Raw genomic sequence first — 57,671 nt, forward strand, 5'->3', positions numbered from 1 at the left:
CCCCGCCCCCGCCCCGCTGCTGAGCGCCGCGGACGTGCGGCGCATCGCCGCCGAGCTGGACCTGCGTCCCACCAAGCAGTGGGGCCAGAACTTCGTGATCGACCCGAACACGATCCGGCGCATCGTGCAGGCCGCGGACGTGACCGCGGACGAGCACGTGCTGGAGATCGGCCCCGGTCTGGGTTCGCTCACCCTCGGCCTGCTGGACGCGGCCGCCGCCGTCACCGCCGTCGAGATCGACCCGGTCACCGCCGCCCGCCTGCCGCGCACCGCCGCCGAGTTCCGCCCCGGGGTCGAGGACGCCCTCGCCGTGCTGCACGCGGACGCCATGACGCTGAGCGAGCAGGCCCTGGCTGAGGTCTGGCCCGCCGCCGCCGCCGGCGGCCCCACCGCGCTCGTGGCGAACCTGCCCTACAACGTGGCCGTGCCCGTGCTGCTGCACGCGCTCGCGGTCCTGCCGGGGCTGCGGCACGGCCTGGTGATGGTGCAGGAGGAGGTCGCGGACCGTCTCGCGGCCGGGCCCGGTTCCAGGGTCTACGGCGTGCCGTCCGCCAAGGCGGCGTGGTACGCGGACGTGCGCAAGGCGGGCACCATCGGCACCCAGGTGTTCTGGCCGGCTCCGCGCATCCACTCCGGGCTGGTCGCCTTCACCCGGCGCGAGCCGCCGGCGGGCGGCGCGTCCCGCCGGGAGGTCTTCGCCGTGGTGGACGCCGCCTTCGCCCAGCGCCGCAAGACCCTGCGCGCCGCGCTCGCCTCCTGGGCGGGGTCGCCGCAGGCGGCGGAGGACGCCCTGGTGGCCGCCGGCGTGGACCCGCGCGCCCGCGGCGAGGCCCTGGACATCGCGGCCTTCGCGCGGATCGCCGAGCACGGCCCGCGGCGTGCGGCGGAGGAGGTGAGCGCATGACGACGGAGGACCTCGGCCTCGACCCCACGGCCCGGCACGTCACGGTCAGCGCCCCCGGCAAGGTGAACCTGTCCCTGCGGGTGGGGCCGCCCGGCGCAGACGGCTACCACCCCGTGGCCACCGTGTACCTGGCCGTCAGCCTGCGGGAGACCGTCACGGCGATCGCGCGCACGGACGGGAGGATCACCGTCGGCCCGTCGGGCCGCCACATCAGTCTGGTGGACACCGAAGACGTGCCCTGGGACGAGCGCAACCTCGCGCACCGCGCCGCCGCGCACCTGCGGCGCACCCTCAGGCTCGATCCTGACACCCACGGCGTCCACCTCGAGGTCGCCAAGCAGGTCCCGGTCGCTGGCGGCATGGGCGGCGGCTCCGCCGACGCGGCCGCCGCGCTGCTCGCGTGCAGCGTCCTGTGGGAGACCGGGCACACCCGCGCCGAGCTCGCCGAGCTGGCCGCCCCGCTGGGCGCGGACGTGCCCTTCAGCGTGCTGGGCGGGGCCGCCGTCGGGCTCGGGACCGGGGCGGAGCTGACCCCCGTCGCGGCCCGCACCCCGGTGCACCTCGTCCTCGTCCCGGCGGACGCCGGGCTGTCCACCCCCGTGGTGTTCCAGACCCTGGACGAGCTGCGCCGGGAGGGCCACCTGCCCGACGGGCCGGCGCGCCCGGAGGTGAACGAGGCCGTCCTGCGGGCCCTCACCGCGGCCGACCCGCTCGAACTCGCCACCGCCATGGACAACGACCTGCAGACCCCGGCCGTCGTCCTGTTCCCCGAGCTCTCGGACGTCCTCGACCTCGGTATGGACGAAGGCGCGCTGCGCGGCATGGTCTCCGGCTCCGGCCCCACCCTGCTCTTCGTGGCGCAGGACGAGGCCTCCGCGCTGCGGCTGGCCTCGGCCATCGAGGAGCGCACGGGCGTGCGCGCCCTCCCCGTCCACGGCCCCGTGCCCGGCGCCCACGTGCTGTGAGACCAGGCGGCGCACCCCGCCGCACCCGACCACCCCTCCTCCGTCCGGAAAGGACCACCTCCTCCATGGCCCACCTGCTCGGCGCCGAGAACATCGGCATCGCCTTCGGAACCCGCACCGTCCTCGAGGGCCTCTCCCTCGGTGTGGATGAGGGGGACCGGATCGGACTCGTGGGCCGCAACGGCGACGGCAAATCCACGCTCATGCGCATCCTCGCCGGCCTCCAGGAGCCCGACACGGGCCGCGTCACCCGCCGCGGCGGCGTCCGCGTGGGCGTGCTGGACCAGCAGGACCGGCTCGACCCGGAGCACACCGTGCGTCAGGCCGTGGTCGGGGACGTGGACGACCACGTGTGGGCCTCAGACCCCAAGGTCCGGGACGTCCTGGGCGGTCTCCTCGACGGCTTCGACCTGGAGCAGTCCGTGCGGGGCCTCTCCGGCGGCCAGCGCCGTCGCGTGGCCCTGGCCCGTCTGCTCGCCGGGGACGACGACGTCCTCTTCCTCGACGAGCCCACCAACCACCTGGACGTCGAGGGCGTCGCGTGGCTCGCCCGCCACCTGAAGCAGCGCTGGCGCCCCACCGACGGCGGCCTCGTGGTGGTCACCCACGACCGGTGGTTCCTCGACGAGGTCTGCACGCGCACGTGGGAGGTGCACGACGCCACGGTGGACCCGTTCGACGGCGGCTACGCGGCGTGGGTGCTCGCGCGCGCGGAGCGCTCCCGGCAGGCGGCGGTGACGGAGCAGAAGCGTCAGCAGCTGGTGAAGAAGGAACTCGCCTGGCTGCGCCGTGGCGCCCCGGCGCGCACGTCGAAGCCGAAGTTCCGCATCGAGGCGGCCAACGCCATCATCGAGGACGTCCCCGCCCCGCGTGACTCGGTGTCCCTGGCGAAGATGGCCACGGCCCGGCTGGGCAAGGACGTCCTCGACCTCGAGCACGTGAGCCTGACGCTGGGGGAGAAGCCGATCCTCGACGACGTCACCCTGCGCCTGGCGCCCGGCGAGCGGCTCGGCGTGGTCGGCGTCAACGGTGCGGGCAAGTCGACCCTGCTGCGCCTGCTCGACGGCCGCATCGCCCCGGACTCGGGGCGGGTGAAGCGCGGCAAGACGGTGGTCTCGGCCACCCTCACCCAGGACGTGAAGGAGCTCGACGACGTCGCCCACCTGCGCGTCGCCGAAGTCATGGCCCGCGAAGGCTCGTCCTTCCAGGTCGGTGGCCGCGAGATGTCCTCCGGCCAGCTGCTCGAGATGCTCGGCTTCGGCACCTCCCGGCAGTGGACTCAGGTCTCCGAGCTCTCGGGCGGCGAGCGCCGGCGCCTGCAGCTGCTGCGCCTGCTCGTGGGCGAGCCCAACGTCCTCATGCTCGACGAGCCGACCAACGACCTGGACACGGACACCCTGGCTGCCGTCGAGGACGTGCTGGACGGGTGGCCCGGGACCCTCGTGGTGGTCTCCCATGACCGTTACCTGCTCGAGCGCGTCACCGACCACCAGGTCGCCCTGCTCGGGGACGGCAAGGTCCGCGGCCTGCCCGGCGGGGTGGGCCAGTATCTCGAGCTGCGCGCCGCGATGGACGACGCCGGCGGCCCGGCCCGGGGAGCCGGCGCAGCCCGGGGCCGCAACGACGTCGTCGGGACGTGCGCGGGCATGGGCGGGCCGGAGGAGGACACCGGGCCCACCGAGGCGGAGCGTCGGCTGGCCCGCAAGGAGATGGCCCGGCTCGAGAAGCAGATGACCCGGCTCCGGGACCGCAGGTCCGGCCTCGAGGCGCGGATGGCCGAGCTGGGGCAGGCGCAGGACTTCGACGCCCTCACCGCGGCCTCCGCCGACCTGAAGGACCTCGACGCGCAGCTGGACGTCCTGGAGGAGGAGTGGCTGCAGGCCGCTGAACTCGCCGAAGGGGACTGACCGGCGGGCGTGCACAGGAGAGTGTGGCAGGTGGCACAGCGCAAGGCTGTTTCCGGCCTACAATCGGGGGCCGGGGCACAGCACCATGCCCGACCCCCACGACGTGGACCATCCCCCGCGTCAGGACGGAGGAGCAGAGCGTGATCGGGAGTCCCGGTGATGAGTCGACCGCGCTCCGCATGGGTTCGACCGTCCGCGGCCGTGTCCTGGGCCGGCCCTGGGAGCGGGGCCTTCCGCTGCTCGTCCTCATCGGGGACGTGGTCGCGGTCCTGCTCGCCACCTTCGTCTCGGCCCAGCTCCGCTTCGGCGGACCGCGGCGCACCACCCTCCCCGGCGCCGAAGTCATCGACTACAGCGTAATCAGCCTCGCGCTGAGCGCGGCCTGGGTGCTCGCGCTGACCATCCAGGGCTCGCGGGACATCCGGATCCTGGGGGTGGGCAGCGAGGAGTACAAGCGGGTCCTGCAGGGCACCCTCTACCTCTTCGGCACCGTCGCGATCCTCGCCTATGCGGCAGGTCTCGAAGTGGCGCGCGGCTACGTGGGCCTGGCTCTGCCGCTGGGCGTGCTCCTGCTCCTGCTGGGCCGGTTCCTCGTGCGCGGGTGGGTGGCGCGGCAGCGACACCGCGGCAGGTTCCGGCGACGGCTCCTGCTCGTCGGCGGCCCGAAGGCGGTCCGGCACATCTTCCAGACCCTCGACTCCGAGGCCGGCGCCGGCTACGCCCCCGTGGCGGCGGCTCTCCCCGGATACAGGACCCGGCAGGAGGACTACCTCCCGATACCGGTCTCCACGGACCTGGACACCGTGGAGGACGTGGTCGCCCTCGTGGAGGTGCGCGACGTCGAAGCCGTGGTGATCACCTCGGGCCACCCGTTCGTCCCCGGGGACGTCCGCCGACTGGGCTGGGAGCTGCAGGAACGCGGCGTCTCCCTGATCATGGCGCCCGCGCTCGTGGACGTCGCCGGACCCCGCCTCCACACGCAGCCCCTCGCCGGCCTGCCGCTCATCCACCTCTCCACCCCGCGCCTCTCCGAGGGCAAGGCGTTCGCCAAGCGGGCGTTCGACGTCGTCGCGTCGGGGCTGGGCCTGATCGCCATCTCGCCGCTGCTGATCGCCGTCGCGATCGCGGTCAAGGCCACGGACGGCGGGCCGGTGCTGTTCCGGCAGGAGCGCATCGGTCTCGGCGGCAGGCCGTTCACCATGCTCAAGTTCCGTTCCATGGTGGTGGACGCCGAGGAGATCCGGCAGCGGCTCGTCTCGGACGGCGGGGATGCGGACGTGCTGTTCAAGATGAAGCACGACCCGCGCATCACCCGGGTCGGCAAGCTCATCCGCCGCACCAGCATCGACGAGCTGCCCCAGCTCGTGAACGTGCTGCGGGGGGACATGTCCCTCGTGGGCCCGCGGCCCCACCTGCCGCACGAGGTCGAGGCCTACGGGCAGTACGTGCACCGCCGGTTCCTGGTGCAGCCCGGCATCACGGGCCTGTGGCAGGTCTCCGGCCGGTCCGACCTCCCGTGGGAGGAGGCGGTCCGCCTGGACCTCTACTACGTGGAGAACTGGTCCATCCTGGGCGACCTCGTGATCCTGGGCCGGACCGTCAAGGCCGTGATCGCCGCCGACGGCGCCTATTGACCCCGGATCCGCGCGACCTGTGTGGAAGAATGGGCCGTCGTCGCCGCCCCCTGGGGTCCGGCGCTCCGCCCTGGTGTAATGGCAGCACGCCGGCCTTTGGAGCCGTGCGGTCTAGGTTCGAATCCTAGGGGCGGAACCCCCGTCCTCTGACCCCCACCGGTGCAGGAGCCCCCATGTCCCAGCCGTCCGCCCGTCCCTCCGCCGTGATCGTCCTGGCCGCGGGCCAGGGCACCCGCATGAAGTCGACGACGCCGAAGATCATGCATGCGATCGGGGGGCGCTCCCTCGTGGGCCACGCGCTCGCGGCGGCCTGGTCGCTCGCGCCGGAGCACCTCGTGGCCGTGGTCCGGCACGAGCGGGCTCGCGTGGCCGAGCACATCGAGACGGTGGCGGCCCAGCTGGGCATCGACGCGCTGGCGATCGCCGACCAGGACGACGTGCCGGGCACCGGCCGCGCCGTCGAGCTGGGCCTGGCCGCCCTGCCCGCGGACCTCGAGGGCACCGTCGTGGTGACCTACGGCGACGTCCCGCTGCTGACCCCGGAGACCCTCGCCCGCCTCGTCGCGGACCACGAGGCGGACGGCAACGCCGTCACCGTGCTCACCGCCACCCTCGAGGACGCCACGGGCTACGGCCGCATCGTCCGCGACGCCGAGGGCCTCGTGGAACGGATCATGGAGCACAAGGACGCCCTCGCCCACGCCGAGGCCACGGGGGATGACTCCTTCGTGGCGATCCGCGAGGTCAACTCCGGCATCTACGCCTTCGACGCCGCCCTGCTGCGCCGCACCCTGCCGGAGATCTCCACGGACAACGTGCAGGGTGAGAAGTACCTCACGGACGTGCTCGGCATGGCCCGTGCCGAGGGCGGCCGCGTCGCCTCGGTGGGCACGGACGACGTGTGGGAGGTCGAGGGTGCCAATGACCGCCGGCAGCTCTCCGACCTGGGCCGCCAGCTCAACGACCGCGTGCTGCGCGGCTGGATGAAGGAGGGTGTCACGGTCGTCGACCCGTCCTCCACGTGGGTGGACGTCACCGTCTCCCTCGCCTCGGACGTCAGGCTCAAGCCCGGCACCCAGCTGCATGGGGCGACGTCGGTGGCCACGGGCGCCGTCGTCGGCCCGGACTCCACGCTCACGGACACGCAGGTGGGGGAGGGCGCCGTGGTGAAGCGCACCGACGCCACGGAGGCCGTGATCGGCGCGGGCGCGACCGTCGGCCCGTTCACCTACCTGCGCCCGGGCACGGTGCTGGGGGAGGACGGCAAGATCGGCGCGTTCTACGAGACCAAGAACGTGACCGTGGGCCGCGGCGCCAAGCTCTCCCACCTGGGCTACGCCGGGGACGCCGAGATCGGCGAGTACACCAACATCGGCTGCGGCAACATCACCGCCAACTACGACGGAGTCGCCAAGCACCGCACCGTGATCGGGGCCCACGTGCGCACCGGCTCGAACACGGTGTTCACGGCCCCGGTCTCGGTGGGCGACGGCGCCTACACCGGTGCCGGCGCGGTGGTCCGCGACGACGTCCCGGCCGGCGCCCTGGCGCTGAACGCCGTGGCGCAGCGCACCATCGAGGGCTGGGTGCCCGCCAAGCGCCCGGGCACCTCCTCGGCCGAGGCCGCGCGGGCCGCCGGCGCGGAGGGCTCCGGCGCTCAGGGCTGACCCCGCGCGCCCGACAAGAGGTCGGCGTGTCACAACCGTACCGATTCCGGTACGGTTGTGACACCAGAGATGAGGTGGTGATCCCGTGACGTATCGTGACGATCTGTGGGACGTGGCTGCGGGGAACCACGGGGTCATCACCACTACGGAAGCGGAGGAGGCGGGCGTGCCCGCCGTCGAGGTCCGCAAGCTCGCCCAGCGCGGCGTTCTGCGGAGGCTGGCCCACGGGGTGTACCTCCATCGCCAGGTTCCCCGCGACCGGTTCACGGACGCGGCGGAGGCCGTGGCCACGGGCGGTGAAGATGCATTCCTGGACTGGGACGCAGTGCTGTCACTGTACGACCTCGCCCTGGTCGATCCCTCCGTCGTACGGGTGGGCGTGACGAGGCGGTACCGCGGCTCGCCGCGCGCGCATGTACGAGTGACACGACGCCGTCCCCCGCCGGGCGACGAGGACCTCACCTTTCACGGCGGCGTGCGAGGCCTCACGATCAACCAAGCCCTTCGTGAGGCACTCGACCGCATCCCTCTCGAGCGCGTCGCCGCTGCGATCGAGGAGGCCCGCGCGCGCGGGCTGCTCACGGTGGGCGAGGCGAGGAGCTTGAAGAAGGACCTGGAGGCGCGGCAGAACGGTGGACATCGTGGCGGTCGATGACGTGGTCGTGGGCCTGGGCGATCTGGGAGCTCGAGGTGCGCCCAGGAGCGAAGGCCAACTCAACCGTCGACTGGAGGCGATCGCTGACGCGATGGGCGTTCCGGTGGACCGGGCGCGCCGGTTGCTGGGAGCAGTGATCGTGGCGCAGATGTTGCCGGAAGGCGTCGTAGTCAAGGGTGGAAATGGCGTTCGACTCCGACATGGAGCCACCGGGACGCGGGCGACCCGGGATCTCGATCTACTGGCTCGCGATCCCCAGCAGGCGCTGAAGGACTTGACCGGGTTCGTCGACCGGGGATGGGGGGCCGCGCCCGGGAGCAAGAGAGAACTCAAGGCCGACCCGGCTGCGACCCGGGTGGCCTTCTTCGGCACGGTGCATGAGGACGATCCTGCGGAGCCTCTCGGAGTGCCCGATCCCTACGTCCTGTCACGAGCGAAGGTGACCCTGCATTTTCTCTCCGCGAGGACAAGTTGGGTGTCGGTCCCGATCGAGATCGGGCGCGACGAATTCGAGGGCAGCACGCTGGCGCAGCCAGTCGAGGTCGTGGCACCCCAGGTCGCGGAGGCGGTCACCGCGTTGGGATGTGGAACACCGCGGTCTGTGGCCGTGATGGCTGTCGAGCAGCAGCTCGCACAGAAGATCCATGCCGTCACGGATCCACATCAGACGCGAGGCCACGATCTCGTGGACATCCAGTTGCTCTGGCATGGGGCGGAGGCCGAGGGTGGTGTCGACATCCCGTTGCTCGCAGATCTCGTCAGCCGTACTTTCATGTTTCGGTCACCCGGCCGGACTGCGGCAGGACACACACCGCATGAGTGGCCGCCTCCGGTCGCTCACGTCCGGACTCTCGAGCAGGGGTACCTGGATGCGCTGGAGGAGACACGAGTGGGTGCGGAGGGACAGGCCAGGCTCCTGCAGCCGCGCGTGTCCGACGCGGCGGATTGGCTGGAGTCGTTGATCACAAGGATCGCGCGGGCCGCCGGCGCCGAGGGCTCCGGCGCTCAGGGCTGATCCCTCGCGCCCTAGGATGGGTGCGAGGACCGGGCCGCCCCGGGCGGCCGACACCGACGCCGGACGCCGTCGGCCCTGGAACGCGAGACCACGAAGGATGATGAGGACGTCATGACGGAGCTGAGCCGCAGCGAAGACAAGCGACTGGTGCTGGCCACGGGCCGCGCCCACCCCGAGCTCGCGCAGGAGATCGCCGAGGAGCTGGGCACCGAGCTGCTCCCCATGAGCGCCTACGACTTCGCCAACGGCGAGATCTACGTGCGCTCGGGCGAGTCGGTGCGCGGCAAGGACGTGTTCATCATCCAGTCGCACCCGGCGCCGCTGAACAACCACCTCATGGAGCAGCTGATCATGGTGGACTCCATGAAGCGCGCCTCCGCCCGCCGCATCACGGTGGTCTCGCCGTTCTACCCGTACGCCCGCCAGGACAAGAAGGGCCGCGGCCGCGAGCCGATCTCGGCCCGTCTCGTGGCGGACCTGTACAAGACCGCCGGCGCCTCCCGCGTGATGAGCGTGGACCTGCACACCGCCCAGATCCAGGGCTTCTTCGACGGCCCGGTGGACCACCTGTTCGCCATCCCGCTGCTGGCGGACCACATCCGCTCCAGCGTGGCGGGCGAGGAGGTCACGGTCGTCTCCCCGGACACCGGTCGCGTGCGCGTGGCGGAGCAGTGGGCGGACCGCCTGGGCGGCGTGCCGCTGGGCTTCGTGCACAAGAGCCGGGACCTCACCGTTCCGAACAAGGCCGAGTCCAAGACCGTGGTCGGGGACGTCGAGGGCCGCGTCTGCGTGCTGATCGACGACATGATCGACACCGGCGGCACCATCGCCGGCGCCGTGCAGATCCTCAAGGACGCCGGCGCCAAGGACGTCATCATCGCCGCCACGCACGCGGTGTTCTCGGACCCGGCCGCCCAGCGTCTCGGCGAGTGCGGAGCCCGTGAGGTCGTGGTGACCAACACCCTGCCCATCCCGGAGGAGAAGCGCTTCGAGACCCTCACGGTGCTCTCGATCGCCCCGCTGATCGCCCGCGCGATCCGCGAGGTCTTCGAGGACGGCTCGGTCACCAGCCTCTTCGACGGCGTCGCCTGACCATGGCCGAGCGCGTCGAGCCGGCCCACGGGGAAGACGGCGGCGCGGTGGCCGCGCCGCAGCCTCACCGTCCGCGCCTGCCGTTCTGGGCCTCCCTGCTGCTGAACGTGGTGGTGGCCCTCGCGGTCGTCGCCGTGGTGCAGGCCCTGTGGGTGAAGGTGTACTCGGTGCCGTCCGGCTCGATGGAGAACACCCTCGAGGTGGGGGACCGCATGCTGGTCAACCGCACCGCCTATCCGGACGGGATGGCCGACTCCCAGGACGTGGTGGTCTTCACCGCAAACGAGGACTGGGCCACCCCGGCGTCGTCGGAGGGGGCCGTGGAGAACGCCGTCCGCACGTTCGGCGACCTCACCGGCATCGGCCGCTCGCACGAGCAGGCGCTGGTCAAGCGCGTGGTCGGCACCGCGGGGCAGACCGTGGAGTGCTGCACCGCCGAGGGTGCCGTGACCGTGGACGGGGAGCCCCTGGACGAGCCATACATCCACAACGACCTGCCGTTCATCCGGGACGAGCTGGACTGCGAGTCCGAGGTGATGTCCGCGCGCTGCTTCGGCCCGGTCACCGTGCCGGAGGACTCGATGCTCGTGCTCGGCGACCACCGCTCCAACTCGGCCGACTCCGTGATCGCGTGCCGCGGCATCCCCGCCGACCAGGCCGGGGACTGCGCGCGCTTCGTCACCCGCGAGGACATCGTGGGCGAGGTCTTCGTGACCGTCTGGCCGCCCACGCACTGGGGCGGGCACTGATCTCCTGAGGGGGCGGGGCGCCCTGGGCGCCGGCCGCCTCCGGGCCGTGCCGGCTCAGCCGGTCGTGGCCAGCTGCGCGGTGATCAGGGCGTCCATCGCCTCCCGCACCCGGGCCTCGGCGTCCTCGGGCACGGGTCCTTCGGTGCGGAGGCAGGCCACCACGTCGGCGGCCGTCCGCGGCTCGTCCAGCAGGAGCCAGACGGACGGGCCCAGACCTTCGAGCACGACCAGGCGGTCCGAGGCGAGCAGGACCAGGCGGCCGTGGTCGGTCAGGATGCCGTCGTCGACGGCGCAGCGGGACACCGCGCCCGGGGTTGCCACTCCGACGGAGGCCGAGAGCTCTTCCTCGGTGAGTGCCTCCCAGGCGGGGGTGACGGGCGTGGGCGGGGCCGCCAGCAGGCCGTCGACGACGCCCCGCAGGTCATCGGCTTCGGCGTAGACGAGGCGTTGGGCGCCGCCGACCGCGTCGAGCGCACGGCAGAGCGTCACGAGGCCGCGGGGGAGCAGGGAGAGGGAGGAGGTCTGGGGGACGAGCGCCGCGAGCGCGGCCACGAGTTCTATGGCCTCCGCTCGCGGCGTCACCGGGCCTGCCGGATCCCGCACGCGGTCCAGCACGGCGATCCGGGCCAGCCGGGCGTCGGGGAGGGTCGGACCGAGACCGAGGTCGTCCGGGCCTCGCTGGGTCTTCGGGCGCACCCCTCGTGACCCCAGCAGGGACAGCGGTTTGGGGTAGGGCGTGACGGTCAGGCCGTCTGGTGCGATGATCGCCGTCTCGTCGGTGAGGTAGGCGAAATGGGGTCCCAGCCGGCGCGTGGCCGTCGTCTTGCCCGTCCCGGACGCCGCCACCAGGACGATCGCCGCCCCGGTGTCCGGTGCGGCGAGGCACGCCGCGTGGAACATCAGGTGGGTGCCGCGCGCGGATTCGATCGCCCGTGAGGTCGCCAGGAACACCAGGTCCTCGTGCCACTGGAGCCACGGACGCGCGGCGCCGGCGTCGCGGTGCGCATCCGCGTCGGCGGGCGACTCCACGGCCTCCACACCGCATCGGGCCCAGGACTCGATCACCTCCGCCCGCTCGTCTCCCGTGAGGCCGCTGACCGTCATAGCATCGAGTCCGGCGCCGATGCGCAACGCGGTCGTCTCGCGCATGGCTTCGTCCTCCCCCTGGGTGCCGGGCATGGCTCACCCTTTCCCTCCCGTGGCTGTCCGGTCAGTGTACTGAGAGCCGTGCGGGCGGCCATGGCGCCGCCCCGCCGGACGGCACGGGCCCTCGCCAGACGCTCTCTATACTCGTCGCAGGTTCTCGGGCGCTGGGTGCGCCCTCCATCTGAGCCGAGGGAGGAGCCCGCATGGCAGCGCAGCCGACCACGGCGGCCGTCACCGTGGTGATCCCGCACTACGGCGATCCGGCCCCCACCCTCGCCCTCGTCGACCGCCTGCTGGCCGATCCCGGGGACGCGCTGGCCGCCGTCGTGGTCTCGGACGACGCCTCGCCCACCCCGTACCCCGAGGCGCACGATCCGCGTCTGACCGTGGTGCGCCGCGAGCGCAACGGCGGCTTCGGGGCGAACGTGAACGCCGGCCTGGCCGCGGTCACCACCGAGCTGGCCCTGGTCCTCAACTCGGACGCCGAGATCACGGGGGCGCAGATCGACGCGCTGGTGGCCGCTGCCGCTCCGTATCAGCCGGCCGTGGTCAGCCCGCAGGTCGTCAACGAGGACGGCACGCCGCAGTGGTCCGGCCGGCACTTCCCCACGGTCCTGCACCAGACCGTCGAGTGGCTGACTCCGCTGGCCCGCTTCCGTCACCTGGACGTGCTTCACGAGGCCGTGGGGCACGACGTCGCGGCGGCCCGGTCCGCCTCGCCCGTGGCGGTCGACTGGGTGATGGGCGCCGTGCTGCTCCTGCCGATGGCGCAGGTCCGCGCCGTCGGCGGGTTCGACGAGGAGTACTTCATGAATTCCGAGGAGGTCGACCTGCAGCGCCGCCTGCGCGAGCGCGGCGTGCCGTCGATCGTGGTCCCGGCCGTCCGTGTGCCGCACGGGCTGCACGGCTCCTCGGACCCGCTGCGCCGGCGCGGCTGGCTGGTGGACTCCCGGTACCGCTACGCCCGGAAGTTCGGTCACCCCCGGGTCCTCAAGGCCGCGCTCACCGCAGCGACGGGGGCGAACTTCGCCGTGAACGCGCTCCGGCAGGCCCGGGGTGTGGACGTGGACGCCCGCGCCGTGCTCCGGGACGAGCACGCGCTGGTCTGGAAGGGGCAGCGCCGATGAGCGCCACCGGCTACACCGTGCCGGCGCCGCTCGACGTGTGGGGCGGCCGCTCACCGGAACGGCTGTTCCTGGTCTCGCCGGCGTTCCACGGCTATCACCGCTCCATCGCGGCGGCGTGGGCGGCCCAGGGCTTCGACGTCACGGTGCACTGCTACGACGCCTACGCCACGCTCGGCATGAAGCTGCGGAACAAGGGGCTGCTCGAGCTGCCGCAGAAGGCGGGCGTGGACCGCACGGCCGCGCGGGTCGCCTGGGACACGGGGCGGGCCGTGGCCGCGCTGCGCGAGGCCCGGCCGGACCGCGTGCTCGTCATCAAGGGCGACTCGCTGGGCGAGGCCTTCTGGTCCGAGATCCTCGAAGCGGGCCTGCCCCGCATGCTCTGGCTGTACGACGACCTCGCGCGGCACGACTACTCGATGGAGTTCCTGCGCTCCGTCGGGCCGGTGCTCAGCTACGCCCGTACCGAGGCCGAGCTGCTGGCCGGCGAGGGCGTGGACGCCCACTACATGCCCAACGGTTTCGACCCGGCGATGGCGCTGCCCCAGGTGCCGCGGCGTGACGAACTGGTCTTCGTGGGCTCGCGCTACCCGAATCGCGTGGAACTGCTCACCCGCCTGGCCGCGGCCGGGGTGCCGGTGCGCGCCTACGGGCGTCAGTGGAGCCACCACCCGGTGGACCGCCTGCGCACGTGGGAGCTGACCCGGCCGGACCTGCCGGCCGAACGGGACATCCCCCTCGAGGAGGCGTACGCCGTGCAGGCGGCCGCCGCGGGCGCCATCAACATCCACGGCCTGCAGGCCGGCCACGCGATGCGGACCTTCGAGGTGCCCGGCATGGGCGGTCTCCAGCTCGTCGACCGGGCCGACGTGGCCGAGTTCTACGTCCCGGACGAGGAGGTGCTCGTCTTCGAGGACGCGGACCACCTCATCGAGCTGGGCCGCCGGGTCGTCGCGGACCCCGCCTGGGGAGCGCGCATCCGGGAGGCCGGCCGCCGCCGGTCGCACGCGGAGCACACGTTCGCGCACCGGGCGGCCATGGCCCAGGGGTGGTGGGCATGACCGACGCGCCCCTCTTCTGGCGCTCCGAGGACCTGCCGCGCTGGCACGCGTGGCAGCGCGCCCAGTGGCCGTTGACCCGGCGGGCCGCGGACACCGCGCGCTCGACCGTGCGCGGCGTGGCCGGCGCCCTGACGCGCCGCCGGTCCACCGGCGACGAGGCCCCCCGCCTGCTCCTGCCGGCGGGGGACGTCCACACCCTCGTCGCCCTGGAGTCCTTCGGCCCCACGCAGCTGGCCGCGCTGGCCTCGCCCGTGGCTGCCCTGGCCACCGCGCGGCCGGAGGTCGCCGCCGGGGTCGGCTGGGTGCTGCCCGCCGGTGACGCACCCGCCCTGCCCGGGGCCGCGGGCCACCGGGAGCACGCCGCCACCGCCGACGTCGTGACGGATCGCCTGCCCGGGCTCCGCCGCGTCCTGGTGGCGGGGGAGTACCTGCCCTCGGGCCGCGCCGCCGTGTGCTGGGCCCGGCAGCGGGGGGCGCAGATCGGCGTCGTCCAGCACGGGCTGCTGGCCGTGTCCACGCCGCCCGTCCCGCAGGACGGCACCCTGTACGCCTTCACGAGCGCGGACGCGGACTGGTGGACCCAGGGCCGCGCCGATGTGGAGGCCGTCCCGGTGGGCTCGGCGCTGCTCGAGCAGGCCCGCCGGACCGCGCCCGCGCTCTCGGGCGCCGGGGACGACGGCCCCGGGGTGTTCCTCGGCCAGCTGCACGGCGCCGAGCTGCCCCGCCGGGACTTCGCCGCGGCCGCCGAACAGTACGTGCGGGCCACCGGCGCCGCCTACCGCCCCCACCCGGCCGAGCGGGACCGCCTCTCCCGCGGTCAGCACGCGGCCTGGCGCAGGGCCGGCGTGCGGATCGACGACGCCGGGGCGCCTCTCATCGCCACCCGCGGGCCCGTGGCCGCCGTCTTCTCCACCGGGATCCTCGAGGCCGCGCAGGCCGGCAGACCCGCGTGGGCCGTCCACCCGGACCCGCCCGCCTGGCTGGAGGGGTTCTGGCGGCGCTACGGCATGACCCGGTGGCGGCCCGGCCGCACCCCGGAGCCCACCCCGCCCCTGGCCTCGCCGACCGCGGACCCCGCGGCCGCGATCGCCGAGCACGTCTGGAAGGAGACCGCGTGAGCATCCTGTGCGTCATCCCCGTGCGCGGCGGGTCCCGGGGACTGCCCGGCAAGAACATCCGCCTCCTCGGCGGCCACCCGCTCGTGGCCTGGACCATCCAGGCCGCCCTCGAGGCGGAGGAGGACCTGCACGTGGTGGTCTCCACGGACTCGGCCGAGATCGCCGAGGTCGCCCTCCGCTACGGCGCGGACGTCCCGGGCCTGCGCCCGGCCCACCTGGCCCAGGACTCGACCCCCACCGAGCCCGTGATCGAGCACGTGCTCGCGGCCGAGCGCGCGGCCGGCGTCGAGCCCGAGGGCGTGATGCTCCTCCAGGCCACCAGCCCGCTCCGCCTGCCCGGCACCCTGGACCGCGCCGTGCGGCAGTTCCGGGACACGGGGGTGGACTCGCTGGTCGGCGTCGTCCCGGTGTCCCCGTTCCTGTGGCGCCATCCCGAGGATCCCGGCGGGGAGCCGATCCCGGACTTCGACGTCACGGCGCGCAAGCGCCGGCAGGACATGTCGCGCGCCGACCTGCGGTTCCGCGAGAACGGCTCGCTGTATGTGACGCGCCCCTGGGTCTATGACCGGCTGCACAACCGGCTGGGCGGCCGGATCGGCATGCTGGAGCTCGACGACCTCGAGGGCGTGGACATCGACACCGAGCTGGACTTCGCCCTGGCCGAGCAGCAGATGGACCAGTACCTGGCGGTCCAGAAGGTGCTCCAGCACCGCCCCGACCTCGGTGCCCCGCGCACCGCCGAGACCCCCACCACCGGCCCGAACCGCACCCTCGGAGGCACGCAGTGATCATCGAACGCAGGCTCACCCCCTACCTCGTCTTCCCCGAGGACTCGCTCCTGGCCGCCCTGCAGAAGATGACCGACAACCGCGAGCGCACCGTGTTCGTGGTGGACTCCCACGGCTTCCTCGTCGGCTCGCTGACGGACGGGGACGTGCGCCGCTGGCTCCTGGCGCATCCGGAGGCCTCGCTGGACGTGGCCGCGGCCGACGTCGCCCATCGCGACCCGGCGACGGCGTCCCTGGGCGCCTCCCCGGCCGAGATGCGCGAGGCCCTGCCCGCCGGGGCGCTGCACCTGCCGCTGCTGGACGAGCGCGGCCGCCTGACGGCCCTGGCGATCAACCGGGAAGCGGAGCTGCGGATCGGCGGGCACCGGATCGGGGAGGGCCACCCGGCGTTCCTGATCGCGGAGATCGGCAACAACCACCAGGGCGATGTGGACCTGGCCCGCCGTCTCGTGGACCTGGCCGTCGAGGCGGGCGCGGACGCCGTGAAGTTCCAGCTGCGGGACATGGACGCCCTGTACCGGCAGTCCGGTGCGGCCACCGCCGGTGAGGACCTGGGGGCCCAGCGCACCCTGGACGAGCTGGCCAAGTTCTCGCTCTCCGCCGAGGACATGGTGCGGGTGTTCGACCACGTCCGGGACGCCGGCGTCGCCCTGATGTGCACCCCGTGGGACGCCCCGTCCATGCGGGTGCTGCGCGAGTACCCGGTGGACGGCGTGAAGATCGCCTCGGCGGACCTGACGAACCACGGTCTGCTGCGGGACGCGGCCGCCTCCGGCCTGCCGATGGTGCTCTCCACCGGCATGTCCCGGGAGGAGGAGATCCGCGAGTCGGTGGCCCTCGTGCGCTCCTTCGGCGTCCCCTTCGCGATGCTGCACGCCCAGTCCACGTACCCCGCCCCCTACAAGGACGTGAATCTGGCCTACCTGGACCGGCTCGCGGAGATCGCGCAGACGCCGGTGGGCTACTCGGGCCACGAGCGCGGCTTCCACGTGGCGCTGGCCGCGGTGGCCCGGGGTGCCTCGATCATCGAGAAGCACTTCACCGTGGACCGGGGGCTCGAGGGCAACGACCACAAGGTCTCCCTGCTGCCGGAGGAGTTCGCGCAGATGGTCCGGCAGACCCGGGACATCGAGGAGTCGATCGGCGTCGGGACCGAGCGCGTGGTCTCCACGGGCGAGGCGATGAACCGCATCAACCTGGCCAAGTCCCTGGTGGCGGCCCGTCCGCTGCAGGCCGGCGTCACGATCACCGCCGACGACGTGACCGTGAAGTCCCCGGGCCGCGGCCTGCAGCCCAACGAGCTGCCGCGTCTGGTCGGCCGCACGCTGCACCGCGAGATGGCCGAGGGCGACTTCTTCTTCGCCGGCGACCTCACCGACACGGTGCCCACCGGGCGCCAGTTCCAGTTCCGGCGCCCCTGGGGCCTGCCGGTGCGCTACCACGACGTCGAGGCGCTGACGAAGGACTGCACCCCGGACTTCCTGGAGTTCCACTTCTCCTACAAGGACCTCGAGATCGACATCGACTCGGTGTTCACCGAGCCCATGCCGATGGGCTTCACCACGCACCTGCCGGACATCTTCTCCGGTGACTTCCTCGTGGATCTGGCCAGCGACGACGACGCCGTGTGGGAGCGCTCGATCGCCGAGGTGCAGCGCACGATCGACATCACCCGGGACCTGAAGCGCTGGTTCCCGAACGAGGAGGAGCCCATCATGGTCATCACCATGGGCGGGTTCACCCTGGACCGGCACATCCGCCCGGAGGAGCGGCTGCCGAAGTACGAGCGCATCGCCGAGGCCGTGCAGCGCCTGGACACCTCCGGCATCCGGATCGCCGCGCAGACGCTGCCGCCGTTCCCGTGGCTGATGGGCGGTCAGCAGTACCACAACCTCTTCATGGACCCGGACGACACCGTGGCGTTCGTGGAGGCCACGGGGGTGCCCCTGTGCCTGGACATCTCCCACTCCAAGCTCTCGGCCACGTTCCTGGGGATCCCCTTCTCGGAGATGGTGGAGAAGCTGGCCCCGCACACCATCCACCTGCACCTCGTGGACGCCACCGGTGTGGACGGGGAGGGGCCGCAGATCGGCGAGGGCGACGTCGACTGGCCCGTGCTGTGCGAGCAGCTGGACCGCCTGGCCCCCGGGGTGAGCTTCATCCCGGAGATCTGGCAGGGCCACATCAACAACGGCGAGGGCTTCTGGACGGCCCTGGACCGCCTGGAGCAGTGGCTGTGATCCCGGACGTGACGACGCCCGCCCCGGCCCCGCTGACGCTCTGGGTGGTGCCGGTCGCCGACCTCGGCGGCGTGGCCCGGCACGTCCTCGACGTCGCGCGCGTGGGCCTGCCCGGTCTGCGTCTGGCGGTGCTCTGCCCCGAGGGGCCGCTCGCCGAGCGCCTGCGCGAGCAGGGCGCGGCGGTGTTCACCGGGGACGTCGGTCCCGACGCCGGCCTGGCCGCCTCGGTGCGCACGCTCCGGACGGCGGTGCGCACCCTGCGCCCGGCCGCGGTCCACACGCACCTGGCCTACGCCGACCTCGCGGCCTTCACGGCGCTGGGCGCGGGGCGGGCCCGGCGGCGGGCCGGTGCGCCGGCGCTGCTCAGCACCGAGCACGGGATCGCCCTGGACGACCAGCTGTACAACCGGGCCGCCGCGGCCCGGGTGAAGAACGCCGCGCACCGCGCCCGGCTGCGCGGCACGGACCTCGTGATCGCGGTGGCGCAGTCCACCGCGGACGTGCTGCGCCGCAAATGGGGCGCGGGGGCGCCCCTCACCGTGGTGCGCAACGGCGTGGACGGGCCCGCGGTGCGCGCCGCGGCCGCGGGGCAGCGGCGCGCACCGGGGGAGGGGCTGCGGATCCTCTCCCTGTCCCGGCTGGCCCCCGAGAAGAACCTCGACCGGCTGATCGCCGCACTGCCCGCCCTGCTGGAGCGCGACCCCGGGGCGCGGTTGACGTTGGCCGGCACCGGGCCGCTCGCGGCGGCGCTGCGTGCGCAGGCCGAGGACCTCGGTGTCGCGGATGCGGTCGACCTGCCCGGCTTCGTGGAGCCGTGGGGCACCATGGCCGAGCACGACGTGCTGGTGCAGCTCTCCGCCTGGGAGAACCTCAGCTACACCCTGCTCGACGCCGCGGCCGCGGGCCTGCCCGCCGTCGCCACGGACGTGGGCGGCAACGGGGAGATCCTGCCGCCCGAGCGCCTGGTCCACGAGACCACGCCGGCGGCCATCGCCGACGCCGTCGTGCGTGCCGCCGCCGAGGGCCCGGGCGAGGTGCGCGTGGGCGACGTGGAGACCATGGCCCGGGCGACCGCCGAGGCGACCCTCGAGGTGCTCGGGCGCCGGGTGGGGAAGACCTCGGGATGACCGGTCGTATCTGGATCCTGGCGAACCAGGGCGAAGTGGGTGGCGGCGAGGTGATGCTGCACCACCTCGCCACGGCCCTGCGCGAGCTGGGGCGGGACGTGGGCGTCGTGGCCCCGGTGCACCCGGCCGAGACCGCCGATCGTCTGGCCGCGGACGGCTTCGACGTGGTCCGCGTGGGTAGGCCCGGACGACTGGGGTACCTGCGCGCTCTCCGGGCCTGGGACCGTGGCCGAGGCAAGGACGACGTCGTCTGGTGCAACGGGCTGCTGCCCGCCACGGCGCTGGCCGGCCGGCCGCGCCGGATCGTGCACCTGCATCAGGTACCCGAGAAGCCGGTTCTGCGCGTGTTCTCCGCCCTGGCGCGTCCCGGTGCGCTCGCGGTCCTCGCGCCGTCCCGATTCGCGGCGGACCGCATCCGCGGGGCGCGCGTGCTCCACAACTGGGTTCCGGCCCCGACGGCGCCGCAGACACGGCGGGCCCGCGGTGCCGATGATCCGGTGACCGTGGGCTTCCTCGGCCGGCTGTCCGAGGACAAGGGCATCGTGACGCTCCTGGAGGCCGCCGCGCTGCTGCGGAAGACCGACCCGGGTGCTTTCGTGTTCCGCGTCGCGGGGGAGAGCCGATTCGTGGCGGAGGACGAGGCCGACCGGCTCGCCACCGCCCTGAAGGCAGCCGGTGAGGACGTCCAGGTGCTCGGCTGGCAGGACAGCGGTGAGTTCCTGGCCACCGTGGACGTGCTGGCCGTGCCGTCGCAGTGGGCCGAGGTCTTCGGCCTGGTGACGGCCGAGGCGATGGCGGCGGGCGTTCCGGTGGTGGCTTCCGATGCGGGGGCCGTTCCCGAGGTGGTCGGCAGCGATCACCCCTTCGTTGTTCCGCAGCGCGACGCCGCCGCACTCGCGAATTGCTTGCGGGCGGTACGAGCGATCGATCTGGGGGCGGTGGCCCACTCCCAGCGACGCCGCTGGGAGTCGCTGTTCTCCCCCGAGGCCGGCCGCGCCGCCGTCGCCGAGCTCCTGGATGACCTGTCCCTATGATCCCCGCGGAGGACTCATGACCGAGACGCCCCTGACCCCCGAGGCCAGCGTGATCGTCCCCAGCCGGGGCGGCGCTCAGCGGTTGCCGCGCCTGATCGGCGCCCTCGCCGCACAGGAGGACGCCCCGCCGTTCGAGGTCCACGTGGTCGTGGACGGGGATGTGGACGGGTCCGAAGGGATGCTCGCGCCGTTGGCGGCGGAGCATCCGGGTCTGGACCTGAGCTGGACCGTCTTCGGCGAGAACCGCGGACGGGTCGCCGCACTCAACGCCGGCGCCGACGCGACGTCCGGCCGCATCCTCATCCGCGCGGACGACGATCTCGAGCCCGGACCCCACTACATCCGGGACCACGTGGCCGCGCACGCGGGCAAGCCTGGCGGAGCGATCGGACTTTACTTGAACGTCCTGGAGCCCACCCCGTATCAGCGCGCCTACGGTGACGCCCAGGACGTCCTGCACCGCGAGCACGCGTATGCGCTGCCGGCGGATCAGCAGTGGCGGCACTGGGCGGGCAACGTGTCCGTCCCCCGTGCCCTGCACGAGCAGATCGGCGGCTACGACCCGGACTACCGACAGTACGGGTGGGAGGACATCGACTACGGCTACCGGCTTCACGCGGCAGGCTACCCGGTGGTGATCCGTCCCGAGCTGGAGACGCGGCACCACGCTGCCGCCGTGACAACGCACTCGAAGGCGGTGCGGGCCTTGCACGGCACGGCCGCGCGGAACCTGTTCGTGAGCAAGCACGGGGCGGCACCGCTCGGCACCATCGGTGCTCCGCGAGGCGTGTGGGGTGCTGCCGTGCGCCTGGTGGCGTTGGGCGCCACCGAAGCCACTCTCACGCGCTCCAGTGCGCTGATCGACGCCGTCGCGGACCACCTGCCTCGGGGGCTCGCCCGTCGACTCATCGCCCTCCAGGTGGAGGGTGCGGCCGAGGCAGGACGGGCCCACCCCCACCGTGCGCAACGGGCCATCTGAGGAGACACGATGTCGGAACAGACCCCCGCAAAGATCGCCATCGCCCACGACTACCTCACCCAGAAGGGCGGGGCGGAGCGGGTGGTGCTCGCCCTGCACCGGATGTGGCCGGACGCGCCCATCTACACGACGTTCTACGACCCCGAGGGAACCTTCCCGGAGTTCAAGGACGCACGCATCATCACCTCACCCCTGAACCGGGTGGGGCTGCTGCGGAAGGACCCGCGGCGGGCACTGCCGCTGCTGCCCCTGGCCTCCTCGCTGATGCACGTGAAGGAGCCGATCGCCGTCGTCTCGACCTCCGGCTGGGCGCACGGATTCCGCTACGACGGCGCCACGCTCGTCTACTGCCACACGCCGGCGCGCTGGGTGTACCTGTTGGACGACTACCTGGGCGAGGGCGGCCGGGACAGCATCAAGGGCCGGATCGCCCGCGTGCTGCGCCCGGGTCTGCGCAGGTGGGACCGCGCGTCCGTCCGGCGTCGATCACGCTATGTGGCCAACTCCACGGTGGTGAGGGAGCGGATCGAAGACGTCTACGGGCTCGACGGCGTGGACCTCGTGTTCCCGCCGCACTCCGTGAGCACGGAGGGCCCGCAGGCGCCGATCCCCGGCGCCGAGCGGCTGGCGGAGGACGGTTTCCTGCTCTCGGTCGCGCGGCTCATGCCGTACAAGCACGTGGATGTGGCCATCGAGGCTGCGGCCCGCGCGGGGCGGCCGCTCGTGGTGATCGGCAAGGGCCCGGAGGAGGCCCGGCTGCGGGCGATGGCGGGGGAGGACGTGGTGTTCGGCCAGGACCTCACCGACGCGCAGCTGCGCTGGGCGTACGCACACGCGACGGCACTGATCGCCGCGAGCCACGAGGACTTCGGCATCACGCCGCTCGAGGCGAGTGCATGGGGCGTGCCTACCGTGGCGCTACGGGCCGGCGGTTACCTGGACACCATCGAGGACGGCGTCAACGGGGTATTCGTGGATGAGCCGACGGTGGATGCGGTGGCCGGAGGGGTGGAACGTCTGCTGGCACATGACTGGGACCGGGCGGCGATGCAGGCGCACGCCGAGCAGTTTTCCGAAGTGGAGTTCAGCCAACGAATTCGCAATGCGCTCACGAATCTGCCGCGAATTGCGGGACAGCGATGAGCACCCCTCGGCGTCTGGTGTAATGGCCACATGCGAGCCAACGATCCCGGGGTGACACTCACCGTAGCCGTCACATACCCGGGGGACCCGACTGACCCCCAGTCTTGGTCTGGCACTCCGGCGGGTCTCATCCGGGGCCTCGAGGCGGCGGGAGTTCGGGTGGTGCCGGTGGACCTGACCCCGCCGTCCACTGCCGCTCGAGTCTGGACTCGGGTGACGGCACAACGGCTTCGCCCGACGGCCGACGAGTTGCTGACGCTTGGCCGTGAGAGTGCTGCCTACGCCCGCCTGGTGGAGCTGACTGCACTGTACCGCGTTCCCCGCCATGTGGACGCCGTCCTCCAGATCGGCACGGGCTACCGAGTTCACCACCGACGACTCGCCACTTTCGAGGATATGACGATCGCCCAGGCGGTCGAGCACGCGTGGGGTCCGTTTCCTGACCTGCCTCCAGCTCTCATCGACGGACGACGGCGCCTGCAGCAGAGCGTCTACGAGAAGGCGGGCATCTGTTTCGCGGCCACGTCCTGGGCCGCTGACTCCATCAGTGACGACTACGGAATTCCTCGCGACCGGATCACGGTGACGGGGCTGGGCGTCAATCGAGAGGGGCAGCCTTCCACGGACAAGGATTGGAGTTCGCCGCGGTTCCTCTTCGTCGGCCACGACTGGGAACGTAAACGCGGCGACGCCGTGGTCAAGGCCTTTGAACAGGTGCGCGACCTGTACCCCGACGCCCTCCTCCACCTGGTCGGCGCGGGTGTCCCCGACATCGATGCTGACGGGGTCGTAGTGCACGGGCCCCTGCCCATCTCAGAGCCGGCGGCGCAACAGCGACTGGGACGCCTCTTCGCCGAAGCCACGTGTCTCGTCGTGCCCAGCCGACTCGAGCCCGCAGGCATCGTGTACGCGGAGGCCGGCCGCATGGGCATTCCCTCCATCGGGACCACTGTGGGCGGGGCCGCAGACATGATCGGCGACGGGGGGATCGTTGTGGATCCGTCAGATCTAGGGGGGGTCAGTGAAGCCATGCTGCGTCTGGCGGACCCGGCTGTGGCCAAGGAGTCGGGGCGCCGCGCATCACAGCACGCAGCGCGCATGACCTGGGAAGCGGTCGGCGCGAGAGTCCGCGACCGCTTGGTCCGCGCCGTCATCAGCGGCAGGGGTCCAGACGCTCGATGACCACACGGTCCTGTCCGAAGAACAGGTACTTCGTGTAGGTGATCGTCCGAACGGGTTCCGTGGCTGCCACGGGGTGTCCCATGGACACGACGGCGCACTGACGCGAGTCGGAGAAGAGCGCAGCCCACCCGCCGACGACGTCTGATCGAGTCGGATCTTCTGCTACGCCCACGTTCGAGTGCAGCCCTACCCAGGCGAATCCGGCGTCCACGTCCTGCGGCGCCAGCCCCTCCGCCACGAGCTCCTCCGCCGCCTGCCACACGACGCCCGTGCTCGACCACGTATGGAGAGTCACCAGGGCAGTGGCGGCCACGACGATGAGGGCGGCCGTCGCGGCGGCAACCTTCTGGGCCCCCCGTGGCCGTGTGGCCCGAAGCACCAGCACACTCAGGGGCACGATGAGCGGGTAGAGATACCGCTCGAACATCGCCTGGCCCGAGAACGTCTGCACTGTGATGCCCGCGAAGTAGATCAGCAAGAACGAGGCCATGAGCAGGGCGACGGGGTGACCAGCCGATCGCCATGGCCGGCCGGGACGACGACGTGCACGCGTCGTGACATCGCCACACAGGGCCGCCACCGCGGTGCCGGCGAGGATCGCCAGTCCTGCGGCGCACCAGAGAATCCAGCCCGGCACCGTGTCACGCGCGCCGTGGGACATGGCCATGTAGCCGCCGTCGGCTGCCAGGTAATTTCCCAGCAGGGCGCCCCGCCCGAGGAGGAACACGAGCCCTGCCGTAGTGAGGGCGCCTGCCGTGCCGAAAGACCAGGCTGCGGCGGAGCGCGGCTTTGAGGCACCGAGTAGGACCGCTGGAGAACAGACGAACATCAAGGTCATGACCCCCATTGCGAGGGCCCGCACCGCGCCTCCAATTGTGGGATCGACCATGGGTGGGTCGTCACCTGGCTGCGAACGGCGCCAGACCTCAAAGGCGGCGATAGCGGCCAGCGTGACGAGCGAGGCAACGAAAATGACGCGCCGTCTGTCCCGCCGGACGAGCCAGGCGGTCACCGCGACCGCCGCCACTGCTGCCAGGCCTTGCTCTCGAACCGTGGTCGCCCACAGCCCAAACGCCATGCTCCCGATGAGGTTGAGGACGCCGCCGCCGTCGAGGTAGCGGGCACCGAAGTACAGACCACCCGCAATGCCCGCCATCATCGGGACATCAGTCATGTAGGACGTCGACAGCAGTGCAAAGCCTGGAGCTACTCCGACCAACGCCGCGACCAGCAACGAGCGGCCCCTCGGCAGAACCCGTCGCGCCGTGCCGTAAGAGAAGCCGATCATGGCGGCTCCGCAGAGCATCACGAACACATGCTGGCCGACGACGCTGGACGCAAGCGAACCTAGGGGCACCATCATCCCGACCATCGAGGCCCGGTTGAATCCGACGAGATGCACCCGGCCGGTCTCGGCAAACGAAGCGGCGATCCGTGAATGAGCCCACGAGTCGTTGTGAGGAATCCAGAGCGCACCGGCGGTGCCTGCAACAATCGCGGGGAGGACCACAAGGGCCACGATCAGGGCCGTCACGATGACGGCGTCGGTGTGATGTCCTCGTGCGCGCACGACGGTTTCCATGCTCATCTTGCGGTGTTGAGCAGGTCGAGCAGATAGCGGCCGTAGCCGGATTTCACCAGTGGCTGGGCTCGTTCCTGAAGCTGCTCATCTGTAAGGAGCCCCTGGCGCCACGCCACTTCCTCAGGAGAACCGACCTTGAGTCCCTGGCGGGACTCGACCGTGCGAATGAAGTTGGACGCGTCGTTCAGGTCGTGGAATGTGCCCGTGTCTAGCCACGCCGTGCCGCGCGGCAGGACCTCCACGTTGAGGCTGCCGCGTTCCAGGTAGGTGCGGTTCACGTCGGTGATCTCCAGCTCGCCGCGTGCCGACGGCTTGAGGCTCTTCGCAATCTCGACGACGTCGTTGTCGTAGAAGTACAGCCCGGGCACCGCATAGTTGCTCTTGGGCTCCTCGGGCTTCTCCTCCAGTGAGACGGCCTTGCCGGCGTCGTCGAACTCCACCACGCCGTAGGCGCTGGGGTCCGCCACCCAGTAGCCGAACACGGTGGCTCCGTCGACCTGGGTGTGACGGCGCAGCTGCTGGCCCATGCCGGGGCCGTAGAAGATGTTGTCGCCGAGCACAAGGGCGACGTGGTCGGTTCCGATGTGCTCCTCGCCGAGGATGAACGCCTGGGCAAGGCCGTCTGGGGAAGGCTGCTGCACATAGGTCAGAGAGACGCCGAACTGGGAACCGTCGCCGAGGAGGCGCTGGAACTGCTCCGCGTCGTGTGGGGTGGTGATGACAAGGATGTCGCTGATGCCCGCGAGGATGAGGGTGGACAGCGGGTAGTAGATCATCGGCTTGTCGTAGACGGGGACGAGCTGCTTCGAGATGCCGTGGGTAATGGGATGCAGCCGGGAGCCCGTGCCGCCGGCGAGGATGATGCCCTTCATGCTGTGATGCTATCGGGAGCAGAGGGTCCTGTCTGAGGGGTACGCACGGTGGGTGTACAGGATCTCCTCAGTGTGAGCAGAAGCCGGATATGATCACCCTGTGCAGCAAGTCGTCAGAGATGCCATCGCACGCGGTGTGGCTCCGATCCGCCGACGTCAGCCGTACGTGATCTGGGGAAATGAACCCATGAACGGTGGGAATTTTCTCTTCCTGTGGGTGACCGCGTGGGCTCGTCAACGGTCCACCGGGGTGAGTTGGCTTGTGAGGTACAAGCCCAAAATGGAACCGTGGCTCCAGGAATTCCCGCGACTTCGCGAACTGACGGTGACGGAGGACAAGGTTTCCTTCTTCCAGTCACGGACCGTGGAATGGGGTCACGAGATCAATGTGGATTTCCTCTACCCGGACCTGAAGCAGTTCTGCCGGGACATGCTCCTCCAGGGGTCGGCCTTCAGCGATCGCTGGGGCACCGTCACGCCGGGGGCCACGGTGGTGAACGTGCGGCGCGGCGACTACTACAGCAACCCAGAATTCCGGCGTCATTACGGATTCGACGTTCGTGAATTCGTGCGGGTGGCGATCGAAGAAATCGACTCCCCGGGAGGGGCGCCGGTGGTCTTTGTCTCCGACGATCCCGACTGGTGCGTGACCCATCTGTCGGACCTGTTTGCGGGCGGCGATGTCCGGGTGATGCCTTCGCCACATGACATGTTCCAAGACCTGGCCCAGGTCTCGAGCGCGGATAACCTGATCCTGGCTAATTCTACATTTTCATACTGGGGCGGTTACCTCGCTTCCTCTCGACCCCCCGGGCAGCGACCGCGCAGGGTCGTAGCGCCGCTGTTCTTTGGACGCCACTATCCGTACTCTGAGTCCGCACTCCTCTTGCCGGAATGGCTCGCCGTGCCCGGGGACCGGTACGGGGAAGGAAGCGCCTGATGCCCCTCGGTCTCAATGTGCCGTCTACACCGGGCCCTCGGCTCGGATACGTGCTACCCGGTCCGATCCTCTCTTCCGGTGGCCTGGTTGCCATGGAGGCGCGCGGATTCTCGGGCCTGACTGAGCTGGCTCGCAGTTGGCCAGGACGGGTCATCGTCCTCGCGCCTGCGGTGAATGACATCCCCGAACCGCTCCCACTGGCCTACGTGACCGCAGACGTCGACAGCCTGGGTTTCGACATCGTCAAAGCTCAGCCCGTCCCGGCTGAGATCGATTCCCTGGGCCTGGACCTGACGCTGGGTCTCCTGGCACCCCATTGGAGAGGGATGACCGAAGCCCGTACGCCCGCAGTACTGACGGCCGAGGTGGACTACGGCATCCGTCTCGGCATCCACCGTGCGACGTCCTCCGGAATCCCGCTCGCTCGTGCAGCGGTCGGACTCCTTCGTGTCGAGGCCGGGTTACGCAGACAGGCTCGGAAAGCGAGATCTCTTCAGTGCAACGGACCTGCTGCCTTCCGGGCCTATGGTAAGCAGTCAGCCACCCCGCTGGCCTTCATGGACCATCGAATCTACGCCGCAGACGTCGCAGCCGCGCGTGCCGTTCGGGCATGGGACGGCGAGGGTCCTCTTCGCATGGCCTTCTCCGGTCGACTGGACCCGATCAAGGGCCCTGAGTACGCTCTTGAAGTCGCCCATCGGGCACGCCGGGCGGGTCTGCCGGTGGAGATGGCCTTTCTGGGGACCGGGCCAATGCGCGAGACACTGCAGGACCGCGCGGAAGGCTGGGTCCAGTTCCGTGGATTCCGCGACTACCGCACCGAGTGGCTGAACGACGTACGGGACACCGTCGACCTCATGCTGCTGCCCCACCTCCAGGGCGACCCGTCCTGTACCTACTTCGAGTCCCTGGGATCAGGTGCACCGGTGCTCGGCTACGCGAACGCCACGCTGAGCCCGCTCGTGCGGCGCCATGGTGTGGGCTGGGCGGTGCCGAGGGGAGACATCGACGGCATGGTGGAGATTCTGCGATCTCTCATCGATGACCCCGAGGCACTCCTTCGTGCACGGCAGGCAGGTCTCGACCTCGTAGCGACAAACGATTTCGAAACGACGACCCAGCGTCGCGCCGACCACCTGCTCCAGCACATCGGCCCCACTCCGCTCTAGGGTGTGTTGCTAAAGGATGGTGGCGAGCCAGTGCCGTGTCGCTGCGAGACTGAGCCCGGCGTGATAGTTCCGGGCGTACTTGTCCGAGCGCATCGCGATCCCTCGCCACTGCTTGAGCCGGTTGAAGCACCGCTCCACGACGTTGCGTCCCTGGTAGCACTAGCGCTGGTCTTCCCCGAAGTCGATGGCCCGGTTCGCCTTCGAGGGGCAGCCCTTGTCCACGTTCAGGCGGTCAGGCCGTGCCCTGGGCCGGCCACGGGCCCCGGGAACGCTGATCTGCTCCATCATGGTGGCCAACATCGAGGTGTCCGCGACCTGGCCGCCGCTCACCACGAACGCCAGCACCCTCCCCTTGCCGTCACAGACCAGATGAGACTTCGTCGTCAGACCGCCACGGGAACGTCCGATCGCGTGATCAGACGGCTTCTCCGCTGATCTCTTGTAGTTCATCAGGGCCCCCTGTGGTGCGGGGCAGGGTTGCGCTGTGCTGATGGGTGCGCACGATCGTGGAATCGATCGAGGCCACCCAGTCCAGCTCACCGGCCGCCTGGGCCATCGACTGAGTGCGCTCGAGCGCCTGCCCCCACACACCCTGGGCGGCCCACCTGTTGAAGTTCTTGTAGATGGTGTTCCAGTTCCCGAACCGCTCGGGCAGGTACCGCCACGGCGCCCCGGTGCGGAACCGCCGCGCGGTGGCCTCGACCACGATGCGCCGATCCATGGGCGGACGCCCGGTGGTCTTGGCTTCGGGGAACAGTGGGCCGATCACGGCCCAGACTTCGTCTGAGATAACATCACGAGACATTTCCTCAGACTCGCGCATTCACCTACCCGATTCCTTTAGCAACACGCCCTAGACGTGCATCAAGCCCATCATGTCGCTATCTGGTGGAGACATGACCGGATACGAGTACTCCCGAGGTCTTCGGTCAAGAACGGCCTCCGGAGTACGTCAGCGCGGACGGTCCGCCCTCATTGATCGACTATCGAGCGACCTCGACCACCTGTAATTGCTCTACCGGGCCGAGAAGCCCAGGCGTCGGATGCCCCTACATGGAGAGCTACTGGTAGGCGTGCCAGCCGATGTCAAGTGGCCCCGACGCCTCCGAAAGACAGGTGCCATTCAAGCAGGCGCGTGAGATCAGATGATCGGGCGAGCCGGAATGTTCTTGGTGGTGGTCGTACCGCCCGGATTCGTCTTCGTCGAGTACGTCATCGTGGTGTTCGTGGTGACCGTGGTGTTCGTGGCCACGGAGCAACTACCAGCGACGTGGTAGTTGATAAAGAAGCCGGGCAGGTAGTCACCAGAGCGCAAGGCAGAGGTGGACGTGTTCACGATGGTGGGCTTGTTCCACGTCAGGGTGAGCGTCTTACGGTCTGCAGACAGGCTATAAGACCAGCCATTCAGAGTGGTGCACTGCGTCCAGCGCCACGTGCCAGTCGTGTTGTATCCACCGGTGGGGCACTGGTCGATGATGATCGGGTTGTTGAACGTGTATACGGTGGTCACCGCATCGATCCGGGCCGTTCCGGACGTTGTGTTCGAGGTTTCGAGCCAGTAGCCGATTGAGGAGGAGGTGCTGCGCAAACCGTCGCCGATCGGGGTCGAGCCGTTGTATGCGCCATTCGAGGGGGTAACGCCCTGAGTGTCCAAGAAGCCGCCGTTATAGGTGCATCCAGAGTCCACGCGGTAGTAGCGGCCCTGGTAGATCTGCGGGGTGACATTGGTAGCCGTCAGGGTCGTCTTGGACGCAGCGTACGCGGGCGCGGCAACAGCGGCGGCGATGGTCGGGACCGTCCAGGTCAGACCGGCTGCAACGGTACGGCGGTTGAGGGTTTTGGAGGTAGTGGTCTTGCTCGAGGTGATCTGAGAATCAGTCATTTAAGTCTTCCATTGGCGGTTGGGGATTGTGTGGGCTTACCCACTCACGGGTCCTTGGAGTCAAGCGATCTTGAAGGTCGCGTCCCGGAGCTGGATCTCGAGGTACATTGTACCTCCAAGGGTCTGGACGTAGCGGCGCAGCGTGTCGAGCTGGGCCTTGGCCAGGTCGCCACGTTCGATGGTGGACACGCGGTTCTGAGAGACCTGCAGTTCGGCGGCGAGCTCGGACTGGGTCAGGTGGAGGGACTCTCGCAGCTCGCGCAGTCGGTAGGCGCGCACCTGGGCGCGCATGTGCTCCTTGTGGGCATCGACGAGGGCGGGGCGCGGCGGACGCTGGGCGGTGAGCTGGTCGAAGGTGGACATGGGTGCTCTCCTGACTGCTGGGGGTGGGGCGGCGCGGGGCTGATCTCAGGGGAGACGGTCAGGTCTGCGGGTTGGCTGCGCAGCGCCGGGTGGGGCGCTGTGGAGTGCTTGGAGGTGGTCGGCGAGGTGTTCTTCGGCGAGCGGGATGTTCTTGGAGTACCAATTCTTCCAGGCGCCGGCCTTGTCTCCGGCCACGAGCAGGATCGCTTGGCGGCGGGGGTCGAAGGCGAAGAGGATCCGAATCTCCGTGCGGCGGCTTGAGTCGGGGCGCAGCTCCTTGAGGTTCTTGTGCCGGGAGCCGGTGAGAGTGTCCGCCAGGGGCCGGCCCAGGGCGCGGCCTGACCGCCTGAACGTGGACAAGGGCTGCCCCTCGAAGGCGAACCGGGCCTGGTTGCGCCGGCATGGCATCGCGGCCACGATCCCTGAGCGGGCTGACCAGATCGCGCACCGGCGCAAACGCCCGGGCCGGGCCATCGACTTCGGGGAAGACCAGCGCTAGTGCTACCAGGGACGCAACGTCGTGGAGCGGTGCTTCAACCGGCTCAAGCAGTGGCGAGGGATCGCGATGCGCTCGGACAAGTACGCCCGGAACTATCACGCCGGGCTCAGTCTCGCAGCGACACGGCACTGGCTCGCCACCATCCTTTAGCAACACACCCTAGGCGGCACCGCCCGCCCGGGGGCCTGTCCCGGAGAGGCCCGGGCCCTCAGCTGCCCACTCGCTGCCCGACCATTCGAGCAAGGTGGGCTGCCGCGTGGGCCGGCGTCGCCGCGCCGCGCCAGCTGTCCTGGAACATTGCCAACACCTCGCGGAATGGCATGCCGATACGTGCGGCCCGTTTGGTCAGCTCCCACCGATGTGATCGCGCAAGTTCTCGGGCCTCCTCCGATGTGCCGTGCTCTGCATTGCGCAAGGCCGCGAACATGGACCGGACAAAACGGGGACTGTCATGCGCGAACCCCACTGCGCCCAGAGAGGTTGCCAGCCGCCTGACGGCAACGAGGGGCTCCTCCGTGTAGGTGAAGCGATATCGCGCCGCCAGACGGGTGAGGAGCTCAAAGTCCTCGTAGAAGAGATCCTCGGCGTAGCCGCCCTCCCGGCGGAGCGCACCTGTGCGCATGAAGAACGACGCCGCTGGGATCCAGTTGGAATCGACAAGGCATGCGAGGGTGTCTTCGCTGCGTTGCGGTTCGTCCGGCCATGGAAACTCGACGCGCGAGGACGGGTGGAGCACCGAGGAGTTCTCGTCGATGACCACGGCGTCGCTGTAGGCAAGGACGACATCATCTGGAGCGGTCCGCAGGAGCTTCTCGTGGACCGCGATGCGATCTTTGCGCATGGTGTCGTCACCTGCGATGTAGGTGACGAATTCGGTGTCCACTTTGTCCAGCAGTCGGTTGAGGGTCGGATTCAGCCCCATGTTGGTGGAATTCGGATGGAACTCGAACGACGACGGCGCGTCTGCGAGCCACTGTCGGATGACCTCGGCGGTGTCATCTCTCGGGGATGCGTCATCGGCGATGAGGACTCGGACCGGAGGCACGGTCTGGCGTCGAATGCTCTCCAGTGTCTCGATGACGTAGGGAGCGTGGTTGTAGGCGACCACCAGAACGGTCGTGCCCGGGTGGTGTGGGCACCCGGAGTCACCCAGCCCTAGACCGACCTGTGATTCGGCCTGCCGCCGGAGGACTCGATGGCGCGTCCACCCGTCAACGAGTCCCCAAGCCGTCGCCACGCGATCGACCGCGCCAGGCCAGTCTCGGGCCTTCAGCCCGGCAGCCATAGCGGCCGCAGCCGCGCCCGCGCGGGTCAGTTCTGTGGTCGGTGCGGAGCTCAGTTCGGGCACCGCATGCCAGGCGTCCCGCGCAGAAGCGGCCTCCGCAAGTGAACGTCCCGCCCGGGCCCGCGTACGGACGCGGTCACGCCATGCGGAGGGTCGGGAGTAGATGATGCTCATGGCTCCGCAGTCCGTGATCGGCACGCCGGCGCGGTCGAGGCGGAAGGCCAGGTCGTTGTCCTCGCCACCGCGGACGAGGGCCGCATCGAACCCCCCGACGGCCAGCAGGACGTCCCGTCGGGCGGCGAAGTTCCCGCCCATGAGGGCCGGCCCCATCGACCCCCGCCCTGCAGGACGTGGGGGGACCGGCACGGTCTCTGCCACCAGCATCTCGAGTTTTTCCGCGAGTGACTTGCCGGTGAGCTGTGTGTCCTCCTTGACCACCACGCCGCCTGTCACGACAGGGAAGTCGTCGAGGAACTCATAAGCGAGCCGACACCAGTCGGGGTGGACAAGGTCGTCGTCGTCGCAGAACGCTAACCTTTCGGCCGACGCCTCATTGATGCCCCGGTTCCGGGCGAAGGAAGCCCCGGGGTGGGTGTCGGCATCGATGACGCGGATGAACACGCCCTCTGGCAGGGGAGCGAGGGAAGCGACATAGGGGTGAAGCCAGGGGTTCCCCCCGTTGTCGCATAGCAGGATCTCCCGGGGTGGCGCGTCCGTCTGACTCAGCAACGCTGCAAGCTGGTCCTTGAGGGGCAGTCCGCTACGGTAGCAGGGGATAATGACTGAGATCTTAGGATCCGTCAATGTCTACTCGCTTCAATAGAACGGCATGTTGGGTCAGGTCTACTCGACATGACTATTGGGAGCTCACCGCACCATTACTGTAGCCGCGCGGCATCAACCGGTCGCAGGGAAGGATCATCTGCCATCCCTCCGGCGCATGATCTATGACCACGGTCTCACGGCTGGGATTCTGTGACTCACATCGTTGGCGCAGGTTTGCGACCTGCTGCGACCAGGACGGCGCGCCATGGCGAGTGTTGACTGTGGCGGGGGAAATAAGCGATGATAATATGAGCGCTATCGCGGTGAAGGTGGGGACAAGTTTCTTGGCTGACCCAGAATGACTTGCGGCGACATCTAATGCTATGACAAGGGCTACCCATAGGAGAAGCGATGCCCCTGTTCCCCACCTTATGAAGGTGAAAGGCGGACGAATGTAGTCGAGTCCTGGATGGTTATTGAGGAGAAAGCTGAGCGCCCATGTCGTGATCGATGTGAGAGTGGCGGAAATAATCACCCACTTCCGAGTATTGTCCTTGATCGCAGACGCCGCCAAGAGCGCGGCAATAGCGATAGCGAGCGTGACAGGGACCAGCCAGCCGGAAATTTCGATCAGAAAGTTTGCGCGCGGCTGATTTCCGACCGGTGTCCCGAGGACGACATTCACAAGTAGCCCTCGAATCATGGAAAGGGGGTCTGCTAAGCCGCGACTTGTGCGGGTGGTGTCAGATGACAGGAAAGCAACGAGCTGCGCAACTATTCCTACAGACCATCCTGTGAACACGATTCTTTCGTATCGGGTCCCCTTCCAGGCTCGCCCCGCGATAATCGGAGCGAGAATCGCTAGCTGAATCTCGGTCATTGCGGCCATCGCCAGAGTCAGAGACCAGACCACCGACGCCGAATAAGTTCGAGGTGAGTGCCAGGAGATCCAGAACCCGAGATACAGAAAATACCAATGCAGGTTCGCGAGGTTGCCAAGCGCTTCGACTCCGGCAAAAGGGAGGAGGATGGGAATGATCATTACCAGTAGACGGAGAATCGGGCTGGTGATAAGACTCTTGGATATTAGAAAGCTGAGTCCGCCGATTAATCCGACCATGGATCCGAAGGCCACTGTCGTGGCGGTTGGCCACGTATCAACTGGAAGGAGGGATATAATTCCACTGATTAAACGCGGCCAAAAATGCAGATATCCATCATAGGGGTCAATGGGAAGGTGAAGGGATGGGTTGGACACCCATGCCTGCAAGAATACCTTTCCGTCCTCCGCGTAAAGAGTGTCCCATGTGGATGTGGGGAGTCTGACCAGGCTGCATACAATGCCGAGTGTTGCGCCGACGGCCAGTGCTGTCGGTACCTCGACGGTCGAGCGGTCGATGCTGGGCCGGGGGTCGAGGTTCTGATGCATAGGGCCTTAGTGCTGAATGAGTCGGTTGCCGCAGTGCTGACCCGAGGAGGGCCATGGGGTCGGTGATTCGAGCGTTCGGTGCGACCTGGGCATAGCCTATGTCACCATATTGTTGTGCACTCGCAGATACCCTGACCTCATGCAACTCCTCGTCACCGGCGGCGCCGGGTTCATCGGCTCGAACTTCGTCCACCACGTCGTCCGCGAGACCGGGCACGACGTCGTCGTCCTGGACAAGCTGACCTACGCCGGCAACCGGGAGAACCTGGCCGGCCTGCCCGAGGACCGCGTCACTCTCGAGGTCGGGGACATCTGCGACGCGGCCCTGGTGGACCGACTGGTCGCCGAGTCGGACGCCGTCGTGCACTACGCGGCGGAGTCCCACAACGACAATTCGCTGAACGATCCCTCGCCGTTCATCCAGACGAACATCGTCGGGACCTTCGTCCTCCTGGAGGCGGTCCGCAAGCACGGCAAGCGGTTCCACCACGTCTCCACGGACGAGGTCTACGGCGACCTCGAGTTGGACGACCCGGCGAAGTTCACGGAGACCACCCCGTACAACCCCTCCAGCCCGTACTCGGCCTCGAAGGCCGGCTCGGACCACCTGGTGCGCGCGTGGGTGCGCTCCTTCGGCGTGCAGGCCACGCTGAGCAACTGCTCCAACAACTACGGCCCGTACCAGCACATCGAGAAGTTCATCCCGCGCCAGATCACCAACCTGATCGACGGCGTCCGCCCCCGCCTCTACGGCCAGGGCGTCAACGTCCGGGACTGGATCCACACGGAGGACCACTCCTCGGCCGTGCTGCGCATCCTCGAGCGCGGCGAGATCGGCCGCACGTACCTGATCGGCTCGGACGGCGAGAGGAACAACAAGGAGATCGTGGAGCTCCTCCTCGAGCTCTTCGACCGCCCCGCGGACGACTACGACCTCGTCGCCGACCGCCCCGGCCACGACCTGCGCTACGCGATCGACAACACCGCGCTGCGCACCGAGCTCGGCTGGGAGTCGCAGTTCACGGACATCCGCACCGGTCTGGCGGACACGGTCCGCTGGTACCGCGAGAACGAGGCCTGGTGGCGCCCGGCCAAGGACGCCGTCGAGGCCACGTACCGCGCCCAGGGCCAGTGAGGGGGAACCGCTGATGCGCATCACCGAGACCGCCATCCCCGGCCTGCTCGTCCTCGACCTCGACGTCCACGGGGACAACCGCGGCTGGTTCAAGGAGAACTGGCAGCGCGAGAAGATCCGCGTCCTCGCCGCCGAGCACCCCCGCCTCGCCGCGCTCGCCCCGGTGCAGAACAACATCTCCTTCAACGACGCCGTCGGCACCACCCGCGGCATCCACGCCGAACCGTGGGACAAGTACGTGGCCGTCGCCCACGGCCGGATCTTCGGCGCCTGGGTGGACCTGCGCGAGGGGCCGTCCTTCGGCGCCGTCGCCACCGTGGAGCTCGGCCCGGACAAGGCCGTCTTCGTGCCGCGCGGGGTGGGCAACTCCTACCAGACGCTCGAACCGGACACCGCCTACACGTACCTGGTGAACGACCACTGGTCCGCCGACGCGCAGGGCCGGTACACGTTCCTCAACCTCGCGGACCCGACGGCGGCCATCGCCTGGCCGATCCCGCTCGAGGACGCCGAGCTCTCGGCCAAGGACCGCGCCCACCCGATGCTCGCGGACGTCACCCCCATGCCGCCCGCCCCGATCCTCGTGCTCGGCGCCGGCGGCCAGCTCGGCCGCGCCCTCGTGGCCCGCGCCGAGGCCGCGGGAATCCCGGTCGAGGCCCACGGCCGGGACACCTGGGACATGACCGATCCGGCGTCCTGGCCGCGGGGGCACTTCCGCGGCCTGCGCGCCGTGGTCAACGCGTCCGCCATGACCGCGGTGGACGCCGCCGAGACGCCCGAGGGCCGGGCCCAGGCCTGGGCCGTCAACGCGACCGCCGTCGCCGAGCTCGCCCGCCGCTGCACCGAGGCCGGCGTGCCCCTGGCGCACGTGTCCACGGACTACGTGTTCGACGGCGCCCTCCCCGTGGGGCAGGAGCACCCGGTGGACCACCCGCTCGCGCCGCTGGGCGTCTATGGCCAGTCGAAGGCCGCCGGTGAGGCCGCGGTGCGCACCGTGCCGCGGCACTGGATCGTCCGCACCTCCTGGGTGATCGGGGAGGGGAAGAACTTCGTGGCCACGATGGCCTCCCTCGCCGAGCGCGGGATCGACCCGGCCGTCGTCGCCGACCAGCACGGCCGCCTCACCTTCGCCGACGACCTCGCCGACGCCCTGCTGCACCTGGTCACCACGGATGCGCCCACGGGCACGTTCCACATGACCAACAGCGGCGACGTGGTCACGTGGCACGACGTCGCCCGGTGGGTCTTCGAGGACACCGGCCACGACGCCGCGCGCGTCTCCGCCACGACCACCGCCGTGTACATGGCCGGCAAGGAGGGCGTGGCCCCGCGGCCGACGAACAGCGCGCTCGACCTCGGGCCCCTGGCCGCCGTCGGCTACACCGCCCCGGATCAGCGCGAACGCCTGCGGACGTATCTGAGGCGCTGACCGCGTCTCGCACGACGAAGCCCCCGCCGATTTCGGCGGGGGCTTCGTGCGTGGGGGCGATCAGCTGCGCGTGCGGGCCTTGCGGCGTGAACGTCGCCCCTTCTTCGCGGACGAGCCGACGCTCGAGAGGTACTTCTCGTGGGACTTGTGGTACGTGCTCTCGTACCCGTAGCCATAGGCGTAGCCGCCGCCGCGCTGGGAGCGCGCAACGCCGTTCATGACGACGCCCAGCAGATGCGCGTCCACTGCGGCGAGATTCTCCACAGCCGCCTCCAGGTGGTCCTTGCGGGTCCGCCCCTGACGCACCACGAGCACAGTCCCGTCCACGGCCGTGGCCAGGAGCGAGCCGTCCGTGACGGGCAGCAGGGGAGGGGAGTCGACGATGACGAAGAAGTCCTCCGATGCCAGCTCCAACAGGGCCCGCATGCGCTTCGAGCCCAGCAGCTCCGACGGGTTCGGGGGCGTCCGGCCGGCGGGGAGCAGCGTGAGGTTCGGGATTCCGGTGGCCGCGAGGGCGTCGTCCGGCTGCACCTCACCGGCCAGCACCTCGGACAGGCCCACGTCGCCTGCCACCTGGAAGAGGTCGTGCTGCCGGGGCCGCCGCAGGTCGGCGTCCACCACGAGGACCCGTTCGCCGGCCAGGGCCAGGGCGCGGGCCAGGTTCGATGCGACGGTCGACTTGCCCTCGGAGGGGTCCGCGCTCGTGAACGAGACGACGCGGGGCGGCTCGTCGACGGAGACGAACTTGAGGTTGGTGCGCAGCGCCCGGATGGCCTCGCCGGCCCGGGGGTCGAGGTCCATGGCCTCCTCGCCCGTGCGTGTCAGGGACTCGTTCTCCGGGACGGCGCCGATCACGCCGGTGCCGGTGATCTCCTTCACGTCGGCGCGGCTGCGCACCTTCACATCGAGGAGACGACGGAGCACCGCGATGGCGAGTCCCGCACCCAGTCCGGCCACGACGCCCACGAGGACGTTGCGCCGGGTGTCAGGGCTCACGGGAGCAGAGGGCACGCGGGCGTCCGACAGGGGCACGACCTCCAGGGGGCTGTTCCTGTCCACCTCCGCCGCCACGTCCGCCGTCGCCTGCAGGGCGCTGTTCGCGAGCTGCGCGGCGGTCTCGGGATCCGTCGAGGTGGCGGTCACCTTGATCATGCTGGACCCGGGGACGAGCGCCGCGGAGAGCGAGTCGTCGTCGTCCTGCCCCGTGTCCTGTGCCACGCGTTCACGCACGGCCTGGCTGTTGATCAGGGCGACGTAGGCCTGAGCCCGGCTCTCGGCGGGCCCGTCGCCGGCGATGAGGCTCTGATCCGTGCTCCGCGCGGCGAGGAGCCCCTGAGATTCGGACGCGTAGATCCGGGGCTGCAGTGCGGAGTAGCCCCAGCCCAGCAGACCCCCCACGAGGGCGGCCGCCAGGAGCAGGAGGAGGTTGGCGCGCAGCAGGCGGAAGAAGTCGACGATCGTCACGGAGCACCTCGGGGGTCATGGACGGGGATGCACGGGCCGTTGTGGCCAGGAAACGCACGGGTCCACGGTACCAAGACCCACCGTACGGTCTGAGGGCCCGGGGACGACGCCCGCCACCGCGCTACGCTGAGCCGCGTATCGCCCGGCGTCCATGAAAGGTTCCGCACCATGCGCTCGAGCACGCCCCATAACCGGACGGCTGCCCGCGCTATGGGGGCCGTCGCGCCACCCGAGGCCCGGCCAGCCAGGCGCCACGCCTCGCTCGGCCTCGTCCCGGACGGTCAGGCCGCGTGGACCCGCTCTCCGTGGAACCCGCTGGTCACGTCGGCCTCACCGCGGCTGTTCGAGGCCGTGCTGGCCACCGGCCTGGTGGTGGAGGCGTTCAGCGCTCCCGGCCTGCCGATCCCGTTCGCGGAGTTCTCCGCGTTCCTTCTGCTGCTCCTGGCCTCGTTCCGGCAGCCCCGCCGGGACCTCTCCCAGTACGGCGTGCTGGCCCTCGGCGCACTGGCCCTGGTGGCGTATCTCGTCGCGGTGACCGTGCACAACGACCTTGACCCCACGCGTCGGGCCACCAGGATCACGCTCCTGATCCTGCTGATCTACGCCATCGCCAGCGAGCGGATCGACATCAAGGGCGTCCTCTACGGGATGACGGCCGGAGCACTGATCAACGTGCCCCTCTTCTACGCGGGCCTGGCCCCGGACACCTACGGCGGGTACCTCACCGGGTTCCTGGGGGACAAGAACGTCTCCGGCCTCTTCTACGCGCTCCTGCCCGTGCTGCTCGTGGCCACCCTGCAGCGCATGGGCCCGAAGCTCCTCGTGCTGGGCGCCGGCTCCGCCCTGACCTTCCTCACCGGCTCGCGGACCTCGATGGCCGCGCTGTTCTGCGCGGTCGCGTGGATCCTCGTGAGCCCCTACCTGGGGCGGGCCCTCCGTATCGCACTGGTGGTGGTCATGGGCTGGTTCGTCAGCTGGGCCGAGGAGAACCTGGCCGACCTCGGCATCTTCGGCGACCGCACGGGCACGGACTGGTTCCGGGCGCAGATCCAGGCGGCGTCCGTGGAGAAGGTGGCGGAGACGTCCTTCTTCGGCCAGGGCCTCTCCACGGCATTCGTGGACCTGGACCACGTGTCCATGTTCTTCCACAACTCCTATCTGGGTCTCCTGGTCGAGGGCGGCTGGCCGTTCCTGATCGTGGTGGTCGGCGCCTACCTCTGGCTGTGCCTGCGGCCCTTCGCCCGGACGCACCGCTCGCCTTCGCGTGTCGCCGTCGAAGCGGCCGCCCTCATCATCCTCGTGGCCTCGCTTCAGCTGGGGGAGGTGTTCATCACGATCTTCGGCGCCATCGTGCTCGGTTGCGGACTCCTGCTGAGCGCCCAGGAGGACGAGGAGGACCATGGCGCCCCCGCGAAGGACCGGGCCCACCGCCGCAAGCTGGACCGCATCATCGAGCGGTCCCGACGCGCGGGCCGCTGAACGCGCCGAGCACCACCGGTGCTATCCTGTCCGGGTTGCCCAGGCGAGGGAGCGTGCGCTCCGTGATCGACGAGGCCGCCGCCGCGCGTCAGCATGCTGACCCGTTGCGGCACTGAAGCCCCCTCCTGGCCGCATCCCGCGCCGCCCCCGGCTGCGCGGCCGAGACCCCCACAGGAGGACGCATCATGTCTGACCAGCTCAAGATCAAGGTCACCCGCCGCACCGACTTCGGCAAGGGCGCGGCCCGCCAGGCCCGCCGTGCCGGCCTGATCCCCGCCGTCGTCTACGGCCACGGCCAGGAGCCCGTGCACCTGCTGCTGCCGGCCCAGGAGACCACCCTGGCCGTCCGCAACCCCAACGCCCTGCTCACCGTCGTGAACGAGGCCGGCGAGGAGCACCTGGTCCTGCCCAAGGACATCCAGCGCCACGCCATCAAGGACACCGTGGAGCACCTGGACCTCATCGAGGTCCGCCGCGGCGAGAAGGTCATCGTCGAGGTCACCGTGCATGTCGAGGGCGAGGTCGCCGCCGGCACCGAGTACGTGCTGGACTACGTCACCGTGCCGGTCGAGGCCGACGCCACCGACCTGCCCGAGGCCGTCACCATCTCCGTCGAGGGCCGCGAGGCCGGCGACCACGTGTACGCCCCGGACGTGCAGGTCCCGGCCGGCGCCACCCTGCAGCTCGAGGACGACATCGTCATCGCCACCGTCAACGAGGTCGTCGAGCAGGACCTCGGCGACGAGTCCGTGCAGGAGGAGCAGGCCGCCGAGTCTGCCGAGGGCGAGTCCGAGGGCTCCGAGGACTGATCACGCCATGACGACGGGGACCACGCTCATCGTCGGGCTCGGCAATCCCGGGCCCGAGTACGAGCGCACCCGTCACAACGTCGGCCAGATGGTGGCGGATGAGCTCGCCTCCCGCATGGGGGTCGGGTTCACCCGCCACCGGGCCGGCGCCGTGGTGGCCACGGGTCGCCTCGGCATCGGGGGACCGCGGGTCGTGCTCGCGAAGTCCACCGGCTACATGAACGTCTCCGGACGCCCCGTCTCCGCGCTGGCGTCCTTCTACGGGATCGGCCCCGAGGACCTCGTGGTGGTCCATGACGAGCTGGACATCCCGTTCGACACCCTGCGCCTCAAGCGCGGCGGGGGAGAGGGCGGCCACAACGGCCTGAAGTCCATCACCGCCTCGCTCGGCACCAAGGACTACGCCCGCGTGCGCGTCGGCATCGGCCGGCCCCCGGGCCGCATGGACGTGGCCGACTTCGTGCTGCGCCCCTTCACCAAGCCCGAGCAGGACGTCCTGCCCCTGCACGTGGACCGTGCGGCGGACGCCGTCGAGAAGCTCGTCACGGACGGGCTCGAGCCCGCCCAGCAGGCGTTCCACTGACCTCCCGCCCCGCGACATCCTCGACGGGGGTGCAGCCCCACGCTCAGGGGGTCGGGGTCACGGCACGGGCCAGGGCATCCGCGATGGTCTCCAGCGCGGGATCCATGATCCGGATCATCTCCGCGTACCCCTCCACCGGTCCGCGGAACGGGTCCACGACGTCGAGGGGCTGGGCGGTCGACCGCGCGAGGGCCCGGTGGCGGGCCGCCTCCGCCGCGAAGGCACGCACTCCTCGGCCCGCGGGGATCCAGTCCCGTCCGTCCCGCGCGTCCAAGATGCGGACCAGCGCTGCGAGCTCCAGTACGGTGAACACCCGCGCGACGGCCTGCGGCACCTCCCGCAGCGCGAAGCGCATGTGCTCCTGAGCCGCCGCCAACACGAGATCCGCCTCCGCGACCATGAACGGCTGCAACGCGGCGGGCCGATGGTCCGCGAGGCCGGCGACACCGGCCTCGGCGCCGAGCCGCACGAGCGGCGGGGGCACCGTCAGGGCCTGGTTCGGCTGGGAGCCGGCGCTGCCGACCTCCACCCGGCCGGGGACCAGAGCCGCCAGCCGTCCCTGCAGGGCCCGGCTCGCATAGGCCGATCGGCACACGTTGCCGGTGCACACGATGAGCACGGCGTCCGGCGAGGGGAGGGCCCGGCGCCCCCGCCGGGCAGGCGGAGACGGGCTCGTCGGCGCCGGGCGACGGGGGAACGAGATCAACCGCGCGCTGCTCCGCCGTCACGCTCGAGCCACGAGGACAGCGCCCGGGCCTGACGATCGACGACCTTGCCGACCATCGGCTCGGCCTTCGCGGCGAGCTTCGAGCCCACCAGCGGAATCCGGCAGACGAGGGTGCCGTCCACGGAGAACTGGGAACCCTCACCGGCGGCGGTCAGGCGGAGGGCGCCGTCCGCCGTCGCCTTGGCGGAGGGCACGGTGATGGTGGTGGTGCCGGCGCGGGAGCCGTCCGCGGCGGGCGCGTCCCAGCGCTCCACCTGCTCCACCTGGAGGGCGGAGCCGATGAGCTTGCGGGCCATGTCCGGGACACGGTCCGGGATGCGGTCCGCGGGCAGGGAGCGCACGGCGGTGACGGTCATCGGGCCCTCCGGGGAGCCCTCCACGGAGAACGAGACCAGGGAGCCGCCGAAGGACTCGACCACGGAACGGTGGAAGTCCTCGGACGCCAGGGCGGCTGCCACGGCCGACGGCGGGTGCGGGATGGACTGCTGAGCGGAAAAGGCCACGGTGTCTCCTCGGGGTCAAGTCGGACCGCGCCCGGCGGGCCATGAGAGGGCCGGCACCGGTTCGCCGACGGCGATGGGCGTCCATCCCTCACCTTATATGCTGGCCTCCGCGAGCCGGGTCCCGTGCACGGCGCCGGGACCGGCCGCGCGACCCCTCGTGAACCCCCTGGAAGGTGTGTCCGCCATGTCGACACTCTGGGCCGTGGCCCTCATCATGCTCCTGAGCGGGACGGCGAAGCTCCGTTCCGGCGAGGACGTGCAGGCCACGTTCACCCGACTCAGGGTGCCCCGCCCGTTCGCGGCCCCCGCCCTGGCGCGCGCGTTCCCCTGGCTCGAGCTGCTGCTCGCCGCCGCCCTCCTGCAGCCCTTCACCCTGCTGCGTCCCGTCGTCGGCCTGGTGGCCGTGGCCCTCTTCGCCGCCTTCCTCGCGCTCGTGGTCCGGGCCCAGGACGACGGCGTCTCGTGCGGCTGCTTCGGCGAGGCCTCGGCCGCCCCGATCTCCCGCACCACCGTGGTCCGCAACGTCGTCTTCCTGGCCCTCGCCGTCCTGGCCCTGGCCGAGGGGATCGTCTCGCTGGCGGTGCACGGCGCGGGCCTGGCCTGGCAGCCGCTCACCGCCTTCGGCGCCGGGGCGTGGGCGTGGGCCCTGCTCGTGTCCGTGCTGCTCGCGACCGCCGCGTTCCTGGCCGGGCGCGAGTCCGTCCCGGCCGCACCCGACGCCGCCCCGGCGACGCCCACGCCCGAGGCCCCGGCCGCCGTCGACCCGGCCGACGGCGCCGAGCCCGAACGCCACCCGTTCCCGGACGCCGTCGTGGTCGCGGACGGCGAGTACACCGGTCTGCACCGGCTGGTCGCGGACGGGGCCGTGGTGGCCCTGCGCCTGTCCACGGGGTGCGGCTCCTGCGCGCGGGTGATCGAACGGCTGGACGAGTTCACGGACGCACTCGGGCCGGTCCGGCTGCGGGTCCTCATGCCCCAGCACACCCCCGGCGCCGACGGGGCGATCCACAGCGGCGCCGTCGACGCGTCGCTCGTGCTCGCCGACCCGGCCGGCGCCGCCTCGCAGGCCCTCGGTCTGCACTCGTTCCCCACCGCGGTGCTGCTCGGCACGGACCGGCTCACCGCCGGCGGCCCGGTGGGCGGCGCCGACGACGTCCTCGCCTTCCTCGAAGAGATCCGGGAGATCATGACCACCGAACTGCCCGCCGCCACGGACGGCTCCACCGCCACCCCGGAGGTCCACGCATGAGCGCAGTTGTATAAGAGACAGTCCTCGCCCCGCTGCTGCCGCGCCTGCGCGCCGAACGCGCCATCGAGGCGGCCGCCGCCTCCGCCTCCCGACCGCTCGAGGCCCGGGGCGTCGAGCTGGAGATCGGCCTGCCCGACGGCGCCCGCGCGCCCCTGCTGACCGTCCTCGCCGAGGCGCTGGCCGAGGGCCACGGCGAGCGCGCCGCCGTCCTCGTGGTCACCGCGACCACCCGCGAGGCCGAGGACCTCGTGACCGACCTGGCCGCCTGGGCCCCCGCCGGCGCCGCCGCGCTGTTCCCGTCCTGGGAGACGCTGCCGCACGAGCGCCTGTCCCCGCGCTCGGACACCGTGGGCGCACGCCTGGCCGTGCTGCGCCGCCTCGCCCACCCGGAGGAGCACGCGGAGGGCCCGCTGCGCGTCGTCGTCGCCCCCGTGCGCGCCGTGCTGCAGCCCCTCGTGGCCGGGCTCGGCGAGCTGAGCCCGGTGACCCTGCGGACGGGGGAGGAACGGGACTTCGACGGCGTGGTGGCCGCGCTCGCGGACGCCGCCTACTCGCGCGTGGACATGGTCAGCCGACGCGGCGAGTTCGCCGTGCGCGGCGGGCTGATCGACGTGTTCCCGCCCACCGAGGACTACCCCGTGCGCATCGAGTTCTTCGGCGACGAGGTGGAGCAGATGCGCTGGTTCTCCGTGGCGGACCAGCGCTCCCTCGAGGACACCACGGAGGACGGCTCGGGCCACCCCTCCGAGTTGTACGCGCCCCCGTGCCGCGAACTGCTCATCACAGACCACGTGCGCCGGCGCGCGAAGGAGCTGATCCCGGCCATGCCCGCCGCCGCGGACATGCTGGACCGGATCGCCGAGGGCGTGGCCGTGGAGGGCATGGAGTCCCTCTCCCCGCTGCTGGCCGAGGCCATGACGTCGTTGCCCCGCATGCTGCCCACCGGCTCGCTGACCGTCCTCGTGGAGCCCGAGCGCCTGCGCGGCCGCGCCGACGACCTGCTGGCCACCAACGAGGAATTCCTCCAGGCCGCGTGGGCCGGCGCCGCGCAGGGCGCGGTCGCCCCGGTGGACGTGGCCGGGGCGGACCAGTCCGCCGCGGGTGGCTTCCTCACGGTGGCCGAACTCCGCGCGGCCGCACTCGAGCAGGACCAGGGGTTCTGGTCCGTCACCGCGCTGGTCTCGGACGCCGAGCTGCTGCCCGACGCCGCCACCCTGCGCGCCACCCTCGGCGTCGCGCAGACCTTCTCGGGCGACATCGAGGCCATGGTCGCGCACACCCGCGTCCGGCTCGCGGAGGGGTGGCATGCCGTGGTCCTCACCGACGGCCCCGGCTCCGCCCGCCGTCTCGCCGAGCTCAACGCGGAGGCCGGCCTCACGGCCTCCGTGGTGGACGGGCCCCTGCCCGCCGACCTCGCCCCGGGGCGGGTCTCCATCGCGACAGCGCCCGTCGGCTCCGGCTTCACGATCCCGGACGCGCAGATCGCCCTGATCACGGAGCACGACCTCTTCGGCCGGCACCGCACCGCGGGCACGCGCGCCCCCGGGGCGCGGCTGGCCCGGAAGCGGCGCAACGCCGTCGACCCGCTGACCCTGCAGCCCGGCGACCACGTGGTGCACTCCCAGCACGGCATCGCCCGCTTCGTGGAGCTGCAGCGCCGCAAGGTCACCGGCGGCCCGCGCACCGCCCCCGGCGCCGAGGAGTCCTACCGCGAGTACCTCGTGCTCGAGTACGCGCCCTCGAAGCGCGGCGCCCCGGGCGACCGGCTGTTCGTGCCCACCGACCAGCTCGACCTGATCTCCACCTACGTGGGCGGGGAGACGCCGTCGCTGTCCAAGATGGGCGGCTCGGACTGGGCGCAGACCAAGTCCAAGGCCAAGCGCGCCACCCGCGAGATCGCCGGCGAGCTCATCCGCCTGTACTCGGCCCGCATGGCCTCGCGCGGCCACGCGTTCGCCCCGGACACCCCGTGGCAGGGCGAGCTGGAGGAGGCCTTCCCGTTCATCGAGACGCCGGACCAGCTGACCACCATCGAGGACGTCAAGAAGGACATGGAGGCGGCCGTTCCCATGGACCGGCTCGTCTCCGGCGACGTCGGCTTCGGCAAGACCGAGGTGGCCGTGCGCGCCGCGTTCAAGGCGGTGCAGGACGGCAAGCAGGTGGCCGTCCTCGTCCCGACGACGCTGCTCGCCCGCCAGCACCACCAGACGTTCTCCGACCGGTTCGCCGGCTTCCCCGTGAAGGTGGCCGCGCTCTCCCGGTTCCAGACCGCCAAGGAGTCCAAGGAGGTCATCGAGGGGCTCGCGCACGGCGAGGTGGACGTGGTGATCGGCACCCACCGGCTGCTCTCCGACCAGGTGCAGTTCAAGGACCTGGGCCTGGTGATCGTGGACGAGGAGCAGCGCTTCGGCGTCGAGCACAAGGAGGCGCTGAAGAAGATGCGCACCAACGTGGACGTGCTCGCCATGTCCGCCACGCCCATCCCGCGCACCCTCGAGATGTCCCTCACCGGCATCCGCGAGACCTCCACGCTGGCCACCGCCCCGGAGGAGCGCCACCCCGTGCTCACCTCGGTGGGCCCGTACTCGGACCAGCAGGTCACCGCGGCCATCCGCCGCGAGCTGATGCGTGAGGGCCAGGTGTTCTACGTGCACAACCGCGTCACCACCATCGACAAGGTGGCCAAGCGCATCGCCGAGCTGGTGCCGGAGGCGAGGATCGCCGTCGCCCACGGCAAGATGAGCGAGGCCCGGCTCGAGCAGATCATGGTGGACTTCTGGGAGCGGAAGTTCGACGTGCTCGTCTCCACCACCATCATCGAGACCGGCCTGGACATCGCCAACGCCAACACCCTGATCGTGGAGGACGCCCATCGCTACGGCCTCTCCCAGCTGCACCAGCTGCGCGGCCGCGTGGGCCGTGGCCGCGAGCGGGCCTATGCGTACTTCCTGTACGACCCGCAGAAGCCCCTGGGCGAGGTGGCCCTCGAACGGCTCAAGGCCGTGGCCACCCACAACGAGCTCGGGGCGGGCATGCAGCTGGCCATGAAGGATCTCGAGATCCGCGGCGCCGGCAACCTGCTGGGCGGGGAGCAGTCCGGCCACATCGCCGGCGTGGGCTTCGACCTCTACCTGCGGATGGTGGGCGAGGCCGTGGCCGACTTCAAGGGCGAGGAGGACACCGCGCCCGCCGAGGTGAAGGTGGAGCTGCCGGTCAACGCCCACCTGCCGCACGACTACGTGCCGGGGGAGCGGCTGCGCCTCGAGATGTACCGCAACCTCGCCCAGGCCGCGGACGACGCCGCCGTGGACGCCGTGGTGGAGGAGCTCAAGGACCGCTACGGCCCGCTGCCGGAGCCGGTGGAGGCGCTCGTCGCCGTCGCCCGGTTCCGCAACCGGGCGCGAGCCGCGGGCGTCACCGAGGTCATGCTGCTGGGGCAGAACGTGAAGTTCGGCCCCGCCGCGGACCTGCCGGAGTCCCGCCAGATGCGCCTGACCCGCATGTACAAGGGCGCCCAGGTCAAGCCGGCCCTGAACGGCGTCCTCATCCCGCGGCCCAAGACCAAGCCGGTCATGGGTCAGGACCTCGTGGACGTCCCGCTGCTCGAGTGGGCGCAGCAGGTGGTCGACGCGATCTTCGCGCCGGAGGGCTGAGCCGGGTCAGGCCGTCCGCACGCGGTCGAGGACGCCGTGCGTCTCGAGCATCTCGAGGAAGGCATGGACGTCGGCCGCGACGTCGGCGGGAGCGAGGCCGAACGCCTCCGCCACCTGGACCGTGACGTCCGTCGTCGACAGCGGCACCGGCGGATCCGCGACCAGGTCGTCCCCCGGGGTGCGGCCGCCCACGAGGACGTCCCAGATCACGTCGCCCGAGGCGCCCAACAGCAGCGGCTGACCGGCCTCGAGCGTCATGACGGCGGCCTGGCCGCCGGCGGTGCGGGCCCACGCGATGTCGGGGGCGAGCGCCCAGCCCTCGGTGGTCTCACCGGTCACGGCGCACCGCCTTCGTCCAGGCCCAGCCGGCGAGCGCGCCGAGCCGGGCGCCCTGCTCGCGCCACAGGTCCGCGCGGGTGACCGGCCGGCCCAGGCGCATCTGCAGATGGGGGCGGTTCACCGGGATCGTGCGCGCCACGAGGGCGGCCCGCTCCCGCACCGTGGCGGCCGACCGCCACCGGGTGCGGAACAGCTCAAGACCGCTCTGGCTCTCGTGCAGCGCCGCGAAGAGGGTCAGCTGCCGGGTGTCGACGCCGTCGGCGGCCTCGCCCGTGGCGACGTGCCAGGCCGCACCCGCGTCCAGCCGGTGGGCTTCTTCGCGCAGGGCGGCCCAGCTCTCGGCGGGGAGGGACTCCCGGATGTGCCGGACGTCGAGGCCACCGCGGAACGGGTCGCGGGCCGCGTGGACGATCACGACGAGCCGCTGATGGCGCGGGCTCGGCACCGGGACAGACCGGCCGGCGATCACGAGGTGGATGTGCTCGCTCCACAGGGCGTCGAAGGCCGCCTCGGGGGACGCGCCGAGGCCGGGGAAGAGCCGATGCACGTCCACGTACCCCAGCTGGTCATGCCAGAGCGTGGCCGCGTGCTGGAAGATCGACCCTTCCGAGAAGTCAGCGACCGGTTCCCAGGCGTGGGCGTGCAGGAGCTCGATGACGGCGGTGGCATCGGCCGGATGGACCAGCAGGTCCACGTCCGAACTGCGGCGGTGCTCCGGGTAGACGCCGGGCTCCGTGGCGTAGCCCTTGACGTGCAGGCCGCGAATGCCGACCCGGTCCAGCAGATGCGTGATGCGGGCGTGGGCGAGGCGGACGCGGACCTCGAGGTCCAGGGACGGCGGGGCGGCCGGTCGCTGTCCCGTCGCTCGTTCTCCCATGGCCGCGAGCTTAGTCGACCCAAAGGAGGCCCGGCGGTGACTGTGCCGGATGCCCGGTGCAAAGTTAAAGGGGGTTCAGGTGGATTCGTGGACTGACGGCGCGAGACCCGCACGCTCCCGGGTGCTCCGTGTTGACGTGCCATCCATGAACGCGTGGCAGGACTCGCGATGAGCTGCGCGACCTGTCTAGATCCACCTGCAGAGTTCCATTCTCATGTTCACCGAGCATGCCGTTCCCCGCGATCGTCCCCCTGCCGCAGGGCATCCCAGACCTGGACTGGTTGCGCTAATGGGCGCGGATCGCGGGCTTCATCGGTCTTGTTGACTGCATCGCCCGCGGTCGGCTCAGTCGCCGCTCGCTCTGGTGCGGACGCGGCGGTGGAAGGTGGCCCCGCTCGTCACCGCCGCGGTGTGCGTCTTCCTCACGGGCCCTGCACCTCCATGGCGGGCTTGGCGTGCGCCGTCCTGTGGCTCTGGTCGACACCGCAGATGGGGGTGGCGTCGTGCTCGTCCTCGCCATCCTCGGCGCCTACGCATTCTTAGGCTGCGCCTGTCCTCCCCCCGGCTGCGCACCCCTGCGCGTGGCAGTGGAGGCGGCCCCGTCCCCGGTCTCTGACGCCGGCCGGTCAGGCGCCCGTCGGCTCCTCGTCCACGACGTCCCCGTCGAGGGCCCGGGCGATCTCCCACGCCAGCAGCTCGACGATCGGCTGCGCGGTCTGCGCCATCGCGGCGTAGCCCTCGGCGGGGCCGCGGAAGGGGTCCGGCAGATCCGCGTCCGGCCGCTCCCCGTGGGCGATCAGGCGGGAGCGCAGCTCCGCCAGGGCCGTCACGAGCGCGGTGACGCCGGCGCCCGGAGGGACCGCCGCGGCGAGCTCCTCGCCGTGGTCGCGCAGGAGGGTGCCCATGCCGAGGATCGTGAAGGTCCGGCGCACCGCCGCGGGGTCCTCGCGCAGCACCTCGTCCAGGTGGTCGTCCGTCGCGGTCAGGACGAGGTCCTGGTCGGCCAGCGAACGCCCGGTCAGCTGCTGCGGTCGATGCTGCGTCAACGCGGCGCGGACTCGGCGGCTCGGTGCGAGGTCGAGCAGCGGACCCGGGACGGTCAGCGCCTGGTTCGGTTCCGTGCCCGCGCTCGTGACCTCCGCGCGGCCCCGGTCACCGAGCAGGGCGTTGAGCTGCGCCTGCAGCGCGTACTCCACATAGGCGGAGCGGCAGATGTTGCCCGTGCACACGACGAGGACGCGGGCGCTCGGCAGGGGGCCGGGGACACGGTCGGCCGGTGCGGCAGGCGAGGCCGGCTCAGCGGCCGCGGCGGTCGCGGGAGCCACCGCGCGCTCGGCCGGCGTCGCACGCTGCCGCGGCGCGGCGGGGTCGGCCGGGTGGGGGAGGAACGCCGGGCCGAGCCGGAACTCGGCGAGGCGATCCTCCCGCGCCGTGGAGGCCGCCGGGGCGCCGGCGTCGCCGCCGTCACCCGCCGGGTGGCCGCCGTCGCGGGTCGGCACCTTGGGCTCCTCCGGCGTCGACGGCAGGAACGGATTGCGGATCGGGGGGCGATGATCCCGGCTCATGGTTGTGTCCTCTCCGAGGCGGTCGTGACGCGCGGCAGCGCGGACGTGACGGGGTGCGGGGGCTCCACGCGTCGCAGGCGGTGCACCGGGTGCCAGCGGCGGCGCGCCCCCGTGAACGGCTTGGACAGGGGGGTGGCGAGCAGGGCGAGGCCTGCCAGCCAGCTGAGGGCGAGCGCGAGGGCGAACTTGACGGCGTTGTCCTCCACGCCGTGGCGCGTGACCCACATCAGCACCCAGCCGTGCAGCAGCACCACTACCGTGCCCGTCCGGACCAGGGCAGTGATGACGCGGCGCAGGGCCTGCCCCGTCCCGGTGCGTCGGGCGAAGGAGCGCAGCAGCCCCTCCACCGTGGAACCGAACACGAGCACCATCCCCGCGGACATCAGGACGCCCACGGCAGGGGTGAGCACCGGCGTGCCGAAGCCGCCGAACTTGATGTTGGGCGGCTCCAGGCCCAGCCGGACCGCGCCCAGCCCGAGCAGCACCAGGCCGACGCCGATGAGCGTCCGATGGCGCCGCACGTGCGGTTGGACGCGGCGGCGGAACGTCTCGCCGCTGAGGACGAACAGCAGGCATGGCAGGGCCAGCCCGACGCCCAGTGGCGTGCGGGCGATCGCGGAGTCCGGCACGAGGTGGGCCCACGCCAGCCCGGCCAGGCCCACGGCCCAGGCGACGGCGGACGGGAAGCGCTCGAGGAATCGGCGCAGCACCGTGGTGAAGAACAGGACGGAGATGAACCAGAACGCCCACCACGGGGGCTCCTGGTCCGCGCCCCCGTACCAGCCGGTGATCATCAGGCGCCGCAGGAGGTCGGGGTCGTCGGCGAACCACGCGAATGCGGCCACGGACATGAGCGCCGCCCACACCAGGTACGGCACCATCAGGCTCCGGAAGCGGCCCCACACGTCCGTGGCCCAGGGGCGGCCGCGCGTCCAGAAGTAGCCGGTGAGGAAGAAGAACAGCGGCATCCGCCAGATCTCCAGGTACCGGCTGAAGGTGAGGTCCGTCAGGTATGCGTGACCCAGCACCACCGCCGCGATGGAGACAAGCCGAAGGGCGTCCACCCCCGTGTTGCGGGTGGACGCCCTTCGGCGCGCGGCGGCCGGACGACCGGTGTCAGCGATCCTCGGCTCCGGGACGGCTCAGCGGTGCGCGGCGCCGGTCTCGACGGCGTGGGCGCCGGAGGCGGCGTGCTCGACGACGGGACGGGTGTGGATGGCGGTGGTGTCCACGGTGTCGCTGCGGCCCAGGAACGCCTTGGGGATCATGAAGGCCACAGTGGCCAGGGCCAGCGCGATCAGGCCGGGGATCCAGACCGACTCGAGCGACCAGAAGCCCATGGCGTAGAGGCAGCCGAGGAACGCGCCGAAGGCGACGATGAAGGCGATCAGGGAACCCCAGACGCCGCCCACGTTGGAGTGGTCGATGGCCTTGCCGTTGCGGATCACGTGATGCTCCTTCGGTGCGGTCCCGGCCGGGGCGGACGCCCGGCCGAAGTGATGCGAGTCAGTCGGATCCCAGGATAGCAAGCGCGGAGCTGGCCCCGATCCGGGTGGCGCCGGCCTCGATCATCGCCAGGGCGTCCGCGCGGGTGCGCACCCCGCCGGAGGCCTTCACGCCGATGCGCTCGCCCACGGTGCGGCGCATCAGCGCGACGTGCTCGACGGTGGCGCCCGCGGTGGAGAAGCCCGTGGAGGTCTTCACGAAGTCCGCCCCGGCCTCGACCGCGGCCTCGCAGGCCAGGACGATCGCGTCGTCGTCCAGCAGGGCGGTCTCCACGATCACCTTGAGCAGCGCCCCGCCGTCGCCTGCGGGGCCATCCGCGTGCGCGGCCTCGGCCACGGCGCGGACGTCCGCGACGAGCCGGTCGCGGTCCCCGGCGCGGGCCGCGGCGACGTCGAGGACCATGTCCACCTCGTCCGCGCCGGCGTCGATCGCCTGCCGGGCCTCGAAGGCCTTGACCTCCGAGGCGTTGGCGCCGAGGGGGAAGCCGATCACGGTGCAGGTCAGCACGTCCGAGCCCGCGAGCTCGGCGGCCACCAGCGGCACCCACACGGGGTTGATGCAGACGCTCTTGACCCCGGCCTCGCGGGACTCGGCCACGAGGCGGCGCACGTCCGCCTCCGAGGTGTCGGCCTTCAGGGCGGTCGCGTCGATGTACTTCGCCAGCTCGGCGGTGGTGAGGGAGACGGTCATGTCCGCCAGCCTACCGAGGCTCAGCCGCCCACGAGGGCCGTCACCTCGGCGCGCAGCGCCTCGAGCCGCTCGGCGGCCGCGGCCGGGTCGGCGTCCCGGGTGCCGAGGTAGCACTTGAGCTTCGGCTCGGTGCCGGAGGGGCGCACGAGGACGCGGGTGCCGGAGTCGGTGGCGAACAGCAGTGCGTCCGTCGGCGGCAGCCCGTCCCCGCCGGCGGCCAGGTCCCGGCGCACGGTGACCGGTTCCCCCGCGAGCGTGGCCGGCGCCTGCTGACGCAGGGCCGTCATGGTGCGGGCGATCAGGGACAGGTCCGCCACGCGGACCGAGACCTGGGCGCTGGGCATGGCGCCGGTGACCGCGTCGACGTCGGCCAGGGCGTCCATCAGGCCGCGTCCCTGCGCTGTGAGGGCGGCGGCCAGCTCCGCGGCCATGAGGGCGGCCGTGATGCCGTCCTTGTCCCGCACCATGTCCGGGTCCACGCAGTAGCCGAGGGCCTCCTCGTAGCCGAAGCCGAGGTCCGGGGCGCGGGAGATCCACTTGAAGCCGGTCAGCGTGACGTGGTGCCTCACCCCGTTCGCCTCCGCCAGGGCGGCCAGCTGCGGGGAGGAGACCACGGAGTTCGCGGCGCTGCGGCCGGCCGCGTGCAGGGCCGGCATCGCGTGCGCGCCCAGCAGCGTCCCGACGGCGTCGCCCGAGAGCATCCGCCACGTGCGGGCACCGTCCGCGTCGGTGACGGGCGCGGCCAGGGCCAGGCGGTCGGCGTCGGGGTCGTTGGCGATCACCAGGTCCGCGTCCACCTCGGCGGCCAGGGCGAGGGCGAGGTCCATCGCCCCCGGCTCCTCCGGGTTGGGGAACGCGACCGTGGGGAAGGCCGGGTCCGGGGCGGCCTGCTCGGCCACCACGTGGACGGGGCCGAAGCCGGCGTCCTCGAGCAGGCCCGGGACCACGGCGCCGCCCACCCCGTGCAGGGGCGTGTAGACCACGCGCAGGTCGCGGTGGCCGTGCCGGTCGTCGTCGAGCACGCCGAGGGCCGCCGCGCGGTAGGCCTCCAGCAGGTCCGGCCCGGCCACGGTCCAGCCGTCGTCGGCGAGCGGGATGTCTGCGGCCCACGCCGCGTGGTCGATGCGGGCGGCGATCTCCGCGTCCGCGGGGGAGACGATCTGCGCCCCGCGACCCGCCTCGTCCGTGAGCCGCCCGCCGAGGTAGACCTTGTAGCCGTTGTCCGCGGGCGGGTTGTGGCTGGCGGTGACCATCACGCCCGCGTCCGCGCTGAGATGGCGCACCGCGAAGGCGAGGACCGGCGTCGGCAGCGCCTCTGGCAGCAGGACGGTCTGCACGCCCGCGGCCGTCAGGACGGCGGCCGTGTCCGCGGCGAAGGCGGCCGAACCGCGCCGCGCGTCGTACCCGACGACGGCCAGCGGCGGGGCTGCGTCCCGTCCGACGCCGTCCCACAGGTGGGCGGCCAGACCCGCCGCGGTGCGGCGCACCACGAGCCGGTTCATGCGGGACTCGCCCGGGCCCTCCTCGGCGCGCAGGCCGGCGGTGCCGAAGGCGAGCGGCCCGGCGAAGCGGGCGGCGAGCGCCGCCCGGGCGGCCGCGGCCTCCGGGCCGACGCCGGCGGCCGCGTCGAGCTCGGCGCGCAGGGTGTCCCGGTGCGCGGGGTCGGGGTCCTCCGCCGCCCACCGCTCAGCCCGGGCGAGGACGTCCTCCGGGAGCGCGGCGACGTCGTCGTGCGGGGGATGCGCGGGCATCAGAGCCGCCCCACGATGTCCGCGAGCAGGCGCGCGATGCGCGGGCCGGCGGCCTGGCCGGCCTCGACGACCTCGGCGTGGGACAGCGGCGTCTCCGAGATGCCGGCGCCGAGGTTGGTCACCAGCGAGATGCCGAACACCTCCAGCCCGGCGTGACGGGCCGCGATCGCGTCCAGTGCCGTGGACATGCCGACGAGGTCGCCGCCGAGGGTGCGCGCCATCCGCACCTCGGCGGGGGTCTCGTACTGCGGGCCGGCGAACTGGACGTACACGCCCTCGCGCAGGGACGGGTCCACCTCACGGGCGATCGCGCGCAGCCGCGGCGAGTAGAGGTCGGTGAGGTCCACGAACGTGGCGCCGGCGAGCGGGGTGGCGCCGGTGAGGTTGATGTGGTCCGCGATCAGGACGGGGGTGCCCGGGGCGATCTCCGGGTCCAGCCCGCCACAGCCGTTGGTCAGCACCACGGTGCGCGCCCCGGCGGCGGCGGCGGTGCGGACGGTGTGCGCCACGGCCTGGGCGTCGCGGGACTCGTAGAAGTGCGTGCGCGAGCCGAAGACGAGGGCGTGCGTGCCGTCCGGCAGCCGGACCGAGCGGATCACCGCGTTGTGGCCGGGCACCTTCGGGGCGTGGAAGCCGGGCACCTCGGCCAGCGGCACGGCGGCGACCTCGTCGCCGATCAGGCCGGCGGCCTCGCCCCAGCCGGAGCCGAGGACGACGGCGACGCGGTGCTCCGCCACGCCCGTCGCCCGGGCGATGGTGTCGGCGGCCGCGCGGGCCTCGGCGAAGCCCGGATGGTCGCCGGTCAAGGGGGAGTCGGGGGAGGGGATGCTGGTCTGGTCGGTCACGTCGTGGAGTCTAGGCGGTGTCCCGTGGCCGCTGGCTAGGACTTTCCCGTCCGTGGCGGACACAATGGAGCCCGTGACCGAGGAAAACAGCACCTTCATCCCGTCCCTGACCATCATCGGCGGCGGCCCCGGCGGCTACGAGGCCGCCATGGTGGCCGCGAAGCTGGGCGCCCGCGTGACCCTGGTCGAGCGCCAGGGGTTGGGCGGCGCGGCCGTCCTCACGGACGTGGTCCCCTCCAAGACGCTGATCGCCGCCGCCGACTCGATGCGCCGCGTGGGCGCCTCCGTGGACCTGGGCGTCGACCTCGGCGGGGGCGACGTCCACGCGGACATGGGCCGGGTCGGCCACCGCATCCTGAACCTGGCCCACGAGCAGTCCTCGGACATCCGCGCGGGCCTCGAGCGGGTCGGCGTCCGGGTGATCGACGGCGTGGGCCGCGTCGTCGGCCCCCACGAGGTGTCCGTCCGCGCCCTCGACGACGCCGGCGCCGGCGCCGAGCCCGAGATCATCACCTCGGACGCGATCCTCGTGGCCGTCGGCGCGAGCCCGCGCGAGCTGCCCACCGCCGTCCCGGACGGCGAGCGGATCTTCAACTGGAAGCAGGTCTACAACCTCAAGGAGCTGCCCGAGCACCTGATCGTCGTCGGCTCCGGCGTCACCGGCGCCGAGTTCGCCTCGGCCTACAACCGCCTCGGCGCCAAGGTCACCCTCGTCTCCTCGCGCGACCGCGTGCTCCCCGGCGAGGACGCCGACGCCGCCGAGCTGCTCGAGAAGGTCTTCGAGGACAACGGCCTCAGGGTGGTCTCCCGCTCCCGGGCCGAGTCCGTCGAGCGGACCGAGACCGGCGTGCGCGTGCATCTCTCCGGCGAGGGCGCCGAGGACACCCCGTCGATCGAGGGCTCCCACGCGCTGGTGGCCGTCGGCGGCGTGCCGAACACGGCGGGCCTCGGCCTCGACGACGTGGGCGTGAAGCTGACCGGCTCCGGCCACGTGCTCGTGGACGGCGTCTCCCGCACGTCCGTGCCGAGCATCTACGCGGCGGGCGACTGCACGGGCAAGCTCGCCCTCGCCTCGGTGGCGGCCATGCAGGGGCGCATCGCCGTCGCCCACCTGCTCGGCGACGCCCTCAAGCCGCTGCGCCCGCACCTGCTGGCCTCGAACATCTTCACCTCGCCGGAGATCGCCACCGTGGGCGTCACGCAGGCGCAGGTGGACTCCGGCCAGTACCAGGCGGACGTGCTGCGCCTGGACTTCCACACCAACCCCCGCGCCAAGATGTCCGGCGCGGAGGAGGGGTTCGTGAAGATCTTCGCGCGACAGGGCTCCGGCACCGTGATCGGCGGCGTGGTGGTCTCGCCGCGCGCGTCCGAGCTGATCTACGCGCTCGCGCTCGCGGTCACGCACAAGCTGCACGTGGACGACCTCGCGGACACCTTCACCGTGTACCCGTCCATGTCCGGGTCGATCGCGGAGGCGGCGCGCCGCCTGCACGTGCGCATCTGACCCAGAGACGACTTTCGGTCGTGAGATAGGGCCTATCTCACGACCGAAAGCGTCCATTCCCCCGATGTCACGTTCGAAAGTGGGGGCGGGGGCCCGGGCGGGGTCAGCGCGCGGCGCGGCGCTCGCGGGCCGAGGTGACGGTGTCGAGGTCCGTATGGCGGGTCTCGGGGGAGAGGGCCAGCGCGATGACGGTGATCGCCGAGGCGGCGGCCAGGTAGTAGCCGACGTAGGCGACGTCGAACTTCTGCACCAGCCAGGCGGCGATGAACGGGGTCAGCGCGGCGCCGAGGATCGAGGACACGTTGTAGGCGATGCCGGAGCCGGTGTAGCGCGTGTTCGTGGGGAACAGCTCGGGCAGCACCGCGGACATCGGCCCGAAGGTCAGGCCCATGAGCGTCATGCCCGTGGCCAGGAACGCCAGCATCAGCGGCACGTTCAGCTCCGCGCCCACGCCCATGTTCTCCGGCGAGAGCCACAGGCCGAACGAGAGGCCGAACAGCACCATGAGCACCGAGATCACGATCAGGGTGGGGCGGCGGCCGAAGCGGTCCGCCAGCAGGCCGGAGACCGGCACGAACGCCGCGAAGAACAGGATGCCGACCAGCTGCAGCACGAGGAACTCGGCGTAGGGGACACCCAGGAAGCCGTTGGCCGGCTTGCCGATCGCGTAGGAGAGGATCCACGTGGTCATCAGGTAGAAGAGCACGTAGGTGGCGTACATGACGAAGGTGCCCAGGATCAGCTCCCACCAGTTGCGGCGGAACACCTCGCCCAGCGGCGCCTTCACGCGCTGGTCGCGGTCGAGGGCGCGCTGGAAGACCGGGGTCTCCTCGAGCTTGACGCGGACGTAGAGGCCCACGGCCACCATCACGATCGAGAGCAGGAACGGCACGCGCCACACCCACGTGAGGAACGGGCCGTCGAGCACCGGGTTCGTGGAGTCGTGGTCGAAGCCGAGCACGAGCGCGAGGAACAGGCCGTTGGCCAGCAGGAAGCCGATCGGCGCGCCGAGCTGCGGCCACATGGCCGCCTGCGCGCGCTTGCCGTCCTTGGCGTACTCGGTGGCCAGCAGGGCGGCGCCGGACCACTCGCCGCCGAGCCCCAGACCCTGGAAGAAGCGCAGCAGCGTCAGCATGGCCGGCGCCCACAGGCCGATCTGGAAGTACGTGGGCAGCAGGCCGATGAGGAACGTCGCGATGCCCATGGTCAGCAGCGAGCCGATGAGCGTGGTCTTGCGGCCCACGCGA

The 57,671-nt window shown here is 71.3% G+C and carries 51 protein-coding genes, 1 tRNA gene and 1 pseudogene (1 of these 53 running past the window's edge); 31 read left to right on the forward strand and 22 right to left on the reverse strand.

The window, feature by feature from the left end:
• The 10 genes from rsmA to lepB all read left to right on the forward strand — a co-directional run.
• On the forward strand, positions 1-904 hold a 904-nt coding region (gene rsmA / locus J1M39_RS06635; RefSeq protein WP_206496595.1), incomplete at its 5' end, for a 16S rRNA (adenine(1518)-N(6)/adenine(1519)-N(6))-dimethyltransferase RsmA.
• A complete protein-coding gene (locus tag J1M39_RS06640) occupies positions 901-1,869 on the forward strand; it encodes a 4-(cytidine 5'-diphospho)-2-C-methyl-D-erythritol kinase (protein ID WP_041104575.1) in 969 nt (322 codons plus the stop codon). The genes rsmA and J1M39_RS06640, both read left to right, overlap by 4 nt.
• A 65-nt stretch (positions 1,870-1,934) precedes the next feature.
• On the forward strand, positions 1,935-3,776 hold the full coding sequence (locus tag J1M39_RS06645; protein WP_206495771.1) for an ABC-F family ATP-binding cassette domain-containing protein: 1,842 nt from the start codon (positions 1,935-1,937) through the stop codon (positions 3,774-3,776).
• 140 nt (positions 3,777-3,916) lie between these two features.
• Complete coding sequence (locus J1M39_RS06650; RefSeq protein WP_123243901.1) at positions 3,917-5,410, forward strand: sugar transferase; 1,494 nt, start codon at positions 3,917-3,919, stop codon at positions 5,408-5,410.
• 64 nt (positions 5,411-5,474) lie between these two features.
• A tRNA-Gln gene (locus tag J1M39_RS06655) sits at positions 5,475-5,546 on the forward strand.
• A gap of 37 nt (positions 5,547-5,583) precedes the next feature.
• Positions 5,584-7,077 carry a bifunctional UDP-N-acetylglucosamine diphosphorylase/glucosamine-1-phosphate N-acetyltransferase GlmU gene (gene glmU / locus J1M39_RS06660; protein WP_123243900.1) on the forward strand — a complete coding sequence of 498 codons (1,494 nt, stop codon included), beginning with the start codon at positions 5,584-5,586 and terminating at the stop codon, positions 7,075-7,077.
• An 85-nt stretch (positions 7,078-7,162) separates the two neighbouring features.
• Positions 7,163-7,732 carry a type IV toxin-antitoxin system AbiEi family antitoxin domain-containing protein gene (locus J1M39_RS06665; protein WP_020627445.1) on the forward strand — a complete coding sequence of 190 codons (570 nt, stop codon included), beginning with the start codon at positions 7,163-7,165 and terminating at the stop codon, positions 7,730-7,732.
• Positions 7,719-8,747, forward strand: a complete 1,029-nt coding sequence (locus tag J1M39_RS06670; RefSeq protein WP_225348330.1) for a nucleotidyl transferase AbiEii/AbiGii toxin family protein — start codon at positions 7,719-7,721, stop codon at positions 8,745-8,747. The genes J1M39_RS06665 and J1M39_RS06670 overlap by 14 nt, the downstream gene beginning before the upstream one ends.
• Positions 8,748-8,858: 111 nt before the next feature.
• A complete protein-coding gene (locus J1M39_RS06675) occupies positions 8,859-9,839 on the forward strand; it encodes a ribose-phosphate diphosphokinase (RefSeq protein ID WP_061867435.1) in 981 nt (326 codons plus the stop codon).
• Between the two features lie 2 nt (positions 9,840-9,841).
• Positions 9,842-10,588: a signal peptidase I gene (gene lepB / locus J1M39_RS06680; RefSeq protein WP_036317400.1), complete on the forward strand. Its 747-nt coding sequence runs from the start codon at positions 9,842-9,844 to the stop codon at positions 10,586-10,588.
• Positions 10,589-10,642: 54 nt separating this feature from the next.
• Here the strand turns inward: lepB and J1M39_RS06685 are convergent, their stop codons facing one another.
• Positions 10,643-11,767, reverse strand: a complete 1,125-nt coding sequence (locus J1M39_RS06685; RefSeq protein ID WP_061867432.1) for a PqqD family peptide modification chaperone — start codon at positions 11,765-11,767, stop codon at positions 10,643-10,645.
• Between the two features lie 170 nt (positions 11,768-11,937).
• On the opposite strand from J1M39_RS06685, the gene J1M39_RS06690 reads away from it, so the two are divergent.
• The 10 genes from J1M39_RS06690 to J1M39_RS06735 all read left to right on the forward strand — a co-directional run bounded on the left by J1M39_RS06690 (position 11,938) and on the right by J1M39_RS06735 (position 23,530).
• A complete protein-coding gene (locus J1M39_RS06690) occupies positions 11,938-12,861 on the forward strand; it encodes a glycosyltransferase family 2 protein (RefSeq protein ID WP_061867431.1) in 924 nt (307 codons plus the stop codon).
• Positions 12,858-13,919 (forward strand): CgeB family protein, encoded by a 1,062-nt coding sequence (locus J1M39_RS06695; protein WP_123243899.1) that lies wholly within the window; start codon positions 12,858-12,860, stop codon positions 13,917-13,919. The genes J1M39_RS06690 and J1M39_RS06695 overlap by 4 nt, the downstream gene beginning before the upstream one ends.
• The gene (locus J1M39_RS06700; protein ID WP_206496596.1) at positions 13,916-15,037 is read left to right on the forward strand and encodes an RNA-binding protein; all 1,122 of its coding nucleotides are present in this window, start codon (positions 13,916-13,918) and stop codon (positions 15,035-15,037) included. Before J1M39_RS06695 ends, J1M39_RS06700 begins: the two co-directional genes overlap by 4 nt.
• Positions 15,034-15,825, forward strand: coding sequence for an acylneuraminate cytidylyltransferase family protein (locus J1M39_RS06705; RefSeq protein ID WP_123243897.1), 792 nt, complete (start codon positions 15,034-15,036; stop codon positions 15,823-15,825). The genes J1M39_RS06700 and J1M39_RS06705 overlap by 4 nt, the downstream gene beginning before the upstream one ends.
• Positions 15,822-18,065 carry an N-acetylneuraminate synthase family protein gene (locus J1M39_RS06710; protein WP_206496597.1) on the forward strand — a complete coding sequence of 748 codons (2,244 nt, stop codon included), beginning with the start codon at positions 15,822-15,824 and terminating at the stop codon, positions 18,063-18,065. Before J1M39_RS06705 ends, J1M39_RS06710 begins: the two co-directional genes overlap by 4 nt.
• A gap of 8 nt (positions 18,066-18,073) precedes the next feature.
• Complete coding sequence (locus J1M39_RS06715; protein WP_342356379.1) at positions 18,074-19,192, forward strand: glycosyltransferase; 1,119 nt, start codon at positions 18,074-18,076, stop codon at positions 19,190-19,192.
• On the forward strand, positions 19,189-20,226 hold the full coding sequence (locus J1M39_RS06720) for a glycosyltransferase family 4 protein (RefSeq protein WP_101967326.1): 1,038 nt from the start codon (positions 19,189-19,191) through the stop codon (positions 20,224-20,226). Before J1M39_RS06715 ends, J1M39_RS06720 begins: the two co-directional genes overlap by 4 nt.
• A 16-nt stretch (positions 20,227-20,242) precedes the next feature.
• Positions 20,243-21,205, forward strand: coding sequence for a glycosyltransferase family 2 protein (locus tag J1M39_RS06725; RefSeq protein ID WP_206496598.1), 963 nt, complete (start codon positions 20,243-20,245; stop codon positions 21,203-21,205).
• 9 nt (positions 21,206-21,214) lie between these two features.
• Complete coding sequence (locus J1M39_RS06730) at positions 21,215-22,348, forward strand: glycosyltransferase (protein ID WP_100056902.1); 1,134 nt, start codon at positions 21,215-21,217, stop codon at positions 22,346-22,348.
• 168 nt (positions 22,349-22,516) lie between these two features.
• The gene (locus tag J1M39_RS06735) at positions 22,517-23,530 is read left to right on the forward strand and encodes a glycosyltransferase family 4 protein (protein ID WP_167755862.1); all 1,014 of its coding nucleotides are present in this window, start codon (positions 22,517-22,519) and stop codon (positions 23,528-23,530) included.
• Here the strand turns inward: J1M39_RS06735 and J1M39_RS06740 are convergent.
• Together J1M39_RS06740 and rfbA are read right to left on the reverse strand one after the other, a co-directional pair.
• Positions 23,502-25,112 (reverse strand): glycosyltransferase family 39 protein, encoded by a 1,611-nt coding sequence (locus J1M39_RS06740; RefSeq protein ID WP_063189838.1) that lies wholly within the window; start codon positions 25,110-25,112, stop codon positions 23,502-23,504. The genes J1M39_RS06735 and J1M39_RS06740 overlap by 29 nt on opposite strands.
• Positions 25,113-25,114: 2 nt before the next feature.
• A complete protein-coding gene (rfbA, locus tag J1M39_RS06745) occupies positions 25,115-25,984 on the reverse strand; it encodes a glucose-1-phosphate thymidylyltransferase RfbA (protein ID WP_036317379.1) in 870 nt (289 codons plus the stop codon).
• 280 nt (positions 25,985-26,264) lie between these two features.
• Between rfbA and J1M39_RS06750 the strand changes: the two genes are divergently transcribed.
• On the forward strand, positions 26,265-26,924 hold the full coding sequence (locus J1M39_RS06750; RefSeq protein ID WP_063189840.1) for an alpha-1,2-fucosyltransferase: 660 nt from the start codon (positions 26,265-26,267) through the stop codon (positions 26,922-26,924).
• 206 nt (positions 26,925-27,130) lie between these two features.
• Positions 27,131-28,093 carry a glycosyltransferase gene (locus tag J1M39_RS12530; protein ID WP_206496599.1) on the forward strand — a complete coding sequence of 321 codons (963 nt, stop codon included), beginning with the start codon at positions 27,131-27,133 and terminating at the stop codon, positions 28,091-28,093.
• Between the two features lie 159 nt (positions 28,094-28,252).
• Here J1M39_RS12530 and J1M39_RS06765 read toward each other — a convergent pair whose 3' ends face one another.
• The 5 genes from J1M39_RS06765 to J1M39_RS06785 form a co-directional block, all read right to left on the reverse strand.
• The gene (locus J1M39_RS06765; RefSeq protein ID WP_082836660.1) at positions 28,253-28,438 is read right to left on the reverse strand and encodes a hypothetical protein; all 186 of its coding nucleotides are present in this window, start codon (positions 28,436-28,438) and stop codon (positions 28,253-28,255) included.
• Positions 28,439-28,508: 70 nt separating this feature from the next.
• The gene (locus tag J1M39_RS06770; protein WP_082836661.1) at positions 28,509-28,916 is read right to left on the reverse strand and encodes a transposase; all 408 of its coding nucleotides are present in this window, start codon (positions 28,914-28,916) and stop codon (positions 28,509-28,511) included.
• 318 nt (positions 28,917-29,234) lie between these two features.
• Positions 29,235-29,975, reverse strand: a complete 741-nt coding sequence (locus J1M39_RS06775) for a hypothetical protein (protein WP_135019303.1) — start codon at positions 29,973-29,975, stop codon at positions 29,235-29,237.
• 60 nt (positions 29,976-30,035) lie between these two features.
• Positions 30,036-30,338 carry a helix-turn-helix domain-containing protein gene (locus tag J1M39_RS06780; RefSeq protein WP_100056904.1) on the reverse strand — a complete coding sequence of 101 codons (303 nt, stop codon included), beginning with the start codon at positions 30,336-30,338 and terminating at the stop codon, positions 30,036-30,038.
• Between the two features lie 45 nt (positions 30,339-30,383).
• Entirely contained in the window at positions 30,384-30,698 is a 315-nt protein-coding gene (locus tag J1M39_RS06785) for a type II toxin-antitoxin system RelE/ParE family toxin (RefSeq protein ID WP_197458590.1), read from the reverse strand.
• A 142-nt stretch (positions 30,699-30,840) separates the two neighbouring features.
• Between J1M39_RS06785 and J1M39_RS12625 the strand changes: the two are divergent.
• Positions 30,841-30,987 (forward strand): annotated as a pseudogene (locus J1M39_RS12625) (IS5/IS1182 family transposase); the annotation flags it as partial.
• A 58-nt stretch (positions 30,988-31,045) separates the two neighbouring features.
• Here J1M39_RS12625 and J1M39_RS06795 read toward each other — a convergent pair.
• A complete protein-coding gene (locus J1M39_RS06795; RefSeq protein ID WP_100058244.1) occupies positions 31,046-32,926 on the reverse strand; it encodes a glycosyltransferase family 2 protein in 1,881 nt (626 codons plus the stop codon).
• A 52-nt stretch (positions 32,927-32,978) separates the two neighbouring features.
• On the reverse strand, positions 32,979-34,007 hold the full coding sequence (locus J1M39_RS06800) for a hypothetical protein (protein WP_206496600.1): 1,029 nt from the start codon (positions 34,005-34,007) through the stop codon (positions 32,979-32,981).
• Between the two features lie 448 nt (positions 34,008-34,455).
• Between J1M39_RS06800 and rfbB the strand changes: the two genes are divergently transcribed.
• Positions 34,456-35,451 (forward strand): dTDP-glucose 4,6-dehydratase, encoded by a 996-nt coding sequence (gene rfbB, locus J1M39_RS06805; protein WP_100058245.1) that lies wholly within the window; start codon positions 34,456-34,458, stop codon positions 35,449-35,451.
• Between the two features lie 13 nt (positions 35,452-35,464).
• Entirely contained in the window at positions 35,465-36,880 is a 1,416-nt protein-coding gene (locus J1M39_RS06810; RefSeq protein ID WP_206496601.1) for a sugar nucleotide-binding protein, read from the forward strand.
• Between the two features lie 60 nt (positions 36,881-36,940).
• On the opposite strand, the gene J1M39_RS12535 is transcribed toward J1M39_RS06810, so the two are convergent.
• Positions 36,941-38,344 carry a polysaccharide biosynthesis tyrosine autokinase gene (locus J1M39_RS12535; protein WP_206496602.1) on the reverse strand — a complete coding sequence of 468 codons (1,404 nt, stop codon included), beginning with the start codon at positions 38,342-38,344 and terminating at the stop codon, positions 36,941-36,943.
• Between the two features lie 168 nt (positions 38,345-38,512).
• Between J1M39_RS12535 and J1M39_RS06820 the strand changes: the two genes are divergently transcribed.
• From J1M39_RS06820 to pth, 3 genes are all read left to right on the forward strand, one after another.
• Complete coding sequence (locus J1M39_RS06820; protein WP_241253899.1) at positions 38,513-39,823, forward strand: O-antigen ligase family protein; 1,311 nt, start codon at positions 38,513-38,515, stop codon at positions 39,821-39,823.
• A 185-nt stretch (positions 39,824-40,008) separates the two neighbouring features.
• Positions 40,009-40,632 (forward strand): 50S ribosomal protein L25/general stress protein Ctc, encoded by a 624-nt coding sequence (locus J1M39_RS06825; RefSeq protein ID WP_206496603.1) that lies wholly within the window; start codon positions 40,009-40,011, stop codon positions 40,630-40,632.
• 7 nt (positions 40,633-40,639) lie between these two features.
• Entirely contained in the window at positions 40,640-41,215 is a 576-nt protein-coding gene (pth, locus tag J1M39_RS06830) for an aminoacyl-tRNA hydrolase (RefSeq protein ID WP_010079281.1), read from the forward strand.
• A gap of 43 nt (positions 41,216-41,258) precedes the next feature.
• Here pth and J1M39_RS06835 read toward each other — a convergent pair whose 3' ends face one another.
• Together J1M39_RS06835 and J1M39_RS06840 are read right to left on the reverse strand one after the other, a co-directional pair.
• Positions 41,259-41,834, reverse strand: coding sequence for an arsenate-mycothiol transferase ArsC (locus J1M39_RS06835; RefSeq protein ID WP_060973881.1), 576 nt, complete (start codon positions 41,832-41,834; stop codon positions 41,259-41,261).
• A gap of 83 nt (positions 41,835-41,917) precedes the next feature.
• Entirely contained in the window at positions 41,918-42,445 is a 528-nt protein-coding gene (locus J1M39_RS06840) for a DUF2505 domain-containing protein (protein ID WP_060973880.1), read from the reverse strand.
• A gap of 184 nt (positions 42,446-42,629) precedes the next feature.
• Here J1M39_RS06840 and J1M39_RS06845 point away from each other — a divergent pair, with 184 nt between their 5' ends.
• Together J1M39_RS06845 and mfd are read left to right on the forward strand one after the other, a co-directional pair.
• A complete protein-coding gene (locus tag J1M39_RS06845; protein WP_206496604.1) occupies positions 42,630-43,694 on the forward strand; it encodes a MauE/DoxX family redox-associated membrane protein in 1,065 nt (354 codons plus the stop codon).
• Positions 43,695-43,726: 32 nt separating this feature from the next.
• Positions 43,727-47,347, forward strand: coding sequence for a transcription-repair coupling factor (gene mfd / locus J1M39_RS06850; protein ID WP_206496621.1), 3,621 nt, complete (start codon positions 43,727-43,729; stop codon positions 47,345-47,347).
• 6 nt (positions 47,348-47,353) lie between these two features.
• On the opposite strand, the gene J1M39_RS06855 is transcribed toward mfd, so the two are convergent.
• From J1M39_RS06855 to J1M39_RS06890, 8 genes are all read right to left on the reverse strand, one after another.
• Positions 47,354-47,686 (reverse strand): PqqD family protein, encoded by a 333-nt coding sequence (locus tag J1M39_RS06855; protein WP_206496605.1) that lies wholly within the window; start codon positions 47,684-47,686, stop codon positions 47,354-47,356.
• On the reverse strand, positions 47,676-48,563 hold the full coding sequence (locus J1M39_RS06860; RefSeq protein ID WP_206496606.1) for a nucleotidyltransferase family protein: 888 nt from the start codon (positions 48,561-48,563) through the stop codon (positions 47,676-47,678). Before J1M39_RS06860 ends, J1M39_RS06855 begins: the two co-directional genes overlap by 11 nt.
• Positions 48,564-49,189: 626 nt before the next feature.
• On the reverse strand, positions 49,190-50,128 hold the full coding sequence (locus J1M39_RS06865; protein ID WP_095347202.1) for an arsenate-mycothiol transferase ArsC: 939 nt from the start codon (positions 50,126-50,128) through the stop codon (positions 49,190-49,192).
• On the reverse strand, positions 50,125-51,192 hold the full coding sequence (locus J1M39_RS06870) for an acyltransferase family protein (protein ID WP_206496607.1): 1,068 nt from the start codon (positions 51,190-51,192) through the stop codon (positions 50,125-50,127). The genes J1M39_RS06865 and J1M39_RS06870 overlap by 4 nt, the downstream gene beginning before the upstream one ends.
• A 78-nt stretch (positions 51,193-51,270) precedes the next feature.
• Positions 51,271-51,576, reverse strand: a complete 306-nt coding sequence (locus J1M39_RS06875) for a hypothetical protein (protein ID WP_036317357.1) — start codon at positions 51,574-51,576, stop codon at positions 51,271-51,273.
• Between the two features lie 58 nt (positions 51,577-51,634).
• Positions 51,635-52,324: a deoxyribose-phosphate aldolase gene (gene deoC, locus J1M39_RS06880; RefSeq protein ID WP_036340586.1), complete on the reverse strand. Its 690-nt coding sequence runs from the start codon at positions 52,322-52,324 to the stop codon at positions 51,635-51,637.
• Positions 52,325-52,344: 20 nt separating this feature from the next.
• Positions 52,345-54,075, reverse strand: coding sequence for a phospho-sugar mutase (locus tag J1M39_RS06885; protein WP_206496608.1), 1,731 nt, complete (start codon positions 54,073-54,075; stop codon positions 52,345-52,347).
• On the reverse strand, positions 54,075-54,920 hold the full coding sequence (locus tag J1M39_RS06890; RefSeq protein ID WP_002854392.1) for a purine-nucleoside phosphorylase: 846 nt from the start codon (positions 54,918-54,920) through the stop codon (positions 54,075-54,077). The genes J1M39_RS06885 and J1M39_RS06890 overlap by 1 nt, the downstream gene beginning before the upstream one ends.
• Before the next feature lie 73 nt (positions 54,921-54,993).
• Here J1M39_RS06890 and J1M39_RS06895 point away from each other — a divergent pair, with 73 nt between their 5' ends.
• Positions 54,994-56,424, forward strand: a complete 1,431-nt coding sequence (locus J1M39_RS06895) for an NAD(P)H-quinone dehydrogenase (RefSeq protein WP_446740323.1) — start codon at positions 54,994-54,996, stop codon at positions 56,422-56,424.
• A gap of 103 nt (positions 56,425-56,527) precedes the next feature.
• On the opposite strand, the gene J1M39_RS06900 is transcribed toward J1M39_RS06895, so the two are convergent.
• Positions 56,528-57,671 carry the 3' portion of an MFS transporter gene (locus J1M39_RS06900; protein WP_446740324.1) on the reverse strand. It continues 281 nt past the right edge of the window, so the window shows 1,144 of its 1,425 coding nt (coding positions 282-1,425); the start codon falls outside the window, past its right edge; it ends in the stop codon at positions 56,528-56,530.

This window comes from Micrococcus sp. KRD077 (assembly GCF_017168505.1).
Classification (GTDB): Bacteria; Actinomycetota; Actinomycetes; order Actinomycetales; family Micrococcaceae; genus Micrococcus; species Micrococcus luteus.

What these genes read in the sequence shown, in the direction of transcription:
- pth (WP_010079281.1), top strand. Translation starts at nt 40,640, where the DNA reads ATGACGACGGGGACCACGCTCATCGTCGGGCTCGGCAATCCCGGGCCC.
- J1M39_RS06885 (WP_206496608.1), bottom strand. Translation starts at nt 54,075, where the DNA reads ATGCCCGCGCATCCCCCGCACGACGACGTCGCCGCGCTCCCGGAGGAC.
- rfbB (WP_100058245.1), top strand. Translation starts at nt 34,456, where the DNA reads ATGCAACTCCTCGTCACCGGCGGCGCCGGGTTCATCGGCTCGAACTTC.
- J1M39_RS06780 (WP_100056904.1), bottom strand. Translation starts at nt 30,338, where the DNA reads ATGTCCACCTTCGACCAGCTCACCGCCCAGCGTCCGCCGCGCCCCGCC.
- J1M39_RS06690 (WP_061867431.1), top strand. Translation starts at nt 11,938, where the DNA reads ATGGCAGCGCAGCCGACCACGGCGGCCGTCACCGTGGTGATCCCGCAC.
- J1M39_RS06740 (WP_063189838.1), bottom strand. Translation starts at nt 25,112, where the DNA reads ATGGAAACCGTCGTGCGCGCACGAGGACATCACACCGACGCCGTCATC.
- J1M39_RS06640 (WP_041104575.1), top strand. Translation starts at nt 901, where the DNA reads ATGACGACGGAGGACCTCGGCCTCGACCCCACGGCCCGGCACGTCACG.
- J1M39_RS06695 (WP_123243899.1), top strand. Translation starts at nt 12,858, where the DNA reads ATGAGCGCCACCGGCTACACCGTGCCGGCGCCGCTCGACGTGTGGGGC.
- J1M39_RS06725 (WP_206496598.1), top strand. Translation starts at nt 20,243, where the DNA reads ATGACCGAGACGCCCCTGACCCCCGAGGCCAGCGTGATCGTCCCCAGC.
- J1M39_RS06685 (WP_061867432.1), bottom strand. Translation starts at nt 11,767, where the DNA reads ATGCCCGGCACCCAGGGGGAGGACGAAGCCATGCGCGAGACGACCGCG.
- deoC (WP_036340586.1), bottom strand. Translation starts at nt 52,324, where the DNA reads ATGACCGTCTCCCTCACCACCGCCGAGCTGGCGAAGTACATCGACGCG.
- J1M39_RS06810 (WP_206496601.1), top strand. Translation starts at nt 35,465, where the DNA reads ATGCGCATCACCGAGACCGCCATCCCCGGCCTGCTCGTCCTCGACCTC.
- J1M39_RS06730 (WP_100056902.1), top strand. Translation starts at nt 21,215, where the DNA reads ATGTCGGAACAGACCCCCGCAAAGATCGCCATCGCCCACGACTACCTC.
- J1M39_RS06770 (WP_082836661.1), bottom strand. Translation starts at nt 28,916, where the DNA reads ATGCGCGAGTCTGAGGAAATGTCTCGTGATGTTATCTCAGACGAAGTC.
- J1M39_RS06645 (WP_206495771.1), top strand. Translation starts at nt 1,935, where the DNA reads ATGGCCCACCTGCTCGGCGCCGAGAACATCGGCATCGCCTTCGGAACC.
- J1M39_RS06675 (WP_061867435.1), top strand. Translation starts at nt 8,859, where the DNA reads ATGACGGAGCTGAGCCGCAGCGAAGACAAGCGACTGGTGCTGGCCACG.
- J1M39_RS06720 (WP_101967326.1), top strand. Translation starts at nt 19,189, where the DNA reads ATGACCGGTCGTATCTGGATCCTGGCGAACCAGGGCGAAGTGGGTGGC.
- J1M39_RS06800 (WP_206496600.1), bottom strand. Translation starts at nt 34,007, where the DNA reads ATGGTCGGATTAATCGGCGGACTCAGCTTTCTAATATCCAAGAGTCTT.
- glmU (WP_123243900.1), top strand. Translation starts at nt 5,584, where the DNA reads ATGTCCCAGCCGTCCGCCCGTCCCTCCGCCGTGATCGTCCTGGCCGCG.
- J1M39_RS06750 (WP_063189840.1), top strand. Translation starts at nt 26,265, where the DNA reads ATGGAACCGTGGCTCCAGGAATTCCCGCGACTTCGCGAACTGACGGTG.
- J1M39_RS06775 (WP_135019303.1), bottom strand. Translation starts at nt 29,975, where the DNA reads ATGACTGATTCTCAGATCACCTCGAGCAAGACCACTACCTCCAAAACC.
- rfbA (WP_036317379.1), bottom strand. Translation starts at nt 25,984, where the DNA reads ATGAAGGGCATCATCCTCGCCGGCGGCACGGGCTCCCGGCTGCATCCC.
- J1M39_RS06860 (WP_206496606.1), bottom strand. Translation starts at nt 48,563, where the DNA reads ATGGGAGAACGAGCGACGGGACAGCGACCGGCCGCCCCGCCGTCCCTG.
- lepB (WP_036317400.1), top strand. Translation starts at nt 9,842, where the DNA reads ATGGCCGAGCGCGTCGAGCCGGCCCACGGGGAAGACGGCGGCGCGGTG.
- J1M39_RS06845 (WP_206496604.1), top strand. Translation starts at nt 42,630, where the DNA reads ATGTCGACACTCTGGGCCGTGGCCCTCATCATGCTCCTGAGCGGGACG.
- J1M39_RS06820 (WP_241253899.1), top strand. Translation starts at nt 38,513, where the DNA reads ATGCGCTCGAGCACGCCCCATAACCGGACGGCTGCCCGCGCTATGGGG.
- J1M39_RS06865 (WP_095347202.1), bottom strand. Translation starts at nt 50,128, where the DNA reads ATGAGCCGGGATCATCGCCCCCCGATCCGCAATCCGTTCCTGCCGTCG.
- J1M39_RS06700 (WP_206496596.1), top strand. Translation starts at nt 13,916, where the DNA reads ATGACCGACGCGCCCCTCTTCTGGCGCTCCGAGGACCTGCCGCGCTGG.
- J1M39_RS06825 (WP_206496603.1), top strand. Translation starts at nt 40,009, where the DNA reads ATGTCTGACCAGCTCAAGATCAAGGTCACCCGCCGCACCGACTTCGGC.